This window comes from Aestuariivirga litoralis, assembly GCF_003234965.1.
Lineage (GTDB): Bacteria > Pseudomonadota > Alphaproteobacteria > Rhizobiales > Aestuariivirgaceae > Aestuariivirga > Aestuariivirga litoralis.
This window is the reverse complement of record NZ_QKVK01000003.1, coordinates 166166-221724: the sequence shown is the minus strand read 5'-3', so window position 1 is coordinate 221724 and position 55559 is coordinate 166166. Positions and strand designations below refer to the sequence as shown.

Below are 55559 nucleotides of genomic sequence, written 5' to 3'. Positions count from 1 at the left end.
AGCTATGACCGCGCCATCGCCCTCAACCCCGGCCACGCCGAGGCACTGGCGAACCGCGGTACCGCGCTGAAGGAGCTTGGCCGCGGCGAGGCGGCGCTGGCGAGCCTCGAGGCCGCCATCGCGCTCCGGCCGGAGCTCGCCGAGGCGCACAGCAACCGCGGCAACGTGCTGGCCGACATGCTGCGCCTCGAGGAGGCGCTCGCAGCCCATGACCGCGCCATCGCGCTCCGGCCCGGCTCCGCCGAGGCGCACAGCAACCGTGGCAACACGCTGCGCGAGATGAACCGGCTGGAAGAGGCGCTGGCCAGCCTCGACCGGGCCATCGCGCTCCGGCCGGACTATGCCGAGGCCTACAGCAACCGTGGCAACGTGCTGCGCGACCTCGGCCGGCTGGCGGCGGCGGCGGCAAGCTTCGACGCGGCGCTGGCGCTCAGCCCGGAGGAGCCGGGCATGCGCTACAACAAGGCCATGGTGGCGCTGCAGGCACAGGACTTCCGGCAGGGCTTCGCGCTTTACCGCGAGCGCTGGAAGACCGCGGAATTCGACGGCAAGGCGCTGGCAACGAACGCGCCGGCCTGGGACGGCAGCCCGCCCGGCGGCCCGCTGCTGCTGTGGGGCGAACAGGGAATCGGCGACGAGGTGTTCTACGCCTCGCTTCTGTCGCTGCTCGACCTGCCGGCGCTGCAGGTGACGGTGGCGGCGGACCGGAGGCTGCACCCGCTGTTCCACCGGTCGTTTCCCGGCATCGCCCTGTGCGACCGGGCGGGTGCCGCAACCGGTGAGGGCTTCGCCGCGCAGGCGGCGATGGGCGACCTCGGGCATCTGCTCAAGGTCGATGCGGCGCGGATCGCGGCGCGCCGCTACCCTTATCTGGTGGCAGGCGAGGCGCGCCGGCAGCGCCTCGGCGCGGCCAATCCGGCGCTGGCGCGTCGCCCGGTCTGCGGCCTGTCGTGGCGCAGCGGCAATGTCAGGCTGGGGGCGGCACGCAGCCTAGGCCTCGGCGATTTCGCCGCCATCCTGCAGGGTTCCGCCTTCACCTGCGTCAACCTGCAATATGGCGCGGTGGATGACGACATCGCCGGGGCCCGCGTGCAGCACGGCCTGGCCGTCGAGGTGCTGCGGGATCTCGACGTGTTCAACGACCTCGACGGGCTGGCGGCAGCGATCGACCTGTGCGACGTGGTGCTGACCATCGACAATGTCACGGCGCACCTCGCTGGTGCCCTGGGCAAGCCCGCCATCGTTCTCGTTCCATCCGGCAAGGGCCGCTACTGGTACTGGGGCGGCGAACGGCAAAGCCTGTGGTACCCGAGCCTCAACCTGGTCTACCAGCCCGATCTCGGCACCTGGGCCCCGGCGCTGGAGGAGGCCGCCCGGCTGATCCGGAACCTCGACGCGCCGCCCGCGGGCCGCTAGATGTGACGCCGGGCGAACACGGGATCCCTCATGCCACTCTACCAATACCGCAAGAACGACCTGGAAAAGACCTTCCTGTTCATCCATGTGCCCAAGACCGGCGGCACGGCGGTGGAGACCTTCTTCCGCGCCGTGGGCCTTACGGGCTATTTCGACCCCCCCACCTACATGCCGGTGCGGCCCTATCTCAAGGTGCCGCCGGCGCATTACGACTATGAGGTGCTGCGCCGGCTGTTCGAACTCGACGCGCTCTACAGCTTCGCCATCGTGCGCCATCCGGTGCAGCGCATGATCTCGCAGTACAAGTGGTCACTCGAGAAGTCGAACAAGGCGGAAGAGCTGGCGCAAAGCGGGTTCACGGATTTCCTTGTCCGCATGTTCGCCGAGTACCGGCGCAACGAGAACCTGTTTTCCGGCCACTTCAAGCCGCAGGTGCGCTTCGTCGGCGAGAAGGTGACGAAGATCTTCAAGTACGAGGCCGGGCTCGATGTCATCATCCGCCGGGTTCTGGAGGATGTGGGCTTCCGGCCGCAGGGCGAGCTGAAGCTGCCTGTGGTGAACAACTCGGCGCCCCGCAAGGTCGAGCCGAGTGCCGCCGACATCGCGCTGATCCGCGACATGTATGCCGAGGACTATGCCGCCTTCGGTTATGACGAGGCCGCCGCGGCGGGGGAGGGAAGCAGGGCATGAACGGCAAGATGGTGTCGCGGCCGCCGCAGCCTGGGGCCGCCGGCCTGCGCGAGATCGCCTTCCTGCATATCGGCAAGAATGCCGGCACGCAGATCATGCACCTGGCGCAGCAGATCAGGGCGCACGGGCTTCACATCCACCAGCTGTCGCATGCCACCAAGCTCTACGAGGTGCCGGAGCGGCTCGACTACTTCTTCTCGATCCGCAATCCCGTCAGCCGCTTCAAGTCGGGCTTCTATTCGCGCAAGCGCAAGGGCCAGCCGCGCATCTACGTCGAGTGGTCGAAGGCAGAGGCGCTGGCCTTCGCCGCCTTCGAGCATGCCAATGACCTGGCCGAGGCGCTGTTCCAGCCGGGCGAGCGGGGGCTCCTTGCCGCGCAGGCGATCAGCGCCATCCGCCATACCTCGATGCAGCAGATCGACTGGTTCGAGCGCGTCGGCTTCCTCAGCGCGAGGCCGCCCGTGTGGATCGTCCGGCAGGAGAACTTCGAAACGGACTTCGATGCCTTCCTGGCGCGCATGGGGCTTGGCCTGACCTGCAGCGTGCTGCAGCCGGCGAAGGATCCGGCAGCCGCTCACCGCAACGACTATTCCCGCACGCCGGAGCTCAGCGACCTGGCGCAGGACAACCTGCGGCGCTGGTATGCACGCGACTTCGTGTTCTATGAACTCTGCGAGCAGTGGATGCGCAGTCAGGACCCCCGGGCCTGAGGCCGCGCCGGGCTCCTCAGCCGAAATTCCAGCGGGCGAGATAGGCGGGCGCCAGCGGCCCCAGCTCGCTCCTCAGGAAGATGGCGAGGGCCTGGCGCTCCTCCAGCGCCAGGGCCGACTGGTGGGCCTTCAGCAGTCCGGGGTCGCCGCGGGTCTGCGAACCGGATGGCTGGTTCCTGTCATACCAGGCCACGCCGTCCTTGCGGATCCAGTCCATCTTCGCCGGATCAAAGGCGGCGGCGATGCCGAGAAAGCCGAAGATGGTGCGCAGCGACTCGTCGCTGCTGACGAGGTCATCGTAGCTGACCACCAGCTTCTCGCCGGGGAAGGCATCGAAGAGCTGGATGTTGCGGCAGTATTGCTTCATCGCCACCAGGTTCTTGTCGAAGGCGCGCACGAAGCTTTCCGCCGGGTCGCGCAGCAGGAGCAGCGCCTTGGCGTAGCTGGTGCTGCCATCGGCGTTGAACAGCGGCGCGAAGGGGCCCACCGGCGGCCCCCGGTGGCCGGCATAATGGGTGCGGTGGAAGAGCAGCGGGCCGTCCTTGACGAGGTGGACCTTGCCGGGCGTGCGGCGGCCGCTCAGCACCTCGCAGGCGTGGCGGACGAGGTTGAGGCCGGAGCGTTCGGCTGAAATCACAAGCGTCTCGGGAAAGGGCGCGTGGCCGTTCCGGAATTCACTCACCTGAGGGCTCTCCTTCCGGCTGGTTCGTGCCGGTAAATCAAATGGTTAACAGCAAGGCCGAAGGGCGGCGGACGAAACTTTCCCGTCGACGTGCCGGACTTGGATTGATAGAGCAGCAATGTCGGAATCAGTGCTGATGATCAACGTCAAAATGCGAAGCGCCGGGGCATGATCCTCTCCCACAGCCACCAGTTCATCTTCCTCAAGACGCGCAAGACCGGCGGGACCAGCTTCGAGATCGCGCTGTCGAAATATGCCGGCCCGGAAGATGTGGTGACGCCCATTGCACCGGCCGACGAGAAGATCCGCGCGGCTCTGGGCCATGGCGGCCCGCGCAACCACCTCGGCGATGCCGGCCCCGCGGCACCGGGCGGGCAGCATCCGCCTGGCTTGCGTTTCTACAATCACATGGAGGCGGCGGAACTGCGCGCCCTTGTGCCGCAACCGGTGTTCGACGGCTATCTGAAGGTGGCGATCACCCGCAACCCCTTCGATTATGTGGTGAGCTGGTATTACTGGGAACGGGCGCGGCACGGGCCGACCTCGCCGCAGGATTTTCGCGTCTGGCTCAAGTACCATCATCTGAGGCAGCCGGAGATCGAGGCCGCCTACCGGCGGCGGCAGCACACCAATCCCGGCGTCTTTGCCTCCAATCGTCTCATCACCCATGTCGATGGCCGGAGCGTGGTGGACCTCATGATCCGTTATGAGGATTTCGAGCATGACGTGCCAGCCTTCGCGGCCCGCGTTGGCCTGCCGGCCTCGCTCTATCGCGAGTTCAGCGAGATTTCGGCCAAGGGCGGCTACCGTCCGGCCTCGGCCACCAGCCGCGCCATGTTCGAGGGCTTTCCCGAGGGCCGCGCGCTGATCGAGAAAATGTTCGCCGAGGACATCGAAACCCACCACTATGCCCTGGCCTAGCGGGCGGGCCGTCCATCACCGGCCCTGCCCTGCCAGATCAACCGCGAAAGCGCATCATGCCGCCCGACACACGCACCCTCTTCCAGAAGGCCCTGGCGCTGCACCAGAGCGGTGATGCCGCCGGCGCGCAGGCCATGTACCGCAAGGTGCTGAAGCATGACGCGCGGCACTTCGACAGCCTTCACCTGCTGGGGCTGACCTATGTGCAGCAGGGAGACCTGGCGCGTGGTGCCGAGCAGATTTCGGCAGCACTCGCGGTCCGCCCCGACTTCGCCGAAGCCCACTACAATCTCGGCCATGCGCTTCTGAGCCTCGGCCGCCCCGCCGACGCACTGGCAAGCTTCGATCGCGCCATCGCGCTCAATGGCAGGGACCCGCTGTCGCATTTCGAGCGCGGCAATGCGCTGAAGGAGCTCGGCCGCGGCGCCGATGCGATGCAGAGCTTCGAGGCGGCGCTCAGCCTGGCGCCGCGCTTCGCCGATGCCCACAACAACATCGGGGTGCTGCTCAAGGACGAGGGCCGGTTCGAGGAGGCGCTTGCACATTACGACAGGGCGATCAGCCTCAGGCCCGGCTATGCCGAGGCCCACAGCAACCGCGGCAATGTGCTGAAGGAACTGGAGCGTCTCGACGAGGCGCTGGCGAGCTATGACCGCGCCATCGCGCTCCGGCCCGACTATGCGGAAGCCTACAGCAACCGCGGCAATGCGCTGGCCCGGCTGGGCTGGCCGGAACGCGCGCTGGAAAGCCATGACCGCGCCATCGCGCTCCGGCCCGATTATGCCGAAGGCCACAACAACCGCGGCAACGCGCTGAAGGACCTGGGGCGCCTCGACGAGGCGCTGGCGAGCTTCGACACGGCCCTCCGGCTGCGGCCGGATTATGCCGAGGCCCTCAGCAACCGTGGCGGCGCGCTGGCGGAGGCAGGCCGCCTCGGCGAGGCGCTGGCCGATCACGACAGGGCCGTGAGCCTGAAGCCCACGTCCGCCGAGGCGTGGTGCAGCCGCGGCAATGCGCTGGTCGACCTCGGCCGCATGGCGGATGCGCTCGCCAGCTACGAAGAGGCGATGCGGCTGAAGCCGTCCTTCGCCATGGCGCGCTACAATGCATCGCTGGTGGCGCTGCGGCAGCGCGATTTCGCCACGGGCTTCGACTTCTACCGGTCGCGCTTCGCAGCGGAAAGGCCGGGTGCGCGCGGACCCGAAACAGCGCTCCCCGCCTGGGACGGCGCCACCTGCGACGGCGAAGTCCTGCTGTGGGCGGAACAGGGGCTGGGTGACGAGGTGTTCTTCGCCGCCATGTTGCCGCTCGTCGATCCGGCACAGAGGATAGCGCTGTCGGCGGACAGGCGGCTGCACCCGGTGCTGGCGCGTGCCTTCCCGCATGTCAGGCTGATCGGCCGTGAAATGACGGAACAGCGTGTGGAAGGCCCCTTCGCGGCGCAGGCGCCGGTGGGCGACCTCGGCTTCCTGCTGAAGCTCGACGCGGCCCGCATCGCCCGGCGCCGCTCCCCCTATTTCACCGCCGATCAGGCGCGGCGCGCCGCGCTGCAAGCGGCGAATGCTTCCGCCACCGGCGAACTGGTCTGCGGCGTGGCGTGGCGCAGCGGCAACAAGAAGCTTGGCCACCACCGCAGCGTGGCACTCGCCGACTTCGCGCCGCTTCTGCAGCTCCCTGGCCTGCGCTTCGTCAATCTCCAGTACGGGCAGGTGGAAGAGGAGATCGCCGCCGTGGCCGCACGGCTCGGCAGCACCGTGCACATCGCCCGGGATGTCGACGTGTTCAACGACATCGAGGGCCTGCTGGCGCTGATCGACGCCTGTGACGTCGTGTTCACCACCGACAATGTCACCGCGCATCTGGCGGGCGCCCTGGGGAAGCCCGCGGTGGTCATGGTTCCCGCCGGACAGGGCCGCCACTGGTATTGGGGGGGCGAGAGCCCGAGCCTTTGGTATCCGAGCCTCACGCTCGCCTATCAGCAGGACCCCGGCTCATGGCGCGAGCCCGTCACCGAGGCGTCGCAATTCGTTGCTGGCATGCTGGCGCGGGCCCAAGGCTGAGGTGCGGAGTATTGCCACAGCATTTTGAAGCGCAAGGTTGATTGCACCTTCAGATTGTTTCAAATAGTAGCCTGAGAGTGGCTGATTGTCGTGAGGGACGCGAAATGACACGAAAAGGCTCGCTCGGCGTGCGGGGAATTGTGGCATTGGTGATGGTGCTGCCCCTGCTGGCAGCCTGCAAGCAGGAGGCGGAGGCGCCGCCGGCGCCGCCGCGCCAGGTGCGGACCACCGTCATCGCGGAAATCCAGGGCGCCACCACCGTCAACCTCACCGGCCGCATCGAGGCCGAGGACGAGGTTCCGCTGGCCTTCCGCATCGGCGGCAGGCTGCTCGAGAACGGCGGCAAGCTGGGCGAGCGGCTGCAAGCCGGCGACCTCGTGGCCCGCCTCGAATCGCAGAACGAGGAGAACCAGCTGCGTGCTGCCACGGCGGCGCTGGCCGCCGCCCAGGCGCAGTACAACCAGGCGGCCGGCCATTATGACCGGCAGCGCACCCTGTTCCGCCAGGGCTGGGCGACGCGCGCCGCCTATGAAACCGCTGAAAAGGGCAAGAACACCGCCGCCGCGCAGGTCGAGGCCGCAGAAGCGCAGCTGAGTGCCGCGGAAGACCTGCTCGGCTTCACCGAATTGCGCGCCGACCAGGACGGCGTGATCACCACCGTCGGCCCCGGCGCCGGCGAGGTGGTGACGCCGGGCCAGATGATCGTGCGCGTGGCGCGCCAGGACGGGCGCGACGCGGTGTTCGACGTGCCGTCGCAGGTGATCCGCTCCGCGCCCGCCAACCCGGACATCATGGTCTCCCTCGCAGATGACCCGACGGTGAAGGTGCGCGGCCATGTGCGCGAGGTATCGCCGCAGGCCGATCCCATCACCCGCACCTTCAAGGTCAAGGTGACGCTGGAGAACCCGCCGGAAGCGATGCGCCTCGGCGCCACCGTGAACGGCGTGATGACCACGGTGCAGGATGCGGTGATCGAGGTGCCGGCAAGTGCCCTGACCCGCGCCGAGCAGAGCCCCGCCGTATGGGTCGTCGACCCGGCGAACCAGACGGTGGCGCTGCGCCCCGTCTCGGTGAAGCGCTTCGGCGAATATCTCGTGGCCATCGCCGATGGGCTGAAGGCGGGTGACGTCGTCGTCACCGCCGGCGTGCAGGCGCTGCACCCCGGCCAGCAGGTGCGCCTGCTCGAGAGCCAGCAATGAAGGGCTTCAATCTCTCCGAATGGGCGCTGAAGCACCGCTCCATCACCATCTACCTGATGATCCTCGCGGTGATCGCGGGGCTTGGCTCCTATTACCGCCTCGGCCGCAGCGAGGACCCGTCCTTCATCATCAAGACCATGGTGGTGCAGGCGCAGTGGCCCGGCGCCACCACGGAAGAAACGCTGAAGCAGGTGACGGAGCGCCTCGAGCGCACGCTGCAGGAAACCCCGCACCTCGACTTCCTTCGCAGCTTCACCCGCGCGGGCGTGTCGACGATCTTCGTCAACCTCGACGGCAAGACCAATGCGCAGGAGGTGACAGATACCTGGTATGAGGTGCGCAAGTCCGTGGGCGACATGCGCCACACGCTGCCCGCCGGTGTTCTGGGCCCTGGCTTCAACGACGATTTCGGCGATACCTTCGGCATCATCTATGGCGTGACGGCGGATGGCTTCAACCACCGTGAACTGCGCGACCATGTGGAGGCCCTGCGCGACAAGCTGCTCGGCGTGCCGGATGTCTCCAAGGTCGAGCTGCTGGGTGTGCAGGACGAGACCGTCTACATCGAGTTCTCGATGGAGGAGCTGGCCAATCTCGGCATCGACCGCTCGCAGCTGCTTGCCGCCCTGCAGGCGCAGAACGCCATCCGCCCGGCAGGCCAGATCGAGACCGGTGACGAATCGATCGCGCTGCGCGTCTCCGGCGCCTTCGAGTCCGAGCAGGACCTTGCCAACGTGAACTTCGCCATCGGCGGCCGCATGCTGCGTCTGGCCGACATCGCCACCATCCGCCGCGGCTATTCCGACCCGCCGCAACCCCTGTTCCGGGTCAATGGCGAGCCCGCCATCGGGCTCGCCATCGCCATGCGCGACGGCGGCGACATCCTGGCGCTCGGCAAGAACATCACCACCGTGATGAACGATGCCAAGGCCGAACTGCCGCTCGGCATCGAACCCTTCCTGGTCGCCGACCAGGCGGTGACCGTCGACCATGCCATTTCCGAATTCATGGAATCGCTGTGGCAGGCGATTGCCATCATCCTGGTCGTCAGCTTCATCAGCCTCGGTGTGAGGCCGGGCCTCGTCATCGCGCTCGCCATTCCGCTGACGCTCGCCATCGTCTTCGTGGTGATGGACTTCGTGTCGATCGACATGCAGCGCATCTCGCTCGGCGCCCTCATCATCGCGCTGGCACTTCTCGTCGACGACGCGATGACGACGACGGACGCCATGCTGACGAGGCTGGGCGAGGGCGACGACAAGATGTCGGCCGCCACCTTCGCCTACCGCACCTATGCCTACGCCATGCTGGCGGGCACCTTCGTCACCATGGCGGGCTTCGTGCCCGTGGGCTTCGCGGCGAGTTCGGCGGGCGAATACACCTTCTCGCTCTTCGCAGTGGTGTCGATCGCGCTGGTGGTGTCGTGGTTCGTGGCGGTGGTCTTCGCGCCGCTCCTCGGCGTTGTCATCCTGAAACCGCCGAAGAAGAAGGAAGGCGGCCCCGGCATCGTGTTCCGTGCCTACCGCGCCTTCCTTTCGGGCGCCATCAAGGTGAAGTACCTCACCATCGCCGTGACGATTGCGCTGTTCATTGCCTCGCTCATGGCCATGCCGCTGATCCCGCGGCAGTTCTTCCCGTCCTCCGACCGGCCGGAACTGCTCGTCGACCTCAGCCTGCCGCAGAATTCCTCGATCTATGCCTCCGAAACGGCGGTCGAGCGGCTCGATGCGCTGCTCAAGGGCGATCCGGACGTCGAGCGCTGGTCGAGCTATGTCGGCCGCGGCGCCATCCGCTTCTACCTGCCGCTCAACGTGCAGCTGCCCAACGCCTTCTTCAGCCAGGCCGTCATCGTGGCCAAGGACGTGGCAGGGCGCGACCGGCTGCAGGCGAAGCTGCAGGAGGCCCTCGCCAAGGACTTCCCCAATGCGGTGAGCCGCGTCTATCCGCTGGAGCTGGGTCCTCCCGTCGGCTGGCCCATCCAGTATCGCGTCAGCGGTCCCGACCTCTCGAAGGTGCGTGACATCGCGCTGAAGCTCGCCGCCACGGTCTCCGCCAATCCCAGTGTCGAGAACGTCAACTTCGACTGGCTCGAACCCGCCCGCCAGCTCCGCATCAAGATCGACCAGGACGAGGCGCGGCAGCTGGGCTTGAGCTCGCAGGCGGTGGCCCGCATCCTCGACACCGTGGTCTCCGGCGTGCCGGTGACGCAGATCCGCGACGACATCTACCTGGTCAACGTCGTGGCCCGCGCCACGGGTGACCAGCGCGTGTCGCTTGACGGGCTGCGCACGCTCCAGGTGCCGCTGCCCAGTGGCCGCACCGTGCCGCTGGCCCAGTTCGCGCGCTTCGACTACGAGCAGGAATATCCGCTGATCTGGCGCCGCGACCGCACGCCGAACCTCACCGTCCAGTCCGACCTCCGCCCCGGCGTGCTGCCGGAGGAGGTGGTCTCGGCACTCGACGGGCCCATCGCCGAGCTGCGCCAGTCACTGCCCGCCGGCTATGCGATCACGGTGGGCGGCACGGTGGAAGAGAGTGCGAAGTCGCAGGCCTCGGTGCTCGCCGTCGTGCCCGTGATGCTGATCATCATGCTCACCGTGCTGATGTTCCAGCTGCAGGGCTTCCAGCGCCTCATCATGGTGCTGAGCGTCGGGCCGCTGGGCATGATCGGCGTGGTCGGAGCCCTTCTTCTCTCCGGCAGGCCGCTTGGCTTCGTCGCCATCCTCGGCATCCTGGCGCTGCTCGGCATGATCACCAAGAACGCGGTGATCCTGCTCGGGCAAATCGACGCCGAGCGGGCGGCAGGCAAGGACGTGTTCAATGCGGCGGTGGATGCGTGCTCGGCGCGCTTCCGGCCGATCATGCTCACCGCGGTGTCGACCGTGCTCGGCATGATCCCCATCGCCTGGACGGTGTTCTGGGGGCCCATGGCCTTCGCCATCATGGGCGGGCTGCTCGTCGCCACTGTGCTCACCCTCATCTTCCTGCCCACGCTCTACGTTACCTGGTTCGGCTGGCAGGAAAGGAAAGACGGCGCCAAGCCGAAGCTTCCGGCTGAGACGCCTGCGCCGCAGGCCTGAGCCAGCATGGAGGGCGGGGCGAGCAAGGACACCAGACCGGCCGTGGCGCTGCTGCTGCGGTCGGCTGCCTATTTCCTGTTCTGGGTGGTGCTGGCCGGCACCGCCGCCAAGGACCTTGCCGCCGGCCTCGTCACCGCCGTCATCGCGGCCTGGCTCAGCCTGCAGCTCATTCCGGCGGGCGAGATGACGCTGCGCCCGGGCCGGGCACTGTCGCTGTTCGCCCGCTTCCTGTGGCAGAGCGTGGTGGCGGGCGTCACCGTGGCGCGGATCGTACTCACACCGCGGATGCCGCTCCGGCCGGGCATGGTGGCCTACCGCACGGCCCTGCCGCCCGGCAACCGCCGTTTCCTGTTCATGACCTATGCCAGCCTGCTGCCCGGCACGCTGCCCACGCGAACGGATGAGACCGACCTCATCGAGGTCCATGCGCTTGATTGCGGCCAGCCCGTGGCGGAGCTCCTGGCGGAGGAAGAGGCGCGGCTCTCGGCCGTTCTGGCTGAAAGGCCCTCGGCATGACCGCCTTCTACTTCGCGGCGGGGCTGTTCATCCTGCTCACCATCGCGGGCGGGCTGGTGCGGGTGCTGCGCGGGCCGGGAAGTTCCGACCGCTTGATGGCCGCCCAGCTCAGCGGTTCGGGCGGCGTGGCGGTGCTGCTGCTGCTCGCCGCTGCCATGGGGCAGACGGCGATCATCGACGTGGCGCTGATGCTGGGCATCCTCGCGGTCTTCGCCTCGGTCGGCTTCGTTACCTGGCGGAGCGACGGCAATGGCTGATCTCTTCACCATCCTTGCCGTCAGTGCCGGCGCGGTGCTGTTTCTCGCCGGCACGCTGGGCCTGCTGCGCTTTCCCGACACGCTGACCCGGCTCCATGCGCTGACCAAGGTGGACAATCTCGGCCTTGGCCTCGTGGTTCTGGGGCTGCTGCCGCAGCTGGGCTGGCTGGCCGCCGCGAAGATGCTGGCGGTGTGGCTGCTCGTCCAGCTCTCCGGCGCCGTCGTGACGCAGATCCTGGCGCGCAGCGTGCGCGGCGAGGGCGAGTCATGATGGAGACGGGCTTCGATGTCGTTCTTGCCCTGATGCTGTTGGGCGTGGGTGGCTGGAGCATCATCGCGCGCAACATGATGACGGCGGTCATCATCTTCATCGCCTATGGCCTGCTCCTGTCGCTCGCCTGGGTCAGGCTTCATGCCGTCGACGTGTCGCTCACCGAGGCCGCCATCGGCAGCGGCGCCACGGGCCTTCTGATGGTCATCGCCGCCCACAAGGTGGCAGGCGACAGCCAGCGCGTGGTGCGGCTGAGCCGCGGCTTCCACGTGCTGGCAGCGGTCTTCGCCACCCTCGTCGCCATCGGCATCGCGTCGCTCGCCTTCGTCCTGCCGGGTGCACCCGTCTCGCTCGCCGCGCCGGTTCTGGAGCGGCTGCCCGAAAGCGGTCTCGGCAACCCGGTGGCCGGCGTGCTCTTCGTCTATCGCAGCTTCGACACGCTGCTCGAAAAGGTGGTGCTGCTGCTGGCGCTGATCGGCGTGTGGGCACTGGCGCGCGACCAGGACTGGGGTGGCGTTCCCGGCCTCCGGCTGTTCCAGCATCCCCACAGCGTGCTTATGCTGCTCGCCCGCACCCTGCCGCCCATCGGCTTCGTCTTCGCCATCTACATGACATGGGCGGGGGCGGACGTGCCGGGCGGCGCCTTCCAGGGCGGCACGGTGCTGGCGGCGATGTGGATCCTCGTCATGGTGGCGGGGGTGCGCAGGGTGCCGCGCGTCTCCTCGCCGCTGCTGCGGCTCGCCATCGTGGCGGGGCCGCTGGTATTCCTTGCCATCGGCTTTCTCGGCTTCGTCGCGCCGGGCGTCTTCCTCGCCTATCCGGATGGCCTCGCCAAGCCGCTGATCGTGGTGATGGAGGTGGCCCTCACGCTGTCGATCGCCGTCATCCTCGGCCTGCTCATCGCCGGGCCGCCCAGGGCCAAGGACTCAGCATGAGCGCCGTGCTGCTGTTCTGGCTGGCGGGATCGGGCCTCATCGGGCTCGCGGTCTATGGGCTGATCGTCAATCCGCACCCGCTGTGCAAGCTGCTGGCCCTCAACCTGCTGGGCTCCGGCGTGTTCCTGCTGTTCGGCGTCATCGCCCGGCGTGGTGCTGCGGCGGGGCTGGGCGGCGATCCGGTTCCGCAGGCGCTGGTGATCACGGGGATCGTCGTTGCCTTCTCGGCCACCGCCATCGCGGTGGCGCTGCTCTTGGCGCTTCATGCCGAGGCGGGCGAAGCCTCGCTCGACCAGGAGGACGAAGAGCCGTGATCCCGCTTCAGGCCATTGCCGAAACGGGCACCACACCGGGCGGCGCGCTTCTGGTGCTGGGCATCGTCATGCCCGCCGTGGCGCTGGTGGCGCTCATCGGCCTCGGCGGCCGGGCGGCACGGATGATCGTCGCCGCGGCGCTGCTGTTCCAGCTCTATGTGGCCGTGCGCGTGGCGCTGCTGGTTGCGGGCAGCGCCACGCCGCTTGCCTATGTGGTGGGTGGGTTCCAGCCGCCGCTCGGCATCACGCTGCGCGCCGATGGCGTTTCGGCGCTGATGATGGTGGTGAGCGCGGTGATCTTCCTCGGTGCCGCCAGTTTCGCGTGGAAGGATTTCGCGCAAGCCAGGGGCCAGCCGGAGGCGCGGCTGTCGCTGATCTTCTGGTCGGCGCTGCTCGCCATGGCGAGCGCCCTGAACCTGCTCTTCACCTCGACCGACCTGTTCAACCTCTATGTCGGGCTCGAGCTTCTCACCTTCGCCGCCATTCCCGTGGTGGCGATCAAGGGCGGCGCGGAAACGCTGCGCGCTGCGCTGCGCTATCTGCTCTTCGCGGTGTTCGGCTCGATGCTCTATCTCTTCGGCATCGTGCTGATCTATGGCGCCTATGGCACGCTGGCGATTTCCGCCATTGCGGCACAGGTCCAGCCCAATGCGGCGACACTGGCCGCGGCGGGCTTCGTCACCGTGGGGCTGCTCGCCAAGACGGCGCTGTTCCCCTTCCACCTGTGGCTGCCGCCCGCCCATGCGGGTGCGCCGGCGGCAGGCAGCGCCGTGCTCTCCGCCCTGGTCGTCAAGGGCAGCCTGTTCCTGCTGATGCGGCTGTGGTTCGACACCTTCCCCAGCCTGCGCGAGCCGGCGGACATGCAGCTCCTGGCGTTTCTCGGTGCGCTCGCGGTGATCATCGGCAGCGTCACGGCGCTGCGCCAGCCACGCCTCAAGCTGCTCGTCGCCTATTCGACGGTGGCGCAGATCGGCTACATGTTCTTCGTCTTCACCCTGGTGCCGAAGACTGCCGGCGACATCGTCGCGTCGGCGGCGTGGACCGGCGCCTGGCTGCAGGTGGTGGCCCATGCCTTTGCCAAGGCCGGCATGTTCCTTGCCGCAGGCCTGGTGGCGGAGGTGCTGGGGCATGACCGCATCCGGGACCTGGGGGGCTTGAGCGCGCGGGCGCCGCTGGTGGTGCTCACCTTCGCCATCAGCGGCCTGTCGCTGATGGGCCTGCCGCCGAGCGGCGGCTTCTCCGCCAAGTTCATGCTGCTGGCCGCCGCTCTGGCCGAGGGGCACTGGGTGTGGGCCACGGTCATCATCGCCGGCGGCGTGCTGGCGGGCGCCTATGTCTTCGCCGTGCTGGCGCGCATGATGGCGGCACCGACAAAGGCTGCCGAACTGGCCAGCATCGGCCGCACCCGCCAGTTGATCGCGCTGGGGCTCGCCTCCGTGTCGGTGCTGATGGGCCTCATGCCGCTGCACCCCATCGCCTTCTTCGAGATCGGGAGGTTCCCGTGATCGTCACGATCATGGCGATGATCCTCCTGCCGCTCGCCATGGCGCTGCTGCTGCTGTCGGCGCCGCTGGGCAGGCTGGTGCCGCGCCTTCTCGGCGTCGCTCCGGCGCCCGCCCTGCTTCTCCTGCCGATCGCGTGGGAGGGCAGCGTCAGCTCCTACACCCTGCTCGGCAGCTGGACCGCCATCGTGGACCAGGCCGGGGCGCTGCTGCTGGCGGCTTCGGGCCTGTTGTGGATGATCGGCGGTTTCGCGGCGAGCCAGTGGCTGAAGGGCCGCGAGGGCGCGGGGCGCTTTTCCCTGTGGTGGCTGCTGACGCTGTCCGGCAGCCTCGGCGTCTTCGTGGCGGGTGACGTCGTGAGTTTCTACGCGCTCTATGCGCTGGCCAGCCTTCCCGCCTATGGCCTCATCGCCTTCGGCGGCGGCGAGGAGGCGCAGCGGGCTGGCCGTGCCACGCTGGCGGCAGCCCTCATCGGCGAGGCGCTGATCCTCGCCGCCTTCGTGCTGCTCACCGTCGAGGCGCAGGGCCAGGGGCTGGCCATCGCCACGGTGATGCACGCCCTGCCGGCCTCGCCCGAGGCGGGCCTCGTCATCACGCTCGTCGTCGTTGGCTTCGGCCTCAAGATCGGACTCTTCCCGCTGCATGGCTGGATGCCCATGTCCTATGCGGCAGGGCCGCTCGCCGCCGCGGCCGTGCTCAGCGGCGCCACGTCGAAGGCCGGCCTCATCGGCCTCATCCGCTTCCTGCCGCTCGATGCGCCGATGCCGGTGGCGGGCGGCATGATCCTCGCCGCCGGCCTGTTCTCAGCCTTCTACGGCGCGGTGCTGGGGCTCACGCAGAACAATCCGCGCAGCGTGCTCGCCTATTCCAGCATCAGCCAGCTCGGGCAGATGGCGGCGGTGCTGGGCGCGGGGCTGGCCGCCGGCGTGCCGGGGGCGGGCAGCATCGTTGCCTTCTACGCGGTCTATCACGTGCTCACCAAGGGTGGCCTGTTCCTGATGCTCGCGGCCGCGAGACCACCGCTCTGGCAGCTGCTGCTGGCGGGCGTGCTGGCGCTCGGCTTTGCCGGCCTGCCGCTGAGCGGCGGCGCGCTCGGCAAGCTGGCCTTCAAGGATGTTGCGGGCAGCGGCGTCACCGGCCTCCTCTTCGCGCTCGCCGCCACCGGCAGCACGGTGCTGATGCTGCATTTCCTGCGGCTGGTGAAAGCCGCCCCCGCGGCGGCGAAGCAGGAACCGCTGCCCGGCTGGGCCTGGATCGCCGCCGGCCTCGCCGCGACGCTGCTGATGTGGAGCCTGTTCGGCGCCGTGACGGGCGTTGCGGCGGGTTATGCGCTGAAGCCCGGCGTGCTGTTCGAACTCGGCTGGCCGGTTGCGGCGGGTGCTGCCATCGCCTGGGCGCTGGCCGCGGCGGGCACGCAGCTGCCCCGCATCGAGCCGGGTGACGTCGGGGCGCGCGCCATCGCCATCGCCGAGCGCGAAGCGCCGCGCCTCGCCCGCCTGGCGACGCGCTTCGAGATCCGCGCGCACCAGTGGCAGGTGTCGACGCTCACCCTCGCCGTGGTGCTGATCCTGTGGGTGGTGCTACAAGGCTGGCTGGCGCCGCACTGATGCGGGCTGCGGGGCGATCCATCAACTGGCGGGAGGCCGGCGCGACATGACATCCCACGCCACCACGGCGGTCTCCCATGATGCGCTGAGGCGCATAGAGGGGTGGCTCGCCTGGACCGACTTCGCAATCATGCGCCGGCTGGTCAGCGAGCAGAATGCCACTGGCGGCGCCGTCGCCGAAATCGGCGTCCACCACGGCAAGTCCTTCATTGCGCTCGCAGCCTTCTCCGGCCGACGCCCGCTCTACGCGGTCGATCTGTTCGGCGACCAGGCCAGCAACATCGACAAGTCGGGTGCCGGCAGCAGGGAGCGTTTCGTCGCCAATCTCGACCGCTTCGGCATCGACCGGCGGCGCATCACCATTGATGAGCGCCTGTCGTCGGCCGTCACCGCCGATGACATGCGCCGCGTTGCAGGGGCCGTGTCGTTCTTCCATGTCGATGGCGGCCACCATTTGGCGGCGGTGACGGGCGACATCGACCTCGCGCTCTCCGTGCTCACCGATGATGGCATCATCGCCTTCGACGACACCTTCCGCCCCGAATGGCCGGAGGTCAGCATGGCGGTGTTCGGGCATGGCCGGCTCCAACAGGATTTCCGGATGTTTGCAATCGGCTTCAACAAATCCTTCTGGTGCCGGCCGGAGCATGTGGCGCGCTACCGCGATGCGCTGCTGGGTGACGATGAATTGATGGCCTTGCTGATGAAGCAGCATGAGGTGGACGACAGGCACATCCTCGTCTTCCAGACCTATCCCTTGCCGGAATGGCCGTTGCGCAGGCAGCTGTCGTGGTGGTTGTCGGTGTACTGGCCCGGTCTCTACCGCCGCATCAGGCAGTGGCGCAGGTAACGCAGCAGGCCAGCGGCGATCCCGCAGGCTTGCAGAGGGGACTACCGCAAAATCAATGATGAGGAGAAAATTGGAGCGGGCGAGGCGAATCGAACGCCCGACCCTAACCTTGGCAAGGTTATGCTCTACCCCTGAGCTACGCCCGCTTCCATGGCCTGACCGGCAGTTGCCGGTGGGTGGGCGCCTTATTGCCTAACTCGCCGGCAAATGCAAGAAGAAGATCATCTCAATCTTTCACAAGGGAAATTCGGCCGCCATGCCCGCGACCCGCGATGATCTTTTTGCCCGTTTCAAGGCCCTGGGCCTCGACACCACCACCCGCGACCATGCCCCCGTCTACACAGTGGAGGAGGCCCAGGCACTGCGCGGCGAGATCCCCGGCGGGCATTGCAAGAACCTGTTCCTCAAGGACGACAAGGGCAATATCTGGCTGATCGTCTGCCTCGAGGAGGCGCAGGTGGACCTGAAGGCCGCACCGGCCAAGATCGGCTCGCGGCGGCTGTCCTTCGGCAAGGCGGAGCTGTTGAAGGAGGTGCTGGGAGTGGAGCCCGGCTCGGTCACCCCGTTCGGGTTGATCAATGATACCGAAAAGCGCGTCAACGTTGTGCTGGACGCCGCCATGATGGCGCATGAGCTGGTGAACTACCATCCGCTCGAGAACACCGCGACCACCACCATCCGCTCCGCCGACCTCGTCACCTTCATCCGGTCCTGCGGGCACGAGCCGAAGGTGGTGGCGGTGGCCTGAGGGCGCCGTCATTGAAAAGAAGAATGGTTTGCTCCACATAGGGAGCAGAGACAGTTTCGAAGGGCAGTTCCATGAGCATGACATTCGGCGGCCAGCCCACCGGCAGCCCCGCCCCGGCCGCGGCGGGCGACCTCATCAAGGATTCCAACACCCAGAGCTTCATGCAGGACGTGATCGAGGCGTCGCGCCAGCAGCCTGTGATCGTCGATTTCTGGGCGCCGTGGTGCGGCCCCTGCAAGCAGCTCGGACCCGCACTCGAGAAGGTGGTCAAGGCCGCCAACGGCAAGGTGCGCATGGTCAAGATCAACGTGGACGAGAACCAGCAGCTCGCCCAGCAGATGCGCATCCAGTCGATCCCCGCCGTCTATGCCTTCGTCAACGGCCAGCCGGTCGATGGCTTCATGGGGGCACTGCCCGAGGGCCAGATCAAGCAGTTCGTCGACCGCCTCGGCGGCCAGGGCAGCATGGCCGAGGAGATCGAGGCGGTGCTGGCGGATGCCCGCGCGCTCGAGGCCGAGAAGGATCACCAGCACGCGGCCCAGCTCTTCGCGCAGCTCCTCCAGGTCGACCGTGAGAACGTGGGCGCCATCGCCGGGCTGGTGCGCTGCGAAATGGCGCTGGGCGACCTCGAGAATGCCCAGAAGACGCTGGCCCTCGTGCCGCCGGCCAAGGCCGGCGACCCCGAAGTGCTGAGCGTGAAGGCGCAGCTCGAACTGGCGCTCAACCCGGTCGATACCTCCGAGATCGGGGCGCTCAAGGCCAAGGTCGAGGCGAACCCGGATGACTTCCAGGCGAGGCTCGAGCTCGCGGTGCTGCTCAACGGTGCCAACGAGCGCGAGGCGGCCACCGACCAGCTGATCTACGTGATCAAGAAGATGCGCGCGTGGAACGACGAGGCGGCGCGCAAGCAGCTGGTGAAGTTCTTCGAGGCCTGGGGCCCCAAGGACGAGTTCACCCTGGCCGGCCGGCGCAAGCTGTCCTCCGTGCTGTTCTCCTGATGGGCATCTTCGACCGTTATCGCGGGCCGCAGGACCTGGCCCAGCGCATCCCGGTGTTTCCGCTGGCGGGCGCCCTGCTGCTGCCGCGCGCCGACCTGCCGCTCAACATCTTCGAGCCGCGCTATCTCGCGATGATCGAGCATGCGCTGTCAACCGACCGGCTGATCGGCATGATCCAGCCCGCGGCCGATGACGAGGCGGCGGATGTGCCGAAGCTGATGAAGGTCGGCTGTGTCGGCCGCATCACCTCGTGGTCCGAGACGCCCGATGACCGGATGCTGATCACCCTCACCGGTGTCAGCCGCTTCCAGGTCGTCGACGAACTCGACGTCGACACGCCGTTCCGCCAGGTGATCGCCAACTACCATCCTTTCGCGGCTGACCTCGCCATGGGTGCTGGTGCTGCGGAGGTGAACCGTCCTGCACTTCTCAAGGTGTTCCGCGACTATCTCGACGCCAACAACATGAGCGCCGACTGGAAGGAAGTGGACTCCGCGCCCACCGAGGTGCTGGTCAACACGCTCTCGCTGCTCGCACCCTATCCGCCGCAGGAGAAGCAGGCGCTGCTCGAGGCGCCCGACCTCAAGACGCGCGCCGACGTTCTCGTGGCCTTGACCGAGGTGGCGCTCGGCAAGATGGGCAAGGGCGCCAAGCCGCGCCTGCAATAGGATTTCACCATGGCCGATATCCGCACCGATCCGCGCCTGCTCGAACTGCTTGTCTGCCCCGTCACCAAGACGAGACTGCAATATGATGCGGAGAAACAGGAGCTGATCTCGCGCGCGGCGGGGCTGGCCTATCCCATCCGCGATGGCATCCCGATCATGCTTCCCGACGAGGCGCGCGAGATCAACCGTGAGTGAGCCCTGGCCGGAGGAGCTGCGGCTCGCAGAAGGCGGCCGCGAGCTCCATGTACGCTTCGACTCAGGCGAGCAGGTGGCGCTGGCGGCCGAATACCTGCGCGTCGAGAGCCCCAGTGCCGAGGTGAAGGGCCATGGCCCGGGCCAGGAGCAGCTGGTGTGGGGCAAGCGCAACGTGAAGATCAGCAGGCTCGAGCCGGTGGGCAGCTATGCCGTGCGCATCATCTTCGATGACGGTCATTCGACTGGGCTCTACACCTGGCCCTACCTGCTGAAACTCGGGCGCGAGCACTGCAACATGTGGCCCGCCTATCTCGACAAGCTCAAGTCTGCGGGCTTCAGCCGCTAGCCGGTTTCGTCGCGCTCGAGGCGGCGCTCCATCTCGGCGATGATTGCCTTGTAGCGTGGGTGATCGCGCAGACTTTCGAGGTCGGTATCGTTGCGCACCCAGGTCACGTAGCGCGGCTGCATCTGCTGCACAGCCCGATGCAGCAGTTCCACCGCCTGTTCCGTTTCGCCAAGAAGCGCATAGGTGCAGGCCAGCAGATAGGCGCCGCGCGGCTCGTCCGGTGCCATGGCCAGTGCGCGATCGGCCCAGGCAATCGCCGCGTCGCGGCGGCCGAGTTCCGCCAGAACCGAGGAGCCGTGAAACAGCGCACTGGCATCGTCCGGGCGCTGCGCCAGGATGCGCTCGATGCGCGCAAGCGTGCGGCGGCTGGCATCGGCCGCTTCGGCCCGCCGACCCAACGCATTGTAACTCTGGATGGCAAGCGCGAGGGCCAGGAACTCGCCTTCGGCAATGCGGGCTGCAGCCTCGAGATGATCAATGGCAGATTGCGCCTCGCCTAGCTCGGTACAGGTGCGTCCGAACAGGAACTGCACATCATAGGAGTCCGGGTCGAGTGTCTCCGACAGGCGATGCGCCGCAAAGGCGTCCTCATAGCGGCCCAACCCGCACAGCACCCGTCCGCGCGCGGCATGCGCCAGGGCCAGCGTGCCATCGAGCCGCAGGGCGCTTTCGGCCGCGGCGAGGCCGGTGTCGCCGCCGCCCGTCATTTCATGCAGGGCGATCTGTGCTGCGGCCACCACCGCCCAGGCCTCGGCATAGCGTGGATCGAATGCGATGGCCTGCTGTGCAAGCTGCAGGGCCTGGCGGGTGTCCTTGGCGGTGTTGCTGTAGCGGAAGAAGCGCGCCTGCAGCAGCAGATTGTAGGCGTCGATGCTCTGTGTCCCGCGCCGCTCGATGGCGCGCTTCTCCTCTGGCAGCAGCGTCAGCCTGAGGGCGCTGACGATCGCCGCGGAGATCTCGTCCTGCATCGCGAAGATGTCGGTCATGTCGCGATCGAAGCGTTCGGCCCACAGGTTGGTGCCGGTTGCTCCATCTCCAAGGCTCGCAGAAATGCGCAGCCGGCTCCCTGACTTGCGCACGCTGCCATGCAGCACGTAGCGTGCGCCGACCTCGCGCGACATCTGCGGCACGGCAAGCGTCTTGCCCTTCATGGCAAAGGAGGTATTGCGCGACACTACCGACAGCGCCCCGATCTTGCTGAGATCGGTGATGATGTCCTCGCTGATGCCGTCGGAGAAATATTCCTGGGCAGGATCATCCGACAGGTTGGCGAAGGGGATGACGGCGATCGCCTGCCTCACCGGTGCGTCCGGTGTCCCGGCGCTGGGGGGCTTGTCGCTTGTGCCGCCGGCCAACGCAAACAGGCGCGGCGGGTTTTCGATGTTCTTGAGCGGCACCGCGCCGAGCTCGGTGAAGCGGGCGGTGATCTTGCCGTGCACCTGCTCATGCGCGTTGGCCGAGAGCACCACCGAGCCGGGCTCCGCCACCGCTGCGATGCGGGCCGCGACATTGACCGCATCGCCGAAAATGCGCGTGCCGCGCCGCACCACCTCGCCGACATTGACGCCGATGCGCAGCTGCATGGCCGTGGAGGCAGCCTCCTCGCGCATCGCTGTCTGAACGGCGATGGCGCATTCCGCGGCGCGCACCGAACTGGGAAAGGCCGCCAGCATGCCATCGCCCGCGGTGTCCACCACGAAGCCGCCAAAGGCACCCACCATGCGCTCGAGCAGCGACTGGCACTGTTGCAGGCCGCTGAGCGTTGCCGCCTCGTCGCGCGCCATGAGGCTTGAATAGCCCGCAACATCGGCGATGAGCATCGCCAGCAGCTGCCGCTCTTCGGACATCGTGTTCAAGCTTCGCGCGCCCCTCTTGCGGCGCTCAGGATGCACTGTCCACCTGCCGATGGCAAATGCCGCGGGGCAGCGGATGGCCGGCAACCTTGTCGCAACTTAGCTGGCAAGCAAGACTGGTTGAAAGTCATCCCACATCGACAACCGGCGATTGGCGGGCCGCTAGACCCTTTCGCCGCGCAACAGCCGCGGCAGGTCGCCCGAGATGCCGGCGGCTTCCGAGACGAACATCGACTTCATGCCGCCCATGCGGTTGACGGCAAGCAGCCCGGCGCGGCGGATCAGTGTGAGCACCGGGTTGGTGTTGGCGAAGAGGCGGTTCATGCCGTCCATCATCGCGCCCGTCGCCACCGTGTCGAAGCGGCGCCACTGGGTGTAGCGGTCGAGCACCGCCTCGCTGCCGATGTCGAGGCCGAGGCCCGCCGCATCATGGATGCAGTCGGCCAGCGCCGCCACATCGCGGAGGCCCAGGTTGAAGCCGAGGCCTGCCAGCGGGTGCAGCACATGCGCGGCATCACCGACCAGCGCCAGGCGCGGGGCGGTGAAGGTCTCGGCCAGATACATGGCGAGCGGATAGCCGTGGCGGCCGGAGATCAGCTTCACCTCGCCCAGATGCGTACCGAAGCGCAGCTTCAGCTCTTCCTCGAAGTCCTCCATCGGCAGCGCCAGCATGCGCTGGGCCTGCTCGGTGCGTTCGGACCAGACGAGGGACGAGCGGTTCCCGGGCAGCGGCAGGATGGCAAAGGGGCCTGACGGCGTGAAATGCTCCTCAGCACGGCCATTGTGGGGAAGCTCGTGCTCCACCGTGGCGACGAGGCCCATCTGGTCATAGGGCCAGCCGACCAGCTTGATGCCCGCCGCCTCGCGTGCGGGCGAGTTGCGGCCGTCGGCGGCGACGATGAGGGAGGCCTTCAGCGCCGTCCCGTCGGCAAGCGTCACCGCCGCTAGGCCGGGCTTGAAGTGATAGTGCTCCACCGCCTGGCCAACGCAGAAGCGGATGTGGGGCGACGCCTGCGCGGCCTCCAGCATGGCGCCATAGAGGAAGCGGTTCTCGATCATGTGGGAGGAGGGGCCGCCCTTCATGTCGGCCTCGCCGAACTGCAGCAGCACGGGACGGGCTCCCCCCGGCACCGCGCTGTCGGTGACGATGATCTCGGCCATGGGTTGCGCCTCGTGCGCCACCTTGTCCCAGATACCGAGCGCCTCGAACATGCGGCGCGCCGCGGCGGTGATGGCGGAGGCACGGCCATCGAAGGCATTGGTCGAGAAGGCGCGCGGGTCCTTCGCGTCGACCACCACGACATCCAGCGGGCGCTTCACGTGGCGGCCGCCCAGCGCGAGAGCGGCGGCGAGGCCATTCAGCGCGGCGCCGATGACGATGATGTCGTGTGGCTTGGTCATGGGGTCCTGTTTCGCCCGTTTCGGCAGTGAAATACAGGTGGTTCTGCGTCGCGGATCAGTGCCTTAACATTAGGCAGACACACCGCCCATGCCGCAGCCTGCCTGTTTTTTCATCACATACCCAAGGTGGTGACTCAATTTTCACCACGGGAATCAAGGGTTTAGCTGCAGCGCACAATTGGCACGAAACTTGTGATGCACCTGTCACACCAAAACGGGGAGCACGCATGAAATTCATAATTGCAGTGATCAAGCCTTTCAAACTGGAAGAGGTGCGCGAAGCGCTGGGTGCGCTGGGCATCCAGGGCATCACGGTGACGGAAGTGCGCGGCCACGGCCGGCAGCGCGGCCACACCGAGTTCTACCGCGGTGCGGAATACACCGTGAGCTTCGTTCCCAAGGTGAAGCTCGAACTCGCGGTCGACGAGCACATGGCCGACAAGGTCATCGAGGCGATCCAGACCACCGGCCAGACCGGCCAGATCGGCGACGGCAAGATCTTCGTGCTGCCGCTCGAACAGGCCGTCCGCATCCGCACCGGCGAGTCCGGCACGGCGGCACTCTAATCACAGCATCAGGGAGCAGATTTCCGATGAATTCCACACCATTCACCAAGAGGCTGGTTCTCGCCGCGGCGGGACTTGGCCTCACGCCGCTGTTCGTCACGGCCGCTGAAGCCGCCGCCACCGTCAACAAGGGCGACACGACCTGGATGCTGGTCGCCACCTCCATGGTGGTGCTGATGACCATTCCCGGTCTTGCGCTGTTCTATGGCGGCCTGGTGCGCGCCAAGAACGTCCTGTCGGTGCTGATGCAGGTGCTGACCATCTTCTCCATCATCTCGATCCTGTGGGTGGTCTACGGCTACTCGATGGCCTTCACCTCCAATGCCAGCGCGGCACTCAACCCGTTCTTCGGCGGCTTCGCCAAGCTGATGCTGGGTGGCGTGACCACGGCCTCCGAGACCGGCACCTTCTCCAAGGAAACCAACATTCCGGAGCTGGCCTTCGTCATCTTCCAGATGACCTTCGCCTGCATTACGCCCGCCCTCATCATCGGCGCCTTCGCCGAACGCATGAAGTTCTCGGCGGTGCTGCTGTTCATGGTGCTGTGGTTCACCTTCGCCTATTTGCCCATGGCGCACATGGTGTGGTTCTGGGCGGGGCCCGACGCCTATACGCTGTCGCCCGACAATCTGGCGCTGGTCAGCTCACTGGTCGGCGAGGACAAGGCCAAGCAGCTGCTCGACGCGCTGGCCGCAGCCACCACCGACGAGGCCAAGGCCGCGGTGCTCGGCGAATATGGGGCGCTGGTGAACGCCGGCAACGGCTACCTCTTCAACCTCGGTGCGCTCGACTTCGCGGGCGGCACGGTGGTGCACATCAATGCCGGTGTCGCGGGCCTCGTCTGCGCCATCTTCCTCGGCAAGCGCGTGGGTTATGGCCGTGATCCGATCACGCCGCACAACCTCACCTTCATGCTGACGGGCGTCGGCCTGCTGCTGTTCGGCTGGTATGGCTTCAATGCCGGATCGAGCCTCGAGGCGAATGGCCTGACGGCGCTGATCATCCTCAACACCACCATCGCCGCGGCAGCGGCGGCGCTGGCCTGGACGGCGGGGGAATGGATCTTCCGCGGCCATCCCAGCCTGCTGGGCGGCGCCTCGGGTGCGGTCGCGGGCCTCGTCGCCATCACCCCGGCCTGCGGCTTCGTCGGTCCGGGCGGGGCGATCCTCATCGGCATCGCCGCCGGCTTCCTCTGCCTGTGGGCGGTGGTCGTTCTGAAGGCGAAGTTCGGTTATGACGACTCGCTCGACGTGTTCGGCGTCCATGGCGTGGGCGGCATCCTGGGCGCGCTGCTGACGGGCATCTTCGTCAACCCCGCACTGGGGGGCACGGGCGTCACCGACTACCTCGCGGCGGACACCTCCGTGGCGGTCGCGGCCTACTCCTTCGGCACGCAGATGTATGCCCAGGCCATGGCGGTGATCATCGCCATCGTCTGGACGTCGGTGGTCTCCATCGTCTCCCTGATGATCTGCAAGGCGGTCTTCGGCCTGCGCGTCAAGGAGCAGGAGGAGCGCGAGGGCCTCGACCTCGTCGACCACGGCGAGCGCGCCTACAACTGAAGCCGATCTCTGCTGGCAAGATCGCAACCCGGCGGGGGCAACCCCGCCGGGTTTCTTGATGCCCGCCTTAAACTGAGCCTTAACCACGGCCCGGCCAGAATAGGCTTAACCATGTGTTAGGGCCGGTGGAGTGTCTCCCCGGCGGAGGCTTTGTGATGGCGTACCAACCGTCCTACGACACCGACGACAGTGCGGTCCCCGCCGCCGTGCGGATCTTCCTCAAGCGCCGCCTGTTCGAGGTGGCGGGTGTCGTGCTGTTCCTGGCCCTGATTGCCGCCAGCCTGTCGCTGGCCTCCTGGTCGGTCGATGACCCTTCGCTCAACCACGCGCTGGACCGCACGGCGCGCAACTGGCTGGGTTACCCGGGTGCTGTCATCGCCGACGAACTGATGCAGTTCTTCGGCCTCGGCGTGCTGGTGCTGCTGGCCATCCCCATGCGCTGGGCGGTGGGTTTCCTCGCCCATGAAGGCCTGCCGCGGCCGCTGCGCCAGTCCTTCGCCTGGCTCCTCTGTGCCTTCTCCGCCAGCGCCACGCTGGCCGCGCTGCCCGCACCGGCGAGCTGGTCGCTGACCTCCGGGCTGGGCGGCAATGCCGGCGACGTCATCCACAATCTGCTGATGATGGTCCTGTCGGTGGCGATCTCCGGCTGGATCCCGACGCTGGCCACCGGCCTCTTCATGCTGGCCGTGACGCTGTTCTTCGGCCTGCGGGCCCTGGGCATGAGCCGCGCGGCAGCGGTGGAGCAGGCAGTGGCGGCACCCAGCCGCAGCCGCAAGCTGCTGCGTGCCACCGGCGCGGGGCTCGGCCTGGGCTTCGGCTATGCCCGTGAAATGTGGTCGCGCTGGCGCGAACTGCGCCGCGCCGAGGCGCAGTTCGAACAGCAGGGCGACGCCGATGACATCATCCGCCGCCTCGCGCCGCAGACCGAAGCACCGCGCCGCGGCAGGAGCCCGTTGACTGCCCGCATCGAGCCAACCTTCTCCGCCCGCCGCCCCGCCCCGCCGATGGAGGAGATGGGCGAGGACGCCGCAGAGGCTTTCGCCGAAGAGGAGGTCTACGAGGAAGACGGCTACGCAGCGGAGGCCGAATACGCGGAAGAGGAGGCCTACGAGGAGGAGGAGGAGGCAGAGGACGAAGCTCCTGCCCCCAAGGTTACCCGCACCCACAAGCCGCTGAAGCAGGGCAAGCGCCTGAAGAAGGACATGCAGCCGGGCCTCGGCTTCGGGTCGCGCCACGAGTATGAGTTGCCGCCGCTCACGCTGCTCGCCGAGCCGAAGCGCGTCGGCAAGCCCGCCGAACTGTCCGACGAGGCGCTCGAGCAGAATGCCCGCATGCTGGAGGGCGTGCTGGATGATTTCGGCGTGAAGGGCCAGATCCTCAAGGTGCGCCCCGGCCCGGCCGTGACGCTCTACGAACTCGAGCCCGCACCCGGCATCAAGTCGTCGCGTGTCATCTCGCTGGCGGACGACATCGCGCGTTCGATGAGCGCCATCTCGGCCCGCGTCGCCGTGGTGCAGGGACGCAACGCCATCGGCATCGAGCTTCCCAACGCCAAGCGCGAAACGGTGTTCCTGCGCGAGATGCTGGGTTCCGAGGCCTTCGAGAAGACCAACCTCAACCTGGCGATCGCGCTCGGCAAGAATATCGGCGGCGAGCCGGTCTTCGCCGACCTCGCGCGCATGCCCCACCTGCTGATCGCCGGCACCACCGGCTCGGGCAAGTCGGTGGGCATCAACACCATGATCCTGTCGCTGCTCTACCGGCTGCCGCCGGAACGCTGCAAGCTGATCATGATCGACCCGAAGATGCTGGAATTGTCCGTGTACGAAGGAATTCCCCATCTGCTCGCCCCCGTCGTCACCGACCCGCGCAAGGCCGTCGTGGCGCTCAAGTGGGCGGTGCGCGAGATGGAAGAGCGCTATCGCAAGATGTCCAAGGTCGGCGTGCGCAACATCGACGGCTACAATGCGCGCATGAAGCAGGCCGCACAGAAGGGCGAGGAACTGCACCGCACCGTCCAGACCGGCTTCGACCCCGAGACGGGCGAGCCCGTCTTCGAGAAGGAGGCGATGGACCTTTCCCCCATGCCCTATATCGTGGTCATCATCGACGAGATGGCCGACCTGATGATGGTGGCGGGCAAGGACATCGAAGGGGCCGTCCAGCGCCTCGCCCAGATGGCGCGCGCCGCCGGCATCCATGTGGTGATGGCAACCCAGCGCCCTTCGGTCGACGTCATCACCGGCACCATCAAGGCCAATTTCCCCACCCGCATTTCCTTCCAGGTCACCTCCAAGATCGACAGCCGCACCATTCTCGGCGAGCAGGGGGCCGAACAGCTCCTCGGCCAGGGCGACATGCTCTACATGGCCGGCGGCGGGCGCATCTCGCGTCTGCATGGCCCCTTCGTCGCCGACGACGAGGTGGAGAAGATCGTGGCGCACCTCAAGGCGCAGGGCGACCCGCAATATGTCGAGGCCGTCACCGAGGAGCCGGACGAGGCTTTCGGTGAAGGCGGGGTCGCGGGCGGCGAGGGCGGTGGCTCGGGCGATGACCTTTATGACCAGGCGGTGCAGGTGGTGCTGCGCGACAAGAAGGTCTCCACCTCCTATGTGCAGCGCCGCCTCCAGATCGGCTACAACAAGGCCGCAAGCCTCATCGAGCGGATGGAGCGCGAGGGGCTGATCTCGGCCGCCAATGCCACCGGAAAGCGCGAGATCCTGGTGCCGGGCGACAGCGCCCGGGACTGACATTTCCGTCATTTTCCGGCACTTGCCTCAAAATCGGCCCGTTCTTGCGGATAAGCCTGCCATGGCCTAGAAGACCGGGCGATTTGCGCCGCCCCAATCCGGAAAGAACAGGATGACCACACTCTTGCAGCTCTCGCGCCGTGCCTTCCTGGGAGTGGCCCTTGCCACGCTGGCCGCCCTTCCGGCCGCCGCCGCGGAGCCCATGAAACTGAGCCCCGAGCAGCAGGGCGCGGTCAACGCGATTTCGGATTACCTCAACAGCTTCAAGACCCTGCAGGGCGAGTTCACGCAGATCAGCCCGAAGGGCAACATGTCGCAAGGCATTTTCTATATCTCGAAGCCGGGCAAGATGCGCTTCGAGTACGCGCCCCCCAACCCCTTCCTGATCGTCTCCGACGGCACCTGGCTGACCATCAAGAACGTGAAGAAGGAAAAGGGCGACCAGTTCCCGCTGTCCCAGACGCCGCTGCGCCTGGTGCTGGGCAACAAGGTGGACATTGCCAAGGACACCAACATCCTCGATTTCCAGGAACAGGACGGCATGACCACCGTCACCGTGGAAGACAAGAAGAACACGCTGGGCAGCGGCCAGCTCACCCTCGTCTATGACCAGGCCCGCAAGGCGCTGCAGCAGTGGATCGTCACGGACGGCAAGGGGCGCAAGACCACCGTGTCGCTCGAGAACCTGCAGCCCGGCATCGAGCCCGATCCCAAGCTCTTCGTGGTCAAGATCAAGCGCGACAGCAAGAACGGGCCATAGCGCAAATCACCCGCCTGGGCGGGTGCCGACCTCCCCCTTCGTACCTGTCGGGCGCGCGTTGCGGCTTGCAGCCATCTTCGTCGCGTTCCATCCTGTGGTTGTTCACGGGAGGACGGGATGGATCCGATTGCTGTCAACGTGCTGATGGACCCCGACGCGGAGATAACCGCCAGGGCGCGGGCCGTGAATGCGCGGCTCCGGGCCGACTTCCCGCAGGGCTTCGCGCTCGACGATGACCATGCCCCGCATGTGACGCTGGTCCAGTGCTTCATCGATCGCGCCAGGCTCGCCGATGCCGCGCAGGCTGTTTCGGCAGCATTGCGGGACGCGGGCCCGGTCAACTGGCAGAGCAAGGCGACGGGCCTCTATGCCCTGAGTGACGGGAAGCTGGGGCTTGCCGGCATCGTCATCACGCCGACGGATGATTTCCGGCGCGTGCAGCAGCGGGTGATCGATGCGATCTCGCCTTTCACCACGCAGGCCGGCACGGCATCGGCCTTCGCACCCCGGCCCGACGGCGCGGCCGTGGGGCAGGCGACGGTGGATTACGTGAAGGGCTTCATCGGCGCCCGCACGGGGCAGAACTACAATACGCATCTCACCGTGGGCATCGGCACCAACAGCTTCGTCGAACAGCTGAAGGCCGAACCCTTCGAGGCGTTTCCGATGCACGCCGTGTCGGTGAGCCTCTATCACCTTGGCGACTATGGCGTGGCCCAGAAGAAGCTTCATCACCTGCATGATTGCCGCGACCGCTGACATGAGGGACGATCCGCTTCCGTCATGGAACGACTGCGCCGCAAAGCGCGCCATGCTTGCCTTCGTGGCGCGCGTGACGGATACCGCATCACCGGACTTCATCCCGGCACCCGAGCGCATCGCGGTCTTCGATAATGACGGCACGCTGTGGCCCGAGAACCCGGTGCCCTTCCAGGCGGCCTTCGGCTTCGATGAATTGCGCCGGCGCGCAGCGGCGGAGCCTGCGCTCGCGGAGTCGACCATGGTGCAGGCAGCCCTGACGGGTGACCTTGCCCCCCTTCTGGCGGATGGCTATGCGGGTCTGCGCGAGGTGATCGCACACAGCCATGCGGACATCACCACCGATGCCTTCCGCCAGTCCGTCGAAGCCTGGCTTGCAGCGGCGCGGCATCCGCGCTTCGGGCGGCGCTATGACGATCTCACCTACCAGCCGATGCAGGAAGTGCTGCGGATGCTCGAGGGTTCTGGCTTCAAGAATTTCATCGTGTCGGGTGGCGGCGCGGATTTCATGCGGGTGTGGGTGGAGCGCGTCTATGGGATTCCGCACGAGCGCGTGGTGGGGTCGACCGGGCAGACCTCCTTCGAACTGCGTGACGGCGTGCCGATACTGACCAAGTCGCTGGAGGGCCTCTTCGTCAACGACAAGCATGCCAAGCCCGCGGGCATCCACCAGTTCATCGGGCGGCGGCCCGTCATGTGCTACGGCAACAGCGATGGCGACCACGCCATGCTGCAATACACCACCATCGGCAACCCGCGGCCGAGTTTCGGGCTCATCGTCCACCACACCGACGGCGCGCGCGAATATGCCTATGACGCGGTGACGGCGAGCACGGGCAGGCTGGTCGCCGCACTGGCCGAGGCACCGGAGCGCGGCTGGCACGTGGTGGACATGAAACAGGACTGGAACACCGTGTTCAGCCCTGAGCGATAGTGACGGCTTGCCAGCCGCGCATCACTGCGGCTAAGGCAGGTGCATGAGCCTCAAGGTCGCAACCTGGAACATCAATTCGGTCCGTCTCCGCATCGGGCTGGTCACCAAGCTTCTCGAGCGCTGGCAGCCGGACGTGCTGTGCCTGCAGGAAACCAAGTGCCCGCAGGGCCAGTTTCCCTCCGGCCCCATCCGCGATGCGGGCTATGAGCACATCGCCGAGTTCGGCCAGAAGGGCTATCACGGGGTCGCCATCGTCTCGAGGCGGCCGTTCCTCGCCCAGGCGACGAAGCCCTTCTGCGGCAAGGAGGATTGCCGCCACATCTCGGTGACGGTGGCAGGCACGAAGCCCATCACCATCCACAATCTCTATGTGCCGGCAGGCGGCGACGAGCCGGACCCCAAGATCAACGAGAAGTTCGCCCACAAGCTCCAGTTCATCGACGAGCTCGAAGCCTGGTTCGGCAAGGGCTGCGTGCCCAAGGGCCACGAGAGCATCCTCGTCGGCGACCTCAACATCGCGCCGCTGGAACATGACGTGTGGTCCCACAAGGATCTGCTCAAGGTCGTCAGCCACACGCCCATCGAGACCGAGGGCCTGCTGCGCATCCAGAAGAAGGGCAAGTGGGTGGACCTGCTGCGCCAGCACGTGCCGGCGGACCAGAAGCTCTATACCTGGTGGAGCTACCGCGCCAGGGACTGGCTGGCGGCGGATCGCGGCCGAAGGCTCGACCACATCTGGTCGACCGCGGGCCTGGCGCCCAACTGCGGGAAGATCGACATCCTCAAGGAAGCGCGCGGCTGGGAGCAGCCTTCCGACCACGTGCCGGTGATGGCGAGCTTCACCGCCGCCTGATCAGATCGACTTGAAGGAGCGCGCCTTCTCGAATTGCTGGCGGGCGGCATCGAGATCGCCCATCACATGGTCGAGGCGGCGGGCCAGCACGTTGAAGACGGCCGTGCCGAATTCTGGGAACTCGCGGGCGACGCGCATGAAGAGTTCGCGGTCGATGCGCGCGGTGGAGACGGTTTCAACCGCGGTGGCCGTCACTGAATAGGGCCGCTCGCCGATCATCGCGATCTCGCCCAAGAGGGCCCCCTCGCCGGCCGAGCCCAGCGGCCCCGCCTCGGTGGAGGAAAGACGCGCCTCGCCGCTGAGGATCAGGAAGGCGGCGGTGCCCCTGTTGCCCTGGCGGATGATGAATTCACCGGCGGCGAAGCTTTGCCGGGCGGCGGAAAAGGCGAGGAGCTGCAGGTGCACGGCATCGCATTCCGAGAAGATCGGAATGCTGCGCAATGTCTCGACGTCTGCTCGAACGCTCATCAAACCCCGGCCTGACCCTGCTTCTTTTCGCCCCTAGGTTCTTTAATGTTCGTTTACAGGAGCGCGGCAGGGCCGCCAAGCTTTCGGGAAACGGGCCTAGGGGACGAGCTTGTAGCCGCCCCCCTCGGTGACCAGGATCTCGGCGTGGGAGGGGTCGCGCTCGATCTTCTGGCGCAGCCGGTAGACATGGGTTTCGAGCGTGTGGGTGGTGACCCCGGCATTGTAGCCCCAGACCTCCTGGAGCAGCACGTCGCGCCCCACGATCTGCTCGCCGGAGCGCAGCAGGAACTTGATGATGGCGGTTTCCTTCTCGGTCAGGCGGATCTTCTTGCTGTCGTCGCGCAGCAGCAGCTTGGCCGAGGGCTTGAAGGTATAGGGGCCAACCTTGAAGGTCGCATCCTCGCTGTGCTCGTGCTGGCGGAGGTGCGCGCGGATGCGGGCCAGCAGCACCGCGAAGCGGAAGGGCTTGGTCACATAGTCATTGGCCCCGGCATCCAGCCCCAGGATCGTGTCGGCCTCGGAGGCCTGGGCGGTGAGCAGGATGACCGGGCCCTTGTAGCCGTTCTTGCGGATAATCTTGCAGGCCTCGCGGCCATCCATGTCGGGCAGGTTCACGTCGAGTATGACGAGGTCGGGCGCGTCGGCCTTGACCGCCTTGACACCCGCCGTGGCGGTTGCAGATTCGCTGACGGCAAATTCGTCATGGAGGGAGAATTGCTCGATGAGCGTCTCGCGCAGCATGTCGTCGTCATCGACGATGATGATCTTCCTCGTGCCGCTCATCGCGCCCCCTGTGCCCCGAAGTCTTTGAAATCGCTTGCTCCGGCGAGGTTGAATGTTAGGGTGCCACATGGCCTTTTCAAGGCCGAAGTGTTGGAAAAATCGACCCCGTGAAAAGAACTGTCCAGACCATCCACGTTCTGACCCGCAATGCCAGGGCGACCACTGGCCTGCTCAAGGTGGGGGAAATGGCCTTTCCCTGCTCCATCGGCCGCTCCGGCAAGCGCTACCTGAAGCGCGAGGGCGACGGGGCGAGCCCGCGCGGCGACTGGCAGGTCCGCCGCCTTTTCTACCGGGCCGACAAGGGCCTGCCGCCGCGCAACCGCCTCGCGGCGCAGGCGATGCGGGACCATGACGGCTGGTGCGAAACAGTGGGCGATCGCAACTACAACCGCCTCGTCCGCATCCCCTATGCCACCTCGCACGAGACGATGAAGCGGCCGGACCACCTCTATGACGTTGTGGTGGAACTGTCCCACAACGAGCGGCCACGGGTGCAGGGGCATGGCAGCGCGGTGTTCTTCCACCTCCGCCAGCCCGATGGCGGGCCGACGGCCGGCTGCGTCGCCGTTTCGGCCCGCGACATGAGAATTATCCTGGGGATGATCGGGCCGAAGACCAAGATCCGGATTTAGGGCGGAGAGGCGAGGGGTCGTCCTCTCCTGCGCAGCGGGAGAGGAGGGGGCCCCAACGGAGCTGGGGCAGGTGAGGGAGCGCGCGCTCCGGCGTGAGCACCGTGCATCCTTCCCCGCATCTCCCGCCGAAGGGAGCGGGAGAAGACGAATCGCGTTCTAGCCGCGCGTGCCGAAGATCGCCGAGCCCACCCGGACGTGGGTGGCGCCGCAGGCGATGGCCTTGGCGTAGTCGCCGCTCATGCCCATGGAGAGCTGGGAAAGCCCGTTGCGGCGGGCGATCTCCGCCAGCAGGGTGAAATGCGGCGTCGGGTCCTCATCGGCGGGCGGGATGCACATCAGGCCGGAGATTTCGAGGCCGTGGGCCTCCTTGCAGGCCGCCAGGAAGGCATCCGCCTGGTCGGGATCGATCCCGGCCTTCTGCGGCTCACGCCCGGTGTTGACCTGGACGAAGAGCTTGCACGGCTTTGCCTGACGCCGCATCTCCTTGGCGATCTCGGCGGCGATCTTGGGTCGGTCCACGGTATGGATGGCGTCGAAAAGCTGCACGGCCTCTGCCGCCTTGTTGGACTGGAGGGGGCCGATCAGGTGCAGCTCCACGTCCGGCCAGGCCATTTTCAGCGCCGGCCACTTGGCCTTCGCCTCCTGCACCCGGTTTTCGCCGAAAACCCGCTGGCCGGCCTCGATCACCGGCACGATCTCGGGCCCGTCGAAGGTCTTGGAGACCGCGATCAGGGTGACGCCTTCGGGAGCCCGGCCCGCCGCCTGGGCGGCTGCCACCACCCCGTTCAGCACCTTTTTCAGACCCTCGTGGACCATGCCGGAAACTCCTGTCAGGACGCTGCTTTAGGCCAAGCTTGCAGGGCTTTTCAAGGACTGGTACCAGCTTGCCGCAAAGCCCTCCCCGTTTCGACAGGATGACTGCCCGTGAGCACCGAACGTTACAACCCGCGCGACGCCGAGCCGCGCTGGCAGAAGCACTGGACCGACAACAAGAGCTTCGAGGCCAAGGAAGATGCCTCGCGCCCCAAGTACTACGTGCTCGAGATGTTCCCCTATCCCTCGGGCCGCATCCACATGGGCCATGTGCGCAACTACACCATGGGCGACGTGATCGCCCGCTTCCGCCGGGCGCTGGGCTATAACGTGCTCCACCCCATGGGCTGGGACGCCTTCGGCATGCCGGCCGAGAATGCCGCCATCGACCGCGGCATTCATCCGAAGTCCTGGACCTACGACAACATCGCCACCATGAAGCGCCAGCTGCAGTCGATGGGGCTCGCACTCGACTGGAGCCGCGAGATCGCCACCTGCGATCCCAGCTACTACATGCATGAACAGGCGATGTTCATCGACTTCATGAAGAAGGGCCTGGTCGAGCGCAAGGTCTCGATGGTGAACTGGGACCCGGTCGACCATACGGTGCTCGCCAACGAGCAGGTGATCGACGGCCGCGGCTGGCGCTCCGGTGCGCTGGTCGAGAAGCGCGAGCTGGCGCAATGGTTCCTGAAGATCACGGCCTATTCCGACGAGCTGCTCTCCGCCCTCAACGGCCTCGACAAGTGGCCCGAAAAAGTACGGCTGATGCAGAAGAACTGGATCGGCCGTTCGGAGGGCATGCGTTTCTCCTTTGCGCTGGAAGACGAGAACGGCAAGGCGCTGGACGAGCGTCTGACGGTGTATACGACGCGCCACGACACGATCTTCGGCGCCAGCTTCTGCGCCATCTCCGCCGACCATGAGCTGGCCAAGCGCCTCTCCGAGAGCGATGCAGGTCTTGCCGCCTTCCGCCGCGAAGTGGCCGCACTGGGCACCTCCGAGGAGACGATCGAGCGCGCCGAGAAGAAAGGCCATGCGCTGGGCCTCTATGCGCGTCATCCCTTCCGCCCCGGCGTGAGGCTTCCGGTCTATGCGGCGAACTTCGTGCTGATGGGCTATGGCGAGGGCGCGATCTTCGGCTGCCCCGCGCATGACCAGCGCGACCTCGACTTCGCCCGCAAATACGGGCTGCCGGTGATCCCGGTGGTGGCGCCCAAGGGCACCGATCCCGCGACCTTCGAGGTCGGCAGCGAGGCCTTCGTCGAGAAGGAGGGTGACAATACCGTTCTCATCAACTCCGACTTCCTCGACGGCATGAGCGTGCCGGAGGCGAAGGAAGAGATCGCCACGCGCATGGAGAAGATGGGCATCGGCGAGCGCAAGGTGAATTTCCGCCTGCGCGACTGGGGCGTTTCGCGCCAGCGCTACTGGGGCTGCCCGATCCCGGTCATCCACTGCGCCGCCTGCGGCATCGTGCCGGTGCCGAAGGACCAGCTGCCCGTCACGCTGCCGGAGGATGTCACCTTCGACAAGCCGGGCAATCCGCTGGAGCATCACCCGACCTGGAAGCATGTGGACTGCCCCAGTTGCGGCAAGCCCGCCAGGCGCGAGACCGACACCTTCGACACCTTCATCGACTCGTCGTGGTACTACGCGCGCTTCTGCTCGCCCCATGCGGCGGAGCCCGTCGACATGGGCGCGGCCAAGTACTGGATGGGTGTGGATCAGTATATCGGCGGCGTCGAGCACGCGATCCTGCATCTGCTCTATTCGCGTTTCTATGCGCGCGCCATGACGGCGACGGACCACCTCGCCATCAAGGAGCCCTTCGAGAGCCTGTTCACGCAAGGGATGGTGATCCACGAAACCTTCCGTACACTGAATGGCGAGTGGGTGCTGCCGTCGGATGCGGTGACCAAGGACGGCAAGTGGGTGCATGCCCAGACCGGGGAACCGCTCGAGGTGGGCGGCGTCGAGAAGATGTCGAAGTCGAAGAAGAACGTCGTCGACCCGGACGACATCATCGCCCGCTTCGGCGCCGATACCGCACGCTGGTTCATGCTCTCCGACACGCCGCCCGAGCGCGACATCGAATGGACGGAAGCCGGTGCCGAGGGTGCCTGGCGCTTCACGCAGCGCATCTGGCGCCTGGTCAATGATTCGGCCGACTATGCCGGCGGCAGCGATCCTGCAGCCGCGCTGGAACTGCGCCGTGCCGCCCACAAGGCGCTCGCCGCGGTGACGGATGATCTCTCCTCGCTGCGCTTCAACCGCGCCATCGCCCGCATCTATGAGCTGGCCAACGCGCTGGGTGCCGCGCTCTCCGCAGGAAAGGCCGATGCGGCGTCGGTGAAGGAAGCCGCCGAGTTCCTGGTGCTGATGTCCGCCCCCATGATGCCGCACCTCGCGGAGGAGTGCTGGCAGGCGATGAAGAGGCCGGGCTTCGTGGTCGATACCGCCTGGCCGAAGGCCGACCCGGCCCTCGTCGCCGATGACCAGGTGACGATCGCCGTGCAGGTCAACGGCAAGCGCCGGGACGAGATCACGGTGGCCAAGGACATGGACCCCAAGGCGGTGGAGGCACTGGTGCTGCAGCTCGGCTCGGTGGCCCGTGCGCTGGAGGGCAGGCCGGTGAAGAAAGTGATTGTGGTGCCCGGCCGTATCGCCAATATTGTCGGCTGATGCCAAGGCTTTCCGCCATCCTCCTCACGGTCGCCGCGCTGCTGCTGGCCGGCTGCGGCTATCGGCCCATGTATGGGTCCTCCGCCACCAATCCGGGGGTGGCCGGCAGCCTTGCGGCCATTTCGATTCCCGAAGCCACCGACCGGCCGGGCCAGCTCATCCGCAACGAACTGATCTCCTCCATGCAGTCCGGCAAGGGGGAGGAGAAATACCTGCTCAACCTCACCACGGTGGTGGCCGACAACGGGGTGATCCTCAAGAAGCAGCCCGCCGTGACGCGGCAGGCCATCCTGATCACCACCGATTTCGTGCTGGTCGACCGTGCGTCCGGCAAGGTCCTGACCAAGGGCCGGACCTTCGCGCGGGTGCCCTATGACGTGATCCGCCAGCCCTTCGCCGACCTGCAGGCCCAGAAGGACGCCACCGAGCGCGCCGCCCGCCAGGTGGGCGCCGACATCCGCACACGGCTTGGCGCCTACTTCGCAAAGCAACAGCAGAGCTCATGACGGCCATCAAGCCCGCCGGGCTCGATGCCTTTCTCCGCAAGCCCGACCCCGCCATTGCCGCCATCCTGATCTATGGCGAGGAGGGCGACGCGGTGCGCGAGCTGGCGCAGCGGGCCGTCAGGAAGGTGGCGGGCTCGCTGGACGATCCTTTCACCGTAGCGGCCCTCACCGAGCAGGACGTCGCCGGCGATCCGGCGCGGCTTCTCGACGAGGTGCAGTCCATTTCCATGTTCGGCGGGTCCAGGGCGATCTGGGTAAAGGGGGTGGGTGACGGATTCCTCAAGGCGGCGCTGCCGCTGCTCGAAGGCAAGGTGCAGGGCAATCTGGTGGTGGCGGAGGCCGCCACGCTGGCCAAGAATTCGCAGCTCCGCGCCCAGTTCGAGAAGAGCCCGCATGCCCTCATCCTGCCGCTCTACGAGGCGGAAGCCGGCGAGATCGCCGGCATGGCCGAGCAGATCCTGGCACAGGACGGACTGAAGATCGGCCAGGATGCGCTGGCGCGCTTCATCGAGCTGGCTGGAACGGCGCGTGGCCTGGCCCGGCGCGAGGCCGAGAAGCTTGCCCTCTATTGTCTCGGTGCTGAACGGGTGAGCCTCGAGGATGTCGAGGCGGTTTGCGGCAACGACACCGGCTCCACCCCGGACGAACTCGCCGACGCGGTGTTCGGCGGCGAGGTCGAGGAGGCCGACCGGCTGTTCCATGATCTCGTGCGTGGCGGCCAGGATGCGGGACGGCTGCTCGGCGTCGTCCACCTGCAGGCGTTGAAGCTCGCCGAGTTCCGCCTCGCCATCGACCGCGGCGCCACGGCCGACCAGGTGGTGAAGCAGGCGCGGCCGCCCGTGTTCTTCCGCCGCCAGCGGCTGGTCATGGCGCAGCTGCGGGCTTGGGGCCTCACCGACCTCGTCACGGCAGGCAGCACGCTGTCGGCCAATGTGCTCGCCGCGCGGCAGAATGCCGAGCTGGCGCAGGCGATTGCCGGGCGCTGCCTGCTGTCGCTCGCCCGCAAGGGCCTGTCGCTGCGCCTCGACCGCTGAAAGCCTCCGCAACGCTGGCACAAGTTCGCGCTGGCAGGGTCTGGCGCAGGAGCCCCGCCGCGCATGGCCGACAAGTTCACCGACATCATCACCTATGTGCTGTCACTCGCGCTCGCGGCAGGCGTGATCGCCTTCGCTGCCTACAAGGTGACGGTGCTCGACGGCATGGAAAATCCGCCTGCCAACCTCGGCCTCAACTTTCCAGCACCGCGGCGCAAGGTGATCACCGACGCGCCGCCGCCGGTTGATCCGCTGACGACGCAATCGCTTCCCGGTGTCACCCGCGGCGGAACGCCCGAGGAGCGCGCGGCAGGGCTGCGGCATTACGAGTTGCTGACCGTCATCGACGGCGTCGCCTTCGTGGCGGTCAGCAGCGACAGCGGCCGGACGCTGCTGCCGGTCACCACCGGCAGCACGTTGCCGGGAGGCTATGTCGTGACGTCTCTTCGCCGGCAGAACGGGCGCTGGTGGCTGGCGGCCGGCAAGCTCAGGCTGCGCCAGGCGCAGCCGCCGGGTCAGTAGAGGCCCCGCAGCAGGCGGTCGATGTAATCGCGCTCGTATTTGGGAAGCCCCAGGTCACCGGCCCGCGCCCTCAGCATGTCGAGGATCTGGCGGGCCCGCTCCATGGCCTGCTCGGAGGGCAGCATGCCCTTTTCGGGGCCGTATTCCTCGCCGCGGCTGGGCAGCGGCCGGCCCAGCGGGTCACGGTCGTCACCGCGCGCCTGGCCGTCACGCCCCTGCGAATCCTGCTGGCCGCGGGACTGCTGCATCAGCTGCTCCGCCATGCCGCGGGCGCCTTCGCGCAGGCGCGACATGGCCTCGCCCTGCTCGCGCAGCGCCTCCTCGCGGTCGCCATCGCGCAGCGAGCCTTCAGCGCGATCCATGTTCTTGCCCGCCTGGCCGAAGGGCTGCGGCGCCTGCATGCCATTCTGGCCGAACTGCTTCATCAGCTCGTCCAGCATCTGGCCCAAGCCCTGCTGGCGGTCGCCCAGGCTGCCCATGCCCTGCTGGCCATCGCTGCCGGGCTGCTGTCCGTCCTGCTGGCCTTCCTCGCCCATGCCCGGCTGCGGCATGCGCTGGGTCTCATCCATCAGCTTCTGCTGCTTGCGCATCAGGTCGGAGAGCTTGTCGAGCATCTGCCCGAGCGGGCTGTCCTGGCCCTGGCCCTGGCCCTGCTGCGGCATGCCGGGCTTCAGGTTGCGGAGAATGTCCTCGAGCTGCGAAAGCAGTTTCTCGGCCGCCTCGTTGTTGCCGCTCTTCGACAGCTTGTCGATCATGTCCAGCATCTTCTGCAGGTCCTGCGGCGTCACCACCTTGCCTGGCTGCTGCTGGCCATCCTGCTTCTGGTTGCCTTCGGCGAGGCGCTTCTGCGCCTCCTTCATCATCGATTCCATGTAGCGGTCGAGGGCCTGCCGCAACTTCTTGGTGAGTTCGGCAATGCGCTCCGGCGGGGCGCCCTCGCGCAGCGCCTTCTCCAGCGCCTTGCGCGCGGCCTCGAGGTCAGCCTTGGCATCGGCCGAAACCCCGTCCTCGATGTTGACGGCGATCTGCCAGAGCTCGCTGATCACCGTGTCGACATCGGCCTGCGAGCCGGCGGAGCGCAGGCGCGACAGCGCCGCGGCGATGGCGATCTGCGTGCCGGAGCGCTCGATCAGGCCCTTCGGATAGGTGACGATCGCATCCAGCATTTCGGCCACGCCGCCCGCTTCCTCGGGATTGAGGATCAGGCGGCGGCGCTGCTCGATGAGGGCGCGGGCCAGCGGCCTGGTGAAGGCGCGCTCGGGCAGGCGGAAGGTGCGCTTGGCACTCTCGGTGGTGTTGCCCGCGGCATCGCGCGCGGTCAGGGTCATCTCGACCATGAAGCCGGCCCAGGGGTGCTGGGCCACGTCGGCTCGGGACTCGCCCGTCTCGTCCTGCGGCGCAGCGCGGCGCAGCTGGATCGCCAGCTTGGGCGGGTCGAACTCGAAGATCCCGGTATCGGTGAAGCCGACGCCGTCGTCCTGCTCATCCGCCAGATAGATGTCGGATGTCACGCCGGTCACGCCATAGTCGTCCGTCACCTTCCACTTGGCGATCAGCCGGCCGGAGGAATCGCCCTTCGGCGTGTCGATGATCTCGACCCCGGGGGCTGCATCGGGGATGAGCGACAGCCGCCAGCTGCCCAGCAGGCGGGTGCCGTCCGTGACCTCGACCACCGCCGGCCGGGTAAGCTTCACATCGGCCTGGAACAGGCCATTCTCCGTCTTGACCTGCGGCTTGAAGCCCTCGACCTCGGGGGCCGTGGCCGTGCCCTCCACGGGCGCGCGGAAGGTCAGCTTCGGTGCCTCGGCCCCGCTGATGCGCAGCGACAGCACGGAATTCTCCGGCACGTGGATCTCGGGCTCCTGCTTCAGCCGCTCGGCAATGGCGGGGCTGGTCAGCAGCAGGGGCGTCTTGCCGGTATAGGCGGGGGGCTTCAGCCAGGCATCCAGGGCCAGCTGGGGGGATGCGGCTGCGGTGCCCGTGGCAAGGCTGGCCGCCAGACGCTCGCGGATGCTGCCGGGCCCCAGCAGCAGCGCCACGGCAAGGCCCAATATGACCAGCAGGCGCAGGGCATGGGGGTCGCTGTCGCGCCAGGTGGACACGGGAAGTCCCGCCTTCAGGTTGTCGAGGCGGCGCAGCTGCCGCAGGCGGTGTTCCTCCCACAGCAGCTTCTGGGTGCTGTCGTTCACGCCGTCCGGCAGCTTGTCGTCCTGCGCCGAGACCGGGCGGTGGGCGAGGCCCGACCGCTCCTCCACCCGGCGCATGGCTTCCTGCCGGCTGGCCCAGCCGGCACGGAGCTGGCGGCCCAGTGGCACGAGCGACCAGAGCAGGGCCGCGGCACCCGCCGCCAGCAGCAGGGCGCGCAGCCAGGGGGGCAGAAAGGGCAAGGCGCCGCTCAGCACCGCCACAGCGGCAGTGCCGAGGATCAGCGCCGGCCAGAGCAGCACCGACCACAGCCGCTCGACGCCGAGCGCGAGGCGGGCCTGCGAGATCTTGCGGCGGAGACGGGAGCCGGTGTCGGTTTCATTGGCCATGATGCGGCCAAGCTATACCACAGATGGGGGCCAAAATGCGCCCGTCACCCGATCACAATCGTGACAGGCGCCGGGTGCCTGTCACTTCCGGTCCTGCCAGGAGGCCAGCCGGTCGAGGCCGATCAGGTCCTCGTAGCTCTGGCGGGGCCGGACCAGGGCCCATTTGCCGTCCTTGACCAGCACTTCCGGCACCAGTGGCCTGGTGTTGTAGGTGCCGGCCTGCACCGCGCCATAGGCCCCGGCGGTCAGGGTGGCAAGAAGGTCGCCTGGCTCAACCTTCGGCAGCCTGCGGCCCTTGGCGAGGTAGTCGCCCGACTCGCAGACGGGGCCGACGACGTCGGTCATCATGGTCTCGGTCGTGGCGGGCTCGGCCACCGGGATGATCTCGTGATAGGCGTCATAAAGGGTGGGGCGGATCAGGTCGTTCATCGCCGCATCCTGGATGACGAAGTGCTTGCTCGTGCCGTCCTTCACATAGATGACGCGGGAGACGAGGACACCGGCATTGCCGACGATCATGCGCCCGGGCTCCAGCACGAACTTGAGGTTCAGGTGGCCCAGCACCTTCTTCACCATCGCGGCATATTCGTCCGGATGCGGAGGAATGTCGTTATCGCCGCGATAGGGCACGCCCAAGCCGCCGCCCAGATCGAGGTGGCGGATGTTGTGGCCGTCGGCACGCAGCTCCTCGGTGAGCTCTCCCATCAGCCTGAAGGCCTTGGCGAAGGGCTCGAGCTCGGTGATCTGGCTGCCGATATGCATGTCGATGCCCGCAACGTCGATCGCCGGCAAGGCCGCGGCGCGGGCATAGACCTCGCGCGCGCGCTTGTAGGAAATTCCGAACTTGTCCTCGGCCTTGCCGGTGGAAATCTTGTGGTGCGTCCTCGCATCGACGTCCGGGTTGACGCGGATCGAGACGGCGGCGCGCTGGGCGACGCGCTTGGCGACTTCGGAGAGCAGCTCGAGCTCGGGCTCCGACTCGACATTGAAGCAGGCGATGCCCTCGCGCAGCGCGAATGCCATCTCCCGCGCCGTCTTGCCCACGCCGGAAAACACGATCTTGCGGGCCGGCACGCCAGCGGCCAGCGCCCGGCGCAGTTCGCCTTCCGAGACGACGTCCATGCCCGCACCCAGCTCTGCCATGGTGCGGATCACCGCCTGGTTGGAATTCGCCTTCATCGCATAGCAGATCATGTGGTCGGTGCCGGCGAAGGCCTCGTGCATGACCTTGTAGTGGCGCTCCAGCGTGGCGCTGGAATAGCAGTAGAAGGGCGTGCCGATTTCCTCGGCCAGCGCCTTGAGGCTCACGTCCTCGGCATGGAGCACGCCGTCGCGATAGGCGAAATGATGCATCTTACTGGGCCTGCTGGGGCTCGGGGGTCTTGGGCGGCAGCGGATCGCCCTTGATGCCGCAGGCGGCAAGGGTGAGCGACACCGCGACAATCAGGAGAATGGCTTTCATCTCGGGCCTATCCTTTCAGCAGCTTGAGCCAGCGCTTCGCCTCGCGCGCCACGTTCCTGGGCGACGTGCCGCCGAAGCTTGTGCGGGAGGCGACGGAGTTCTCGACGGTCAGCACCTTGTAGACATCCTTGGTGATGCGTTTCTCGACCGACTGCATCACGGCAAGCGGCAGCTCGGGCAGGTCGCAGCCGTGTTGTTCGGCCAGCGCGACGAGGCTTCCCGTCACGTGGTGCGCATCGCGGAACGGCATCTTCAGTGTACGGACGAGCCAGTCGGCGAGGTCGGTCGCAGTCGAGAAGCCGGAGGCCGCGGCCCTGCGCATCTCGTCCTTGTTCGGCACCATGTCCTTCACCATGCCGGTGGTGGCGGCAATCGCCAGCGACATGTTGTCGAAGGCGTCGAAGGCCGGCTCCTTGTCCTCCTGCATGTCCTTCGAATAGGTGAGCGGCAGGCCCTTCATCACGGTCAGCAGCGACAGGAGCGCACCGATGATGCGGCCCGGCTTCGCCCGCACCAGCTCGGCCGCATCCGGGTTGCGCTTCTGCGGCATGATGGAGGAACCGGTGGTGAACTTGTCGGAAAGCTTCACGAAGCGGAACTGGCTCGTCGACCAGATGACGATCTCCTCCGCCAGCCGCGAGAGGTGCATGGAGCAGATCGCGCAGGCCGACAGCGTCTCGAGCACGAAGTCGCGGTCCGCCGTGGTGTCGAGCGAGTTGCGCGTCGGGCGGTCGAAGCCCAGCGCCGCCGCCGTCATGTGGCGGTCGATGGGGAAGCTCGTTCCGGCAAGGGCCGCCGCGCCCAGCGGATTCTCGTTCATGCGCTTTCTCGCATCGGCGAGGCGCGAACGGTCGCGCGCCAGCATCTCGACATAGGCCAGCATGTGGTGGCCGAAGGTCACGGGCTGGGCGACCTGCAAATGGGTGAAGCCCGGCATGACGGTCGCCGCGTGCTGCTCCGCCCTGGTCGCGAGGGCCAGCTGCAGCTCCTTCAGCTGCTGGTCGAGGTGGTCGACCGTGTCGCGGACATAGAGGCGGAAATCGAGCGCCACCTGGTCATTGCGCGACCGCGCCGTGTGCAGCCTGCCGGCGGCGGGGCCGATCAGCTCCTTCAGGCGGGATTCGACGTTGAGATGGATGTCTTCCAGCGCCCGCGAAAACGTGAATTTCCCTGCCTCGATCTCGGCTTGCACCTGATCGAGGCCCTTTCTAATTTCCGCGGCATCGGCTTTCGAGATGATTCCCTGCTTGGCCAGCATCGCGGCATGCGCCTTCGAGCCTGCGATGTCCTGGCGGAACAGGCGCTTGTCGAACCCGATCGAGGCGTTGATCTCTTCCATGATCGCGTCCGGCCCCGACTGGAAACGCCCGCCCCACATCTTGTTGGTCATCGAAAATCCTTCATTCCGTCCGAGACAGCCTGCGCATGAGCACCGAAAAGAAGAAAACCAGCCCCCTGGCGCAGATTGCCGCCGGCGTCCTCATTCTCGCAGCGATTACGGGCTATTATCTGTATGAGGCCACAGGGCGCAAGGCCGGACCTGCGGAAACGCCCGCCGCCGCCGAAACGGCCGCACCGGCGGCCGGTCTGGCGAAGGACCTGTCGCAGGGCACGCTGGCGGCCTTCCTGATCCACCCCGAGCCGAAGCCGCTGCCCGACCTCGCATTCCAGGACGGGTCCGGCAAGCCGCTGACGCTCGGCGACTGGAAGGGCCGCGTGGTGCTGCTGAACCTGTGGGCGACCTGGTGCGCACCGTGCCGCAAGGAAATGCCCGACCTCGCGAAGCTCGAAAAGGAACTGGGCTCGGGCCAGTTCGAGGTCGTGGCCATCAGCGTCGACCGCAAGGGGGCGGAGGCCTCGGCGGCCTTCCTCAAGGAAACCGGCGTCGACAATCTCAAGCTCTACATCGAACCGTCGACGAAGATCGTCAACGACCTCAAGTCCGCTGGCCTTCCGGCCACCCTGCTGATCGACCGCGAGGGCCGCGAGTTGGGCCGCATCCTTGGCCCCGCCGACTGGGCGAGCCCGGAGGCGCAGGCGCTCATCAAGGCGGCACTGGCGCAGAAATAGGCAGGCCGCTGGGGAGGCCCAGGACGGCGTTTCAAAGTAACAGGTAGGGGGCTAGCGGCCCGGCCCGTTTGGCCGAAAAGCAATCGTTACAAAGCGCAGCAAAAGGCCGTTATCCACCCGAGGGCCGTCTTTCCGGCGAGGGGCAGGATCCAGCGTGGACGCGATCTCCCTATCCTTCATCTTGCGCGGACTTGATCCGCGCATCCTTTTCGGACGGCGAAAAAAGGACCCCCGGGTCAAGCCCGGGGGAGATGAAACAATGGGAGGGGTCCTGGTCCGTGGCTCAGCGCGTCGGGATCGGGGTCTCGCCACGGTAGTCGTAGAAGCCGCGGTTGGTCTTGCGGCCGAGCCAGCCGGCCTCGACATATTTCACGAGGAGCGGACAGGGGCGGTACTTCGAGTCGGCGAGGCCGTCGTGCAGCACCTGCATCACGGAGAGGCAGGTGTCGAGGCCGATGAAGTCGGCGAGTTCGAGCGGGCCCATGGGGTGGCGCGCGCCGAGCTTCATGGCGGTGTCGATGGCTTCCACGCCGCCCACGCCTTCATAGAGCGTGTAGATCGCCTCGTTGATCATCGGCAGCAGGATGCGGTTGACGATGAAGGCCGGGAAGTCTTCCGAGACGGCGATGGTCTTCTTCAGCGAGGAGGCGAATTCCTTGGCGACCGAGAAGGTCGCCTCGTCCGTCGCGATGCCGCGGATCAATTCCACGAGCTCCATCACCGGCACGGGGTTCATGAAGTGGATGCCCATGAACTTCTCGGGCCGGTCGGTGGCCGCCGCGAGGCGGGTGATCGAGATCGAGGAGGTGTTGGAGCCGACCAGGCATTCGGGCTTCAGGTGCGGGCAGAGCGCCTGGTAGATCTTGCGCTTGACCTGCTCGTCCTCAACCGCGCTCTCGATGACGAGGTCGTAGTCGCCGAAGCCTTCATAGGCGGGCACCGCCTTGATGCGCGACAGGGTGGCGTCGCGCTCGGCCTCCGACAGCTTGCCGGAGCGCACGCGGCGGGCAAGGTTGCCGTTGATGGTGGCGAGGCCCGCCTCGATGCGTTCCTTGCTCACGTCGTAGAGGCCGACGTCATAACCGGCGAGGGCGCAGACATGCGCGATGCCATTGCCCATCTGACCGGCGCCGATGACGCCTACTTTCTTGATCTGCATGATAACAATGTGCCTGAATTCGAATGCTGCCGGAGCCTATATCGCGCCTATTTGCAGGGCAAGAGCGTTTCGCAGTCGCAGCAATAGCACTTTAGATTGGGGATTTGCGACGTTTGCATGAATGATCGCCCCATTGATGGCTTCGCATCAGCGCCTGAGTGATGGCCTGCCCGCGGTGCAACGAAAAAGGGCGGCCGGAGCCGCCCCTCAACACGCTTGATGTGAACCGATCACTTGCCGAACTTGGCGAGTTCCGCATCGAGTTCCGGCACGGCGGTGAAGAGATCGGCGACGAGGCCGTAATCCGCCACCTGGAAGATCGGCGCCTCTTCATCCTTGTTGATGGCGACGATGATCTTCGAGTCCTTCATGCCGGCGAGATGCTGGATGGCGCCGGAGATGCCGACCGCGATGTAGAGGTCGGGGGCGACCACCTTGCCGGTCTGGCCGACCTGGTAGTCGTTCGGCACATAGCCCGCGTCGACCGCGGCGCGCGAGGCGCCGACGGCGGCGTTGAGCTTGGAGGCCACCGAGTCGAGCAGCTTGAAGTTGTCGCCGTTCTGCATGCCGCGGCCGCCGGAGACGACGATCTTGGCCGAGGTGAGTTCGGGACGGTCCGACTTCGACAGGTTCTCGCCCTGGTAGGAGGAGAGGCCCGGATCGGTGGCGGCGTCCATCTTGACGACTTCGGCCGAACCGCCCTCGCCCGCTGCCGGGAAGGAGGCGGTGCGCACGGTGATGACCTTCTTGCCATCGGTCGACTGCACGGTCTGCACCGCGTTGCCGGCATAGATCAGGCGCACGAAGGTGTCGGCCGACTTCACTTCCGAGATGTCGGAGACCTGCATCACGTCGAGGAGCGCTGCGACGCGCGGCATGAAGTTCTTGCCGTTGCCGGTGGCGGGCGAGACGATGTGGTCATAGGCCGGTGCGAGCGAGACGATCAGCGCGGCCATCGGCTCGGCCAGGGGACGCTCGAGCGTGCCCGAGTCGACGTGAAGGACCTTCTTCACGCCATCGAGCTTCGCGGCCTGCGCCGCAGCGCCGCCCGCATTGTTGCCGGCGACCAGCACGTGGACGTCGCCGCCCATCTGGGCAGCGGCCGTCAGCGCCTTGTGGGTCGCGTCCTTGAGGCCGTTGTTGTCGTGTTCGGCGATGAGGAGGACAGCCATCAGATTGCTCCCGCTTCCTTGAGTTTGGCGACGAGTTCGGCGGGCGAGCCCACCTTGATGCCGGCCTGGCGCTTCGGCGGCTCCTCGGTCTTCACGACCTTGAGGCGCGCCGCGGTGTCGACGCCGTAATCGGCGGGCGTCTTCTCGTCGAGCGGCTTCTTCTTGGCTTTCATGATGTTGGGGAGCGAGGCATAGCGCGGCTGGTTGAGGCGGAGGTCGGTGGTGACCACCGCCGGCAGCTTCACCTTCAGCATCTGCAACCCGCCGTCGATCTCACGCGTGATCTGCGCCTCGCCCGCACCAGGCTCGAGCTTCGAGGTGAAGGTGGCCTGCGGCCAGCCCAGCAGGGCGGCGAGCATCTGGCCCGTCTGGTTGCAGTCGTCGTCGATCGCCTGCTTGCCGAGGATGACGATCTCCGGGCCCTCGGCCTGGACGATGCCCTTGAGGATCTTGGCAACCGCCAGCGGCTCCACCAGGTCGTCGGTCTTGACGAGGATCGCCCGGTCAGCACCCATGGCGAGCGCGGTGCGCAGCGTTTCCTGCGCCTGGGCGGGTCCGATGGAGACGGCCACGACTTCCGTCGCCTTGCCGGATTCCTTGAGGCGGACCGCCTCCTCGACGCCGATTTCGTCGAAGGGGTTCATCGACATCTTCACGTTGGCCAGTTCGACACCCGAACCGTCGGCCTTCACACGGATCTTGACGTTGTAGTCAACGACCCGCTTCACAGCGACCAGGACTTTCATTCTGTTCCTCGATATGGCGGTCTTTGAAAAAGTGGCCGGACCCTAGTGAGGGGAAACCCTCAAGTCAATTCCAGCAACGCCGCTTGGCTGCCGAATGCGACCTATCTTTCGGGTAAAGTGGCGCTTTCCGGCTCCAGCCGCAGCCAGAGGCGGCGGCGGATGGCAAAGGTGAGCCCGGCCCCGGCGATGAAGCCGCCGACATGCGCCGCCCAGGCCACGCCGGCCTCCGGGTTGGCGCTGTCCATCCACCATGAGAAGACCTGCAGCAGGAACCAGCCCCCCAGCACCCAGAACGCACCGATGCGCAGCGGAATGCGCAGGAACAGCAGGATCCACACCCGGGCCCTGGGGAACAGCACCACATAGGCGCCGAGGATGCCCGACACCGCTCCCGAGGCCCCCACCAGCGGAATGTCCGAGGTGGGCGCCAGCAGCACGTAGAGCAGGGCGGCCACCACGCCGGACATCAGATAGAGGAAGGCGAAGGCGGCGTGGCCATAGGCATCCTCGATGTTGTCCGCGAAGACCCAGAGGAACAGCATGTTGGAGATCAGGTGCCACCACCCGGCATGGAGGAACATGTAGCTGATGAGGGTGAAGGGCTCCGGCACCGGGTGGTAGGGCACGGCAATTGAGCTGCTGTGGGTGAGTTCGCCCGGCACCACGCCCCAGCCGGTGGCGATGGTCTGCAGCACGGCGTCGGAATTGCAGGCGCCGGTGGTGAGATACATCACCACGTTGAGCGCGATGATGGTGATGGTGACGGCCTGGAAGCGGATGACCTTCAGCGGGGTTGAATCGTGAAGGGGAACGAACATCCGCCGCGCCTCAGCGTGTCTTTCCCGGCACCCACAGCACGTCACCGGCACCCGACTTCGCATTGGCCCAGCGGCTGGCGACGAAGAAGAAGTCCGAAAGCCGGTTCACATAGGCGACCGCCCCCTCGCTCACATGCTCGCCCTCATGCGAGGCGAGCTCGACGATGAGCCGCTCGGCGCGGCGGCAGATGGTGCGCGAGATGTGGAGATAGGCCGCAGCGGGGTGGCCGCCCGGCAGCACGAAGGAGCGCAGCGGCGAGAGTTCGGCGTTGAGCTCGTCGATCTCCTTCTCGATGCGCTCATACTGCTTCGGCAGGATGCGCAGCGGCTCGTAGCCGAGGTCCTTGCCCGTGTCGGGCACGCAGAGATCGGCGCCCAAGTCGAAGAGTTCGTTCTGGATGCGCGCCAGCATCTGGTCGAGCTTCTGCATCTCGGCCGAACTGGTGTGAAGCCTGACCACGCCGAGCGTGGCGTTGGTTTCGTCCACCGTGCCATAGGCCTGGATGCGCCAGTGCGCCTTGGACACGCGCTCGCCGGTGCCGAGTGCGGTTTCGCCGGCATCGCCGGTGCGGGTGTAGATGCGATTGAGAACGACCATGGAGCCTGCCTAACGCGTGTCGGTGACGAATTCTACTCGTTTCTGAGCAAGGGCCCCGGCTTGGCCGAAAGTGCACGCCAGGTGACGGCAAGCCCGCCCGCGACGGTGACGGCCATGGCGAGAAGAGCCGTCAGCACCGCCGTGGGGCCGGAGAAGCTCCACGGAATTTCCAGGATGAAATGCGACAGGAACCATGAGGCAGCGGAGCCCACGGCCAGTCCAAAGGCCGCCGCCGCAAGGCCGAGCCCGGCATATTCGATGACGAAGGCGCCGACGAGCTGGCGCTTCGAGGCGCCATAGGTCTTCAGCACCACCGCTTCGTAGAGGCGCTCGGAGAGGCCCGCGGCGAGTGCGCCCGCCAGCACCAGCATGCCGGTGAGGAGTGTGAGAATGTTGGCGCCGCGGATCGCCACCAGCATCTTCTCCAGAAGCCCGCTCACCATGTCGATCGCATCCTTGACGCGGACCGCGGTGACGGAGGGGTAGGCGCGCGCCATGGCGTTGAGCAGCTTCGCCTCGTCGCCGCCCTTCATCTCCACCGTGACGAGGTGGTTGTGGGGAGCGGCCTTCAGCGTGCTGGGCGTGAAGACCATGACGAAGTTGATGCCGAGGCTGCGCCAGTTGACGGCGCGCAGGTTGGCGACCTTGGCTGTTATGTCGCGGCCCAGCACGTTGACGGTGATCTCGTCGCCGATCTTCACGCCGATGCCGTTGGCAATCTCGTCGACGAGCGAGACGAGCGGCGGGCCGCTGTAATCCGCCGGCCACCATTCGCCCGCGACGAGGCGCGAGCCTTCGGGAAGCTCGGCGGCATAGGTGATGCCACGGTCGCCGCGCAGCGCCCAGTTGGATTCAGGAGAGGCCTTCACCTTCTCCGCCGGAACACCCTTCACGGCGGCGACGCGGCCACGCAGCATGGGCGTGTTGTTGACGTGCGTGACGCCCTGCTCCTTCATCAGGCCGTCCTTGAAGGTTGCGAGCTCGCCATTGGGCACGTCGAGGAAGAAGAAGGCCGGCGCGCGTTCCGGGATCGAGGAGAGCAGTTCCTTCGAGATGCTGCGGTCGGTGAGCGCCAGCGTCACGAAGAGCGTGAGGCCGAGGCCCAGCGCGAGGATGACGGAGGCTGCGGCGGAGCCCGGGCGATAGATGTTGCCGACCGCATAGCGCCAGATGGCGGAGCGGCTGCGCGGCAGGCGCTCGGCACCGGTGATGATGAGGCGCGCGAGACCGAGCAGCACCACGAAGCTGGCGACGAGGCCGCCGAGGAAATAGGCCGTCACCTTGACGTTCTCGAAGGCATAGAAGGTGAGAGCCGCCATCAGCGCCAGCGCAGCCAGGATGACGAGGAAGGGGCCCGTCCCCGGCCAGCCGCGCACCGGCACGATGCGCGAGCGGAACAGGGCCGAGGCCGCCACCTGCCGCGCATGGGCCAGCGGCCACAGCGCGAAGGCGAGCGTGGTGAGAAGGCCGAGGAGGCCGGCGAAGACGAGGGGCCAGGCCTGGAAGTGCTGCGACAGCGGCACGGGAATGAGTTGGCCGAAGAGCGCGGTGATGACGGGTGGCGCGATGGCGCCCGCCGCAAGCCCGAGCGCGATGGCGATGAGTGCCACCAGGATGATCTCGGTCAGGTAGATGCCCATCACGTCGGCTGAGGAGGCGCCCAAGCACTTGAGCGTGGCGATCGAGCCCATCTTGCGGGTGACGAAGGCCTGCACGGCATTGGCGATTCCGGCCCCGCCCACGATCAGCGAGGCGAGGCCGACCAGCGTCATGAAGTAGCCGAGACGTTCGACGAAACCATCGGCCCCGGCGGCGGCATTGTTGCGGGTGCGGATGCGCCAGCCGGCATCCTTGAACTTCGCTTCGGCTTCCTTTTCCACCGCCTTGGCGGCGGTGAGCGAATTCTCGGCCAGCTTCACGCGGTAGCGATAGGTGACGAGGCTGCCGGGCTGCACGATGCCGGTGGCCGCAAGGGTTTCGGGCGAGATCATCAGGCGCGGGCCCAAAACCAGCGTGTCCGAGAGGCGATCCGGCTCGTTCCTGATGAGGGCACGGATCTGGACCTGGGTGTTGCCGAGCTTCACGCTGTCGCCGAGCTTGATGCCGAGCCGGCCGAGCAGCAGCGGGTCGGCCGCGGCCCCGGGTACGCCGTCCTTCGTGGCGATGGCGTCGGCCAGCGGCAGGCCACCCTCGAGTTCCATCCGGCCATAGAGCGGGTAGTTGCCGTCGACGGCCTTCACCTCGACGAGTGCGGTGTTGTCAGCGGTCAGCGCCATGCCGCGCACGGTGGCGACCTCGCTGAGCTCACCCCTGGACGCGATGTAATCGCGTTGCGGCTGGCTCGCCTGCTGGTGGATGAGCGAGAATTCAAGGTCGCCCCCCAGCAGCGGCTGGCCCTGCTCGTCGATGCCGCGCTCGATCGATGCCGAGAGCGCGCCGATGATGGCGATGGTGCCGGTGCCGAGTGCCAGGCAGGTGAGGAAGATCCAGAAGCCCTGCAGGCCGGAGCGCAAGTCGCGCAGCGCGAAACGCAGCCAGAGTGACGGGTTCAAGGCGCCGCTCCGGCGACGATCCTGCCATCCAGCACCTCCGCCATGCGGTCGCAGCGCTGGGCGAGCGAGCGGTCATGCGTGACGAGGATGAGGGACGTGCCGTGCTGGTCCTTCACGTCGAAGAGCAGCTTGATGATCTGTTCGCCCGTCACGTGGTCGAGATTGCCGGTGGGCTCGTCGGCGATGATGATCTTCGCGCCGCTCGCCAGCGCACGGGCGATGGCGACGCGCTGCTGCTCGCCGCCCGAGAGCTGGCTCGGATAATGGTCCAGCCGATGGCCGAGGCCGACCTGGGTGAGGCGGTCGCTTGCGATCTCCATCGCGTCCTTCGCACCGCGGAACTCCAGCGGCACGGCGACATTCTCCAGCGCCGTCATGGTGGGGATCAAATGGAAGGACTGGAACACGATGCCCACATGGTCGCGGCGGAAGGCGGCGAGTTCGTCCTCGCCAAGGCCGCTGAGGGATCTTCCGGCCACCGTGACGTCGCCCTTCGAAGCCTTCTCGAGGCCGGCGATCACCATCAGCAGCGTGGTCTTGCCGGAGCCCGAGGGGCCGACGATGCCCAGCGCCTCGCCCGGCTTCACGTCCAGGTCCACCCCGCGCAGGATGTCGACGTTCCCCGCCCGGCTGGGCAGCGTCAGGTGGACATTCCGGAGGGAGACGGCGGTGCTGGTCATCGGATCGAACATGGCTTCCGTTACGGCTGAAGTCGAGGGCCGGATGCTTGAACCGGACAACCATGGCGCTTAAGTGACCATCATGCTGAAACTTTTCACCGCCCTCGCACTTGTCGTCCTCATGGCCAGCGGCGCTGCCGCCGCCCCCAAGACCATCCTCGCGCTGGGCGACAGCCTGACGGCCGGGCTGGGCGTGGGGCCGGCGGAGGCCTTTCCGGCCAGGCTGGAGGCTGCCTTGGAGGCCAAGGGGCATGACGTGAAGGTGATCAATGCCGGCGTCTCGGGTGACACCGCCGCCGACGGCGCGGCCCGGCTGGACTGGGCGTTGTCCGAGCCCGTCGATGCCGTGATCGTGGAGCTTGGCGCCAACGACGCGCTGCGCGGGCTGCCCGTCGCCCAGGCCGAGCAGGCGCTGGACGGGCTCCTCACCGCGCTCTCCCGGAAGAAGCTTCCCGTGCTGCTCGCCGGCATGAAGGCGCCGCCCAACATGGGGCCGGAATATCAGGCCCAGTTCGATGGCATGTATGGGCGGCTTGCCGCGAAGCACGGCGTGCTGCTCTATCCTTTCTTCCTCGATGGCGTGGCGGCCGACCCGAAGCTGAACCAGGGCGACGGCATGCACCCCAACCCGGCCGGGGTCGACGTGATCGTCGCCCGCATCCTGCCCAGCGTTGAGCAACTTCTGGGCAAGGCTGGCGGAAATTAGGGCTTGGGATTGGCGAAAATCGCGATACCGTTGAAGGATCGCGATTCGCCTATCCTTCACGGCTAAGGAGGCCCCGCATGCCACGACTCTTCACCGGCGTCGAAATCCCGGATGATGTGGCCTTTGACCTCGATCTGATGCGGGGCGGGATCAGCGGGGCGCGCTGGATCGACCGCGAGAGCTATCACATCACGCTGCGCTTCATCGGCGACATCGACGAGGGGCTGGCCCGCGAGATCAGCTACGAACTCGAAGGTGTGGAGGCGCGGCCTTTCAAGCTGAGGTTGACCGGCTGCGGGGTGTTTGGCGGCAACAAGCCCCACACGCTCTATGCAGCAGTGGAGGAAAGCCCCGAACTGCGGCGGTTGCAGTCGATCCACGAGCGCATCTGCCAGACCCTGGGCATGCCGGCGGAGCCGCGGAAATTCGCACCGCACGTGACGCTGGCGCGGCTCAAGGAGCCGGACCTTCGGGCCTTGCACGCCTTCGTCGCCTCCCATAACCTCTACAAGAGCCGGGTCTTCGAGGTGGGGCGCTTCGTCCTGTTCTCGTCGCGCCCGTCGCGTGGGGGTGGTCCCTATGCGGTCGAGGAATCCTATCGTTTGCAGGCAGGTTTATGACGGACAAGGCACTGGTCGGGGTCGAACGCGCCAAGGCGCTCCATGAATTGCACGGCTGGACGGAGGCCAAGGGGCGCGACGCCATCACCAAGACCTACCAGTTCAAGTCCTTCTCCCAGGCCTGGGGCTTCATGAGCCGGGTGGCGCTGTTTGCCGAGAAGACCGACCACCACCCGGAATGGACCAATGTCTATGGCCGGGTCGAGGTGACCTTGACGACACATTCCGCCGGGGGTGTCACGGAAAAGGACGTGGCGCTGGCCAAGAAGATGGAACTGCTCGCGAATTCGTGATCGCGTTGGCACCAACCTAAATTTCCTGTAACTTGCCGCAGAGGTGGTGCGAACCCATATTCGCACCGAGGTTTTCTGGAGGAACGAAACACTATGGCCGACACTCGCTTTCAAACCCAGGTCAGGACCCAGTCCCGGGCGGAGATCGACCAGGGGCTCCGCTCCTACATGCTGGGCATCTACAACTACATGGCGCTCGGCGTGGCGCTCACCGCCATCATCACGCTGGCGGTGGCTGCAAGCCCCGCTGCCATGGCCACCGTCTATTCGCTGAAGTGGGTGTTCTTCATCGCCATCCTCGGTATGGGCTTCTTCGCCCCCCGGATGATGATGTCGGGCAACACCACGGTCGCGCAGGCCGCCTACTGGGGCTATGCCGCGCTGTGGGGTCTCGCCATCGCCCCGATGGTCGGCACCTATCTGGCGGTCGACTCGGGCATGGTCGTTCAGGCCTTCCTGATCACCGCCGTCACCTTCGGCGCCACCAGCCTCGCGGGCTATGTCACCAAGCGTGACCTGTCGGGCTTCGGCGGCTTCTTCATGATGGCCTCGATCGGCATCATCGTCGCCATCCTGATCAACGCCTTCTTCGTCCAGTCGACGATGATGTCGCTGATCACCTCGATCATCACCGTGCTGCTCTTCGCCGGCGTGACCGCCTGGGAGACCCAGCAGATCAAGGAGATGTATGTCGAGGGTGATGCGCCGGGCGTGGCCAAGGGCAAGTCGATCATCGGCGCCTACATGCTCTATGGCAGCTTCATCACGCTGTTCGTGAACATCCTGAACATCCTCGGCATCATGCGCCAGAACTGAGCGCAATTCCGAGACGAAACGGAAAACCCCGGCCGAAAGGCCGGGGTTTTTTCTTGGCCCGCGTTCAGATGGTGGAGAGCTTCGGCGTCTTCGCCAGCACGCGCAGCACGGTGCTCAGGTCATGGCCGCGCTTGAGGATCAGCCCGGTCTGGGCCACCACGGAATAGATGCCCTGCTTCCGCGCCAGGGCGGGGTCTTTCACGATCCGGTAGAGCGGCACTTCCGAGGCGCGGCGGAACACCGAGAAGGTGGCCTTGTCCTTGCCGAAATCCATGGCGTAGTCGCGCCATTCGCCCTCGGCCACCTTGGTGCCGTAGAAGCCCAGTATGGTCTGCAACTCCTTGCGGTCGAAGGCGACACGCTCTGGCGGTTTCTGGGATTGCGACGGGCTTGAGTAGCTCTGTCCGGCCGGGGCATGCGCCTCCCAGGGCCGGAGCGGAATTATGTCGTCGGTCTTGTCCAAACTTCACCCCGCAGCGTCGTGACA

At 66.8% G+C, this 55559-nt stretch carries 55 protein-coding genes and 1 tRNA gene (1 of these 56 cut by a window edge); 37 read left to right on the top strand and 19 right to left on the bottom strand.

Going from position 1 to position 55559, the window contains the following annotated elements:
- The 3 genes in view from DK847_RS08320 to DK847_RS08310 are tightly spaced (at most 30 nt apart) and all read left to right on the top strand, a layout consistent with a single transcriptional unit that may run on beyond the window.
- Positions 1–1416: the 3' portion of a tetratricopeptide repeat protein gene (locus tag DK847_RS08320; RefSeq protein ID WP_111197679.1), read on the top strand. It extends 891 nt beyond the left edge of the window; the window shows 1416 of its 2307 coding nt (coding positions 892–2307); its start codon lies beyond the left edge, outside the window; it ends in the stop codon at positions 1414–1416.
- A 30-nt stretch (positions 1417–1446) separates the two neighbouring features.
- The gene (locus tag DK847_RS08315; RefSeq protein ID WP_111197677.1) at positions 1447–2106 is read left to right on the top strand and encodes a sulfotransferase family 2 domain-containing protein; all 660 of its coding nucleotides are present in this window, start codon (positions 1447–1449) and stop codon (positions 2104–2106) included.
- The gene (locus tag DK847_RS08310; RefSeq protein ID WP_111197676.1) at positions 2103–2816 is read left to right on the top strand and encodes a hypothetical protein; all 714 of its coding nucleotides are present in this window, start codon (positions 2103–2105) and stop codon (positions 2814–2816) included. The genes DK847_RS08315 and DK847_RS08310 overlap by 4 nt, the downstream gene beginning before the upstream one ends.
- A 16-nt stretch (positions 2817–2832) precedes the next feature.
- Here DK847_RS08310 and DK847_RS08305 read toward each other — a convergent pair whose 3' ends face one another.
- Complete coding sequence (locus DK847_RS08305; protein ID WP_111197674.1) at positions 2833–3498, bottom strand: hypothetical protein; 666 nt, start codon at positions 3496–3498, stop codon at positions 2833–2835.
- Positions 3499–3666: 168 nt separating this feature from the next.
- Here DK847_RS08305 and DK847_RS08300 point away from each other — a divergent pair, with 168 nt between their 5' ends.
- The 12 genes from DK847_RS08300 to DK847_RS08245 all read left to right on the top strand — a co-directional run bounded on the left by DK847_RS08300 (position 3667) and on the right by DK847_RS08245 (position 17010).
- The gene (locus tag DK847_RS08300) at positions 3667–4419 is read left to right on the top strand and encodes a sulfotransferase family 2 domain-containing protein (RefSeq protein WP_111197672.1); all 753 of its coding nucleotides are present in this window, start codon (positions 3667–3669) and stop codon (positions 4417–4419) included.
- 56 nt (positions 4420–4475) lie between these two features.
- Positions 4476–6479, top strand: a complete 2004-nt coding sequence (locus DK847_RS08295; protein ID WP_111197671.1) for a tetratricopeptide repeat protein — start codon at positions 4476–4478, stop codon at positions 6477–6479.
- Between the two features lie 104 nt (positions 6480–6583).
- Positions 6584–7678 (top strand): efflux RND transporter periplasmic adaptor subunit, encoded by a 1095-nt coding sequence (locus DK847_RS08290; protein WP_111197669.1) that lies wholly within the window; start codon positions 6584–6586, stop codon positions 7676–7678.
- Positions 7675–10758, top strand: coding sequence for an efflux RND transporter permease subunit (locus DK847_RS08285; RefSeq protein ID WP_111197667.1), 3084 nt, complete (start codon positions 7675–7677; stop codon positions 10756–10758). The genes DK847_RS08290 and DK847_RS08285 overlap by 4 nt, the downstream gene beginning before the upstream one ends.
- Positions 10759–10800: 42 nt before the next feature.
- The gene (locus DK847_RS08280; RefSeq protein ID WP_161957193.1) at positions 10801–11274 is read left to right on the top strand and encodes a Na+/H+ antiporter subunit E; all 474 of its coding nucleotides are present in this window, start codon (positions 10801–10803) and stop codon (positions 11272–11274) included.
- Complete coding sequence (locus DK847_RS08275) at positions 11271–11531, top strand: MrpF/PhaF family protein (RefSeq protein WP_111197663.1); 261 nt, start codon at positions 11271–11273, stop codon at positions 11529–11531. Before DK847_RS08280 ends, DK847_RS08275 begins: the two co-directional genes overlap by 4 nt.
- Positions 11524–11802: a cation:proton antiporter gene (locus DK847_RS08270; RefSeq protein WP_111197662.1), complete on the top strand. Its 279-nt coding sequence runs from the start codon at positions 11524–11526 to the stop codon at positions 11800–11802. The genes DK847_RS08275 and DK847_RS08270 overlap by 8 nt, the downstream gene beginning before the upstream one ends.
- The gene (locus DK847_RS08265; protein ID WP_111197660.1) at positions 11799–12737 is read left to right on the top strand and encodes a hydrogenase subunit MbhD domain-containing protein; all 939 of its coding nucleotides are present in this window, start codon (positions 11799–11801) and stop codon (positions 12735–12737) included. The genes DK847_RS08270 and DK847_RS08265 overlap by 4 nt, the downstream gene beginning before the upstream one ends.
- Positions 12734–13051, top strand: coding sequence for an NADH-quinone oxidoreductase subunit K (locus DK847_RS08260; RefSeq protein ID WP_111197658.1), 318 nt, complete (start codon positions 12734–12736; stop codon positions 13049–13051). Before DK847_RS08265 ends, DK847_RS08260 begins: the two co-directional genes overlap by 4 nt.
- Positions 13048–14556, top strand: a complete 1509-nt coding sequence (locus DK847_RS08255; RefSeq protein ID WP_245414559.1) for a complex I subunit 5 family protein — start codon at positions 13048–13050, stop codon at positions 14554–14556. Before DK847_RS08260 ends, DK847_RS08255 begins: the two co-directional genes overlap by 4 nt.
- Positions 14553–16160 carry a proton-conducting transporter transmembrane domain-containing protein gene (locus DK847_RS08250; RefSeq protein ID WP_111197657.1) on the top strand — a complete coding sequence of 536 codons (1608 nt, stop codon included), beginning with the start codon at positions 14553–14555 and terminating at the stop codon, positions 16158–16160. Before DK847_RS08255 ends, DK847_RS08250 begins: the two co-directional genes overlap by 4 nt.
- 46 nt (positions 16161–16206) lie before the next feature.
- Positions 16207–17010 carry a class I SAM-dependent methyltransferase gene (locus DK847_RS08245; RefSeq protein WP_111197655.1) on the top strand — a complete coding sequence of 268 codons (804 nt, stop codon included), beginning with the start codon at positions 16207–16209 and terminating at the stop codon, positions 17008–17010.
- Between the two features lie 71 nt (positions 17011–17081).
- On the opposite strand, the gene DK847_RS08240 is transcribed toward DK847_RS08245, so the two are convergent.
- Positions 17082–17156: transfer RNA gene (locus DK847_RS08240), tRNA-Gly, on the bottom strand.
- A 110-nt stretch (positions 17157–17266) separates the two neighbouring features.
- On the opposite strand from DK847_RS08240, the gene DK847_RS08235 reads away from it, so the two are divergent.
- The 5 genes from DK847_RS08235 (at position 17267) to DK847_RS08215 (ending at position 19965) form a co-directional block, all read left to right on the top strand.
- The gene (locus tag DK847_RS08235) at positions 17267–17758 is read left to right on the top strand and encodes a prolyl-tRNA synthetase associated domain-containing protein (RefSeq protein WP_111197653.1); all 492 of its coding nucleotides are present in this window, start codon (positions 17267–17269) and stop codon (positions 17756–17758) included.
- A 77-nt stretch (positions 17759–17835) separates the two neighbouring features.
- Entirely contained in the window at positions 17836–18756 is a 921-nt protein-coding gene (trxA, locus tag DK847_RS08230) for a thioredoxin (RefSeq protein ID WP_111198141.1), read from the top strand.
- Positions 18756–19424 carry an LON peptidase substrate-binding domain-containing protein gene (locus tag DK847_RS08225; protein ID WP_111197651.1) on the top strand — a complete coding sequence of 223 codons (669 nt, stop codon included), beginning with the start codon at positions 18756–18758 and terminating at the stop codon, positions 19422–19424. The genes trxA and DK847_RS08225 overlap by 1 nt, the downstream gene beginning before the upstream one ends.
- 9 nt (positions 19425–19433) lie before the next feature.
- Entirely contained in the window at positions 19434–19619 is a 186-nt protein-coding gene (locus DK847_RS08220) for a Trm112 family protein (RefSeq protein WP_111197650.1), read from the top strand.
- Entirely contained in the window at positions 19612–19965 is a 354-nt protein-coding gene (locus DK847_RS08215; RefSeq protein WP_245414558.1) for a gamma-butyrobetaine hydroxylase family protein, read from the top strand. The genes DK847_RS08220 and DK847_RS08215 overlap by 8 nt, the downstream gene beginning before the upstream one ends.
- On the opposite strand, the gene DK847_RS08210 is transcribed toward DK847_RS08215, so the two are convergent.
- Positions 19962–21812, bottom strand: coding sequence for an adenylate/guanylate cyclase domain-containing protein (locus DK847_RS08210; RefSeq protein ID WP_111197646.1), 1851 nt, complete (start codon positions 21810–21812; stop codon positions 19962–19964). The two genes, DK847_RS08215 and DK847_RS08210, sit on opposite strands and share 4 nt — an antisense overlap.
- Before the next feature lie 168 nt (positions 21813–21980).
- A complete protein-coding gene (locus DK847_RS08205) occupies positions 21981–23219 on the bottom strand; it encodes an FAD-dependent monooxygenase (RefSeq protein ID WP_111197644.1) in 1239 nt (412 codons plus the stop codon).
- A gap of 227 nt (positions 23220–23446) precedes the next feature.
- Between DK847_RS08205 and DK847_RS08200 the strand changes: the two genes are divergently transcribed.
- From DK847_RS08200 to DK847_RS08170, 7 genes are all read left to right on the top strand, one after another.
- On the top strand, positions 23447–23785 hold the full coding sequence (locus DK847_RS08200; RefSeq protein WP_111197642.1) for a P-II family nitrogen regulator: 339 nt from the start codon (positions 23447–23449) through the stop codon (positions 23783–23785).
- 26 nt (positions 23786–23811) lie between these two features.
- Positions 23812–25347 (top strand): ammonium transporter, encoded by a 1536-nt coding sequence (locus DK847_RS08195; RefSeq protein ID WP_111197641.1) that lies wholly within the window; start codon positions 23812–23814, stop codon positions 25345–25347.
- A 155-nt stretch (positions 25348–25502) separates the two neighbouring features.
- The gene (locus DK847_RS08190; protein ID WP_111197639.1) at positions 25503–28097 is read left to right on the top strand and encodes a DNA translocase FtsK; all 2595 of its coding nucleotides are present in this window, start codon (positions 25503–25505) and stop codon (positions 28095–28097) included.
- 112 nt (positions 28098–28209) lie between these two features.
- Entirely contained in the window at positions 28210–28857 is a 648-nt protein-coding gene (locus DK847_RS08185) for a LolA family protein (RefSeq protein WP_111197637.1), read from the top strand.
- A gap of 117 nt (positions 28858–28974) precedes the next feature.
- Complete coding sequence (locus DK847_RS08180; RefSeq protein WP_111197636.1) at positions 28975–29616, top strand: 2'-5' RNA ligase family protein; 642 nt, start codon at positions 28975–28977, stop codon at positions 29614–29616.
- 1 nt (position 29617) lies between these two features.
- Positions 29618–30550, top strand: a complete 933-nt coding sequence (locus DK847_RS08175; protein ID WP_204508277.1) for an HAD family hydrolase — start codon at positions 29618–29620, stop codon at positions 30548–30550.
- A gap of 43 nt (positions 30551–30593) precedes the next feature.
- On the top strand, positions 30594–31403 hold the full coding sequence (locus tag DK847_RS08170; RefSeq protein WP_111197633.1) for an exodeoxyribonuclease III: 810 nt from the start codon (positions 30594–30596) through the stop codon (positions 31401–31403).
- On the opposite strand, the gene DK847_RS08165 is transcribed toward DK847_RS08170, so the two are convergent.
- Both DK847_RS08165 and DK847_RS08160 read right to left on the bottom strand, forming a co-directional pair.
- On the bottom strand, positions 31404–31871 hold the full coding sequence (locus tag DK847_RS08165) for a Crp/Fnr family transcriptional regulator (RefSeq protein ID WP_111197631.1): 468 nt from the start codon (positions 31869–31871) through the stop codon (positions 31404–31406).
- Between the two features lie 96 nt (positions 31872–31967).
- Positions 31968–32654 (bottom strand): response regulator transcription factor, encoded by a 687-nt coding sequence (locus DK847_RS08160; RefSeq protein ID WP_111197629.1) that lies wholly within the window; start codon positions 32652–32654, stop codon positions 31968–31970.
- Positions 32655–32761: 107 nt separating this feature from the next.
- Here DK847_RS08160 and DK847_RS08155 point away from each other — a divergent pair, with 107 nt between their 5' ends.
- A complete protein-coding gene (locus DK847_RS08155; RefSeq protein WP_245414557.1) occupies positions 32762–33286 on the top strand; it encodes a L,D-transpeptidase family protein in 525 nt (174 codons plus the stop codon).
- Positions 33287–33442: 156 nt separating this feature from the next.
- On the opposite strand, the gene DK847_RS08150 is transcribed toward DK847_RS08155, so the two are convergent.
- A complete protein-coding gene (locus DK847_RS08150; protein WP_111197626.1) occupies positions 33443–34102 on the bottom strand; it encodes a YggS family pyridoxal phosphate-dependent enzyme in 660 nt (219 codons plus the stop codon).
- A gap of 108 nt (positions 34103–34210) precedes the next feature.
- Here DK847_RS08150 and leuS point away from each other — a divergent pair, with 108 nt between their 5' ends.
- From leuS to DK847_RS08130, 4 genes are all read left to right on the top strand, one after another.
- Positions 34211–36784, top strand: a complete 2574-nt coding sequence (gene leuS / locus DK847_RS08145; protein WP_111197624.1) for a leucine--tRNA ligase — start codon at positions 34211–34213, stop codon at positions 36782–36784.
- Positions 36784–37290, top strand: a complete 507-nt coding sequence (gene lptE, locus DK847_RS08140; protein ID WP_111197622.1) for an LPS assembly lipoprotein LptE — start codon at positions 36784–36786, stop codon at positions 37288–37290. The genes leuS and lptE overlap by 1 nt, the downstream gene beginning before the upstream one ends.
- Positions 37287–38324 carry a DNA polymerase III subunit delta gene (holA, locus tag DK847_RS08135; protein ID WP_111197620.1) on the top strand — a complete coding sequence of 346 codons (1038 nt, stop codon included), beginning with the start codon at positions 37287–37289 and terminating at the stop codon, positions 38322–38324. Before lptE ends, holA begins: the two co-directional genes overlap by 4 nt.
- Positions 38325–38387: 63 nt before the next feature.
- Positions 38388–38846 (top strand): hypothetical protein, encoded by a 459-nt coding sequence (locus tag DK847_RS08130; RefSeq protein ID WP_111197618.1) that lies wholly within the window; start codon positions 38388–38390, stop codon positions 38844–38846.
- On the opposite strand, the gene DK847_RS08125 is transcribed toward DK847_RS08130, so the two are convergent.
- From DK847_RS08125 to argH, 4 genes are all read right to left on the bottom strand, one after another.
- The gene (locus DK847_RS08125) at positions 38840–41380 is read right to left on the bottom strand and encodes a TIGR02302 family protein (protein ID WP_111197616.1); all 2541 of its coding nucleotides are present in this window, start codon (positions 41378–41380) and stop codon (positions 38840–38842) included. The genes DK847_RS08130 and DK847_RS08125 overlap by 7 nt on opposite strands.
- Before the next feature lie 81 nt (positions 41381–41461).
- On the bottom strand, positions 41462–42733 hold the full coding sequence (gene lysA / locus DK847_RS08120) for a diaminopimelate decarboxylase (RefSeq protein WP_111197615.1): 1272 nt from the start codon (positions 42731–42733) through the stop codon (positions 41462–41464).
- 1 nt (position 42734) lies between these two features.
- Entirely contained in the window at positions 42735–42842 is a 108-nt protein-coding gene (gene lptM, locus DK847_RS20915; RefSeq protein ID WP_245414556.1) for an LPS translocon maturation chaperone LptM, read from the bottom strand.
- A 7-nt stretch (positions 42843–42849) separates the two neighbouring features.
- Complete coding sequence (argH, locus tag DK847_RS08115; protein WP_111197613.1) at positions 42850–44232, bottom strand: argininosuccinate lyase; 1383 nt, start codon at positions 44230–44232, stop codon at positions 42850–42852.
- Positions 44233–44267: 35 nt separating this feature from the next.
- On the opposite strand from argH, the gene DK847_RS08110 reads away from it, so the two are divergent.
- Positions 44268–44912: a TlpA family protein disulfide reductase gene (locus DK847_RS08110; protein ID WP_111197612.1), complete on the top strand. Its 645-nt coding sequence runs from the start codon at positions 44268–44270 to the stop codon at positions 44910–44912.
- A gap of 283 nt (positions 44913–45195) precedes the next feature.
- Here the strand turns inward: DK847_RS08110 and DK847_RS08105 are convergent, their stop codons facing one another.
- The 7 genes from DK847_RS08105 to DK847_RS08075 all read right to left on the bottom strand — a co-directional run bounded on the left by DK847_RS08105 (position 45196) and on the right by DK847_RS08075 (position 52649).
- Complete coding sequence (locus DK847_RS08105; RefSeq protein WP_111197610.1) at positions 45196–46071, bottom strand: 3-hydroxybutyryl-CoA dehydrogenase; 876 nt, start codon at positions 46069–46071, stop codon at positions 45196–45198.
- A gap of 230 nt (positions 46072–46301) precedes the next feature.
- On the bottom strand, positions 46302–47243 hold the full coding sequence (locus DK847_RS08100) for an electron transfer flavoprotein subunit alpha/FixB family protein (protein WP_111197608.1): 942 nt from the start codon (positions 47241–47243) through the stop codon (positions 46302–46304).
- Positions 47243–47989, bottom strand: a complete 747-nt coding sequence (locus tag DK847_RS08095) for an electron transfer flavoprotein subunit beta/FixA family protein (protein ID WP_111197606.1) — start codon at positions 47987–47989, stop codon at positions 47243–47245. Before DK847_RS08095 ends, DK847_RS08100 begins: the two co-directional genes overlap by 1 nt.
- Positions 47990–48090: 101 nt before the next feature.
- Complete coding sequence (locus DK847_RS08090; RefSeq protein ID WP_111197604.1) at positions 48091–48807, bottom strand: rhomboid family intramembrane serine protease; 717 nt, start codon at positions 48805–48807, stop codon at positions 48091–48093.
- A gap of 10 nt (positions 48808–48817) precedes the next feature.
- Positions 48818–49405 carry a cob(I)yrinic acid a,c-diamide adenosyltransferase gene (locus DK847_RS08085; RefSeq protein WP_111197602.1) on the bottom strand — a complete coding sequence of 196 codons (588 nt, stop codon included), beginning with the start codon at positions 49403–49405 and terminating at the stop codon, positions 48818–48820.
- A 32-nt stretch (positions 49406–49437) separates the two neighbouring features.
- On the bottom strand, positions 49438–51957 hold the full coding sequence (locus tag DK847_RS08080; protein ID WP_111197600.1) for an ABC transporter permease: 2520 nt from the start codon (positions 51955–51957) through the stop codon (positions 49438–49440).
- A complete protein-coding gene (locus DK847_RS08075; protein WP_425358687.1) occupies positions 51954–52649 on the bottom strand; it encodes an ABC transporter ATP-binding protein in 696 nt (231 codons plus the stop codon). Before DK847_RS08075 ends, DK847_RS08080 begins: the two co-directional genes overlap by 4 nt.
- A 70-nt stretch (positions 52650–52719) precedes the next feature.
- Here DK847_RS08075 and DK847_RS08070 point away from each other — a divergent pair, with 70 nt between their 5' ends.
- From DK847_RS08070 to DK847_RS08055, 4 genes are all read left to right on the top strand, one after another.
- Positions 52720–53343, top strand: coding sequence for an arylesterase (locus tag DK847_RS08070; RefSeq protein ID WP_111198138.1), 624 nt, complete (start codon positions 52720–52722; stop codon positions 53341–53343).
- Positions 53344–53420: 77 nt separating this feature from the next.
- On the top strand, positions 53421–53963 hold the full coding sequence (thpR, locus tag DK847_RS08065; RefSeq protein ID WP_111197599.1) for an RNA 2',3'-cyclic phosphodiesterase: 543 nt from the start codon (positions 53421–53423) through the stop codon (positions 53961–53963).
- Positions 53960–54256, top strand: a complete 297-nt coding sequence (locus DK847_RS08060) for a 4a-hydroxytetrahydrobiopterin dehydratase (RefSeq protein ID WP_111197597.1) — start codon at positions 53960–53962, stop codon at positions 54254–54256. The genes thpR and DK847_RS08060 overlap by 4 nt, the downstream gene beginning before the upstream one ends.
- Positions 54257–54349: 93 nt before the next feature.
- Positions 54350–55072 carry a Bax inhibitor-1/YccA family protein gene (locus tag DK847_RS08055; protein ID WP_111197595.1) on the top strand — a complete coding sequence of 241 codons (723 nt, stop codon included), beginning with the start codon at positions 54350–54352 and terminating at the stop codon, positions 55070–55072.
- A gap of 64 nt (positions 55073–55136) precedes the next feature.
- Here DK847_RS08055 and DK847_RS08050 read toward each other — a convergent pair whose 3' ends face one another.
- Positions 55137–55535 (bottom strand): DUF2794 domain-containing protein, encoded by a 399-nt coding sequence (locus tag DK847_RS08050; protein ID WP_245414555.1) that lies wholly within the window; start codon positions 55533–55535, stop codon positions 55137–55139.
- Between the last annotated feature and the right edge of the window lie 24 nt (positions 55536–55559).

What these genes read in the sequence shown, in the direction of transcription:
- DK847_RS08260 (WP_111197658.1), top strand. Translation starts at nt 12,734, where the DNA reads ATGAGCGCCGTGCTGCTGTTCTGGCTGGCGGGATCGGGCCTCATCGGG.
- DK847_RS08055 (WP_111197595.1), top strand. Translation starts at nt 54,350, where the DNA reads ATGGCCGACACTCGCTTTCAAACCCAGGTCAGGACCCAGTCCCGGGCG.
- DK847_RS08150 (WP_111197626.1), bottom strand. Translation starts at nt 34,102, where the DNA reads ATGGTCCACGAGGGTCTGAAAAAGGTGCTGAACGGGGTGGTGGCAGCC.
- DK847_RS08085 (WP_111197602.1), bottom strand. Translation starts at nt 49,405, where the DNA reads ATGGTCGTTCTCAATCGCATCTACACCCGCACCGGCGATGCCGGCGAA.
- DK847_RS08290 (WP_111197669.1), top strand. Translation starts at nt 6,584, where the DNA reads ATGACACGAAAAGGCTCGCTCGGCGTGCGGGGAATTGTGGCATTGGTG.
- DK847_RS08105 (WP_111197610.1), bottom strand. Translation starts at nt 46,071, where the DNA reads ATGCAGATCAAGAAAGTAGGCGTCATCGGCGCCGGTCAGATGGGCAAT.
- DK847_RS08125 (WP_111197616.1), bottom strand. Translation starts at nt 41,380, where the DNA reads ATGGCCAATGAAACCGACACCGGCTCCCGTCTCCGCCGCAAGATCTCG.
- DK847_RS08095 (WP_111197606.1), bottom strand. Translation starts at nt 47,989, where the DNA reads ATGAAAGTCCTGGTCGCTGTGAAGCGGGTCGTTGACTACAACGTCAAG.
- DK847_RS08205 (WP_111197644.1), bottom strand. Translation starts at nt 23,219, where the DNA reads ATGACCAAGCCACACGACATCATCGTCATCGGCGCCGCGCTGAATGGC.
- DK847_RS08070 (WP_111198138.1), top strand. Translation starts at nt 52,720, where the DNA reads ATGCTGAAACTTTTCACCGCCCTCGCACTTGTCGTCCTCATGGCCAGC.
- DK847_RS08310 (WP_111197676.1), top strand. Translation starts at nt 2,103, where the DNA reads ATGAACGGCAAGATGGTGTCGCGGCCGCCGCAGCCTGGGGCCGCCGGC.
- DK847_RS08300 (WP_111197672.1), top strand. Translation starts at nt 3,667, where the DNA reads ATGATCCTCTCCCACAGCCACCAGTTCATCTTCCTCAAGACGCGCAAG.
- argH (WP_111197613.1), bottom strand. Translation starts at nt 44,232, where the DNA reads ATGACCAACAAGATGTGGGGCGGGCGTTTCCAGTCGGGGCCGGACGCG.
- DK847_RS08180 (WP_111197636.1), top strand. Translation starts at nt 28,975, where the DNA reads ATGGATCCGATTGCTGTCAACGTGCTGATGGACCCCGACGCGGAGATA.
- lysA (WP_111197615.1), bottom strand. Translation starts at nt 42,733, where the DNA reads ATGCATCATTTCGCCTATCGCGACGGCGTGCTCCATGCCGAGGACGTG.
- DK847_RS08175 (WP_204508277.1), top strand. Translation starts at nt 29,618, where the DNA reads ATGAGGGACGATCCGCTTCCGTCATGGAACGACTGCGCCGCAAAGCGC.
- DK847_RS08100 (WP_111197608.1), bottom strand. Translation starts at nt 47,243, where the DNA reads ATGGCTGTCCTCCTCATCGCCGAACACGACAACAACGGCCTCAAGGAC.
- DK847_RS08270 (WP_111197662.1), top strand. Translation starts at nt 11,524, where the DNA reads ATGGCTGATCTCTTCACCATCCTTGCCGTCAGTGCCGGCGCGGTGCTG.
- thpR (WP_111197599.1), top strand. Translation starts at nt 53,421, where the DNA reads ATGCCACGACTCTTCACCGGCGTCGAAATCCCGGATGATGTGGCCTTT.
- trxA (WP_111198141.1), top strand. Translation starts at nt 17,836, where the DNA reads ATGACATTCGGCGGCCAGCCCACCGGCAGCCCCGCCCCGGCCGCGGCG.
- DK847_RS08200 (WP_111197642.1), top strand. Translation starts at nt 23,447, where the DNA reads ATGAAATTCATAATTGCAGTGATCAAGCCTTTCAAACTGGAAGAGGTG.
- DK847_RS08190 (WP_111197639.1), top strand. Translation starts at nt 25,503, where the DNA reads ATGGCGTACCAACCGTCCTACGACACCGACGACAGTGCGGTCCCCGCC.
- DK847_RS08075 (WP_425358687.1), bottom strand. Translation starts at nt 52,649, where the DNA reads ATGTTCGATCCGATGACCAGCACCGCCGTCTCCCTCCGGAATGTCCAC.
- DK847_RS08225 (WP_111197651.1), top strand. Translation starts at nt 18,756, where the DNA reads ATGGGCATCTTCGACCGTTATCGCGGGCCGCAGGACCTGGCCCAGCGC.
- DK847_RS08210 (WP_111197646.1), bottom strand. Translation starts at nt 21,812, where the DNA reads ATGTCCGAAGAGCGGCAGCTGCTGGCGATGCTCATCGCCGATGTTGCG.
- DK847_RS08185 (WP_111197637.1), top strand. Translation starts at nt 28,210, where the DNA reads ATGACCACACTCTTGCAGCTCTCGCGCCGTGCCTTCCTGGGAGTGGCC.
- DK847_RS08060 (WP_111197597.1), top strand. Translation starts at nt 53,960, where the DNA reads ATGACGGACAAGGCACTGGTCGGGGTCGAACGCGCCAAGGCGCTCCAT.
- DK847_RS08090 (WP_111197604.1), bottom strand. Translation starts at nt 48,807, where the DNA reads ATGTTCGTTCCCCTTCACGATTCAACCCCGCTGAAGGTCATCCGCTTC.
- DK847_RS08235 (WP_111197653.1), top strand. Translation starts at nt 17,267, where the DNA reads ATGCCCGCGACCCGCGATGATCTTTTTGCCCGTTTCAAGGCCCTGGGC.
- DK847_RS08275 (WP_111197663.1), top strand. Translation starts at nt 11,271, where the DNA reads ATGACCGCCTTCTACTTCGCGGCGGGGCTGTTCATCCTGCTCACCATC.
- lptE (WP_111197622.1), top strand. Translation starts at nt 36,784, where the DNA reads ATGCCAAGGCTTTCCGCCATCCTCCTCACGGTCGCCGCGCTGCTGCTG.
- DK847_RS08195 (WP_111197641.1), top strand. Translation starts at nt 23,812, where the DNA reads ATGAATTCCACACCATTCACCAAGAGGCTGGTTCTCGCCGCGGCGGGA.
- DK847_RS08160 (WP_111197629.1), bottom strand. Translation starts at nt 32,654, where the DNA reads ATGAGCGGCACGAGGAAGATCATCATCGTCGATGACGACGACATGCTG.
- DK847_RS08165 (WP_111197631.1), bottom strand. Translation starts at nt 31,871, where the DNA reads ATGAGCGTTCGAGCAGACGTCGAGACATTGCGCAGCATTCCGATCTTC.
- DK847_RS08130 (WP_111197618.1), top strand. Translation starts at nt 38,388, where the DNA reads ATGGCCGACAAGTTCACCGACATCATCACCTATGTGCTGTCACTCGCG.
- DK847_RS08245 (WP_111197655.1), top strand. Translation starts at nt 16,207, where the DNA reads ATGACATCCCACGCCACCACGGCGGTCTCCCATGATGCGCTGAGGCGC.
- DK847_RS08265 (WP_111197660.1), top strand. Translation starts at nt 11,799, where the DNA reads ATGATGGAGACGGGCTTCGATGTCGTTCTTGCCCTGATGCTGTTGGGC.
- holA (WP_111197620.1), top strand. Translation starts at nt 37,287, where the DNA reads ATGACGGCCATCAAGCCCGCCGGGCTCGATGCCTTTCTCCGCAAGCCC.
- DK847_RS08285 (WP_111197667.1), top strand. Translation starts at nt 7,675, where the DNA reads ATGAAGGGCTTCAATCTCTCCGAATGGGCGCTGAAGCACCGCTCCATC.
- DK847_RS08220 (WP_111197650.1), top strand. Translation starts at nt 19,434, where the DNA reads ATGGCCGATATCCGCACCGATCCGCGCCTGCTCGAACTGCTTGTCTGC.
- DK847_RS08110 (WP_111197612.1), top strand. Translation starts at nt 44,268, where the DNA reads ATGAGCACCGAAAAGAAGAAAACCAGCCCCCTGGCGCAGATTGCCGCC.
- DK847_RS08315 (WP_111197677.1), top strand. Translation starts at nt 1,447, where the DNA reads ATGCCACTCTACCAATACCGCAAGAACGACCTGGAAAAGACCTTCCTG.
- DK847_RS08170 (WP_111197633.1), top strand. Translation starts at nt 30,594, where the DNA reads ATGAGCCTCAAGGTCGCAACCTGGAACATCAATTCGGTCCGTCTCCGC.
- lptM (WP_245414556.1), bottom strand. Translation starts at nt 42,842, where the DNA reads ATGAAAGCCATTCTCCTGATTGTCGCGGTGTCGCTCACCCTTGCCGCC.
- DK847_RS08295 (WP_111197671.1), top strand. Translation starts at nt 4,476, where the DNA reads ATGCCGCCCGACACACGCACCCTCTTCCAGAAGGCCCTGGCGCTGCAC.